General features: G+C 58.5%; 49 protein-coding genes, 2 tRNA genes and 1 pseudogene (1 of these 52 running past the window's edge). 20 read left to right on the top strand and 32 right to left on the bottom strand.

Features of this window, described 5'->3' with window-relative positions; genetic code table 11:
• Nucleotides 1-1,011, top strand: partial view of a dihydroorotase gene (locus JZX87_RS09000; RefSeq protein ID WP_206825162.1) — the 3' portion only. Its footprint begins 291 nt before the window's first position; the window shows 1,011 of its 1,302 coding nt (coding positions 292-1,302); its start codon lies off the left edge, out of view; it ends in the stop codon at nucleotides 1,009-1,011.
• Nucleotides 1,008-1,625 carry a glycerol-3-phosphate 1-O-acyltransferase PlsY gene (gene plsY / locus JZX87_RS08995; protein WP_343226863.1) on the top strand — a complete coding sequence of 206 codons (618 nt, stop codon included), beginning with the start codon at nucleotides 1,008-1,010 and terminating at the stop codon, nucleotides 1,623-1,625. Before JZX87_RS09000 ends, plsY begins: the two co-directional genes overlap by 4 nt.
• Before the next feature lie 100 nt (nucleotides 1,626-1,725).
• Here the strand turns inward: plsY and JZX87_RS08990 are convergent, their stop codons facing one another.
• Nucleotides 1,726-3,024, bottom strand: a complete 1,299-nt coding sequence (locus JZX87_RS08990; protein WP_206825160.1) for an oligogalacturonate lyase family protein — start codon at nucleotides 3,022-3,024, stop codon at nucleotides 1,726-1,728.
• A 25-nt stretch (nucleotides 3,025-3,049) separates the two neighbouring features.
• A complete protein-coding gene (locus JZX87_RS08985) occupies nucleotides 3,050-4,564 on the bottom strand; it encodes an MFS transporter (protein WP_148147994.1) in 1,515 nt (504 codons plus the stop codon).
• Nucleotides 4,565-4,661: 97 nt separating this feature from the next.
• Here JZX87_RS08985 and JZX87_RS08980 point away from each other — a divergent pair, with 97 nt between their 5' ends.
• The 8 genes from JZX87_RS08980 (at nucleotide 4,662) to rpmG (ending at nucleotide 14,549) form a co-directional block, all read left to right on the top strand.
• A complete protein-coding gene (locus JZX87_RS08980; RefSeq protein WP_206825159.1) occupies nucleotides 4,662-4,799 on the top strand; it encodes a hypothetical protein in 138 nt (45 codons plus the stop codon).
• A 578-nt stretch (nucleotides 4,800-5,377) separates the two neighbouring features.
• Nucleotides 5,378-6,523: a DNA-processing protein DprA gene (gene dprA, locus JZX87_RS08975; RefSeq protein WP_206825158.1), complete on the top strand. Its 1,146-nt coding sequence runs from the start codon at nucleotides 5,378-5,380 to the stop codon at nucleotides 6,521-6,523.
• Nucleotides 6,524-6,940: 417 nt separating this feature from the next.
• The gene (topA, locus tag JZX87_RS08970) at nucleotides 6,941-9,592 is read left to right on the top strand and encodes a type I DNA topoisomerase (RefSeq protein ID WP_206825157.1); all 2,652 of its coding nucleotides are present in this window, start codon (nucleotides 6,941-6,943) and stop codon (nucleotides 9,590-9,592) included.
• Nucleotides 9,593-9,660: 68 nt separating this feature from the next.
• Nucleotides 9,661-11,979 (top strand): ribonuclease R, encoded by a 2,319-nt coding sequence (gene rnr / locus JZX87_RS08965; protein WP_206825533.1) that lies wholly within the window; start codon nucleotides 9,661-9,663, stop codon nucleotides 11,977-11,979.
• 2 nt (nucleotides 11,980-11,981) lie between these two features.
• On the top strand, nucleotides 11,982-12,416 hold the full coding sequence (locus tag JZX87_RS08960) for a DUF983 domain-containing protein (protein WP_183826898.1): 435 nt from the start codon (nucleotides 11,982-11,984) through the stop codon (nucleotides 12,414-12,416).
• Nucleotides 12,413-13,096 carry an NUDIX hydrolase gene (locus tag JZX87_RS08955; protein ID WP_206825156.1) on the top strand — a complete coding sequence of 228 codons (684 nt, stop codon included), beginning with the start codon at nucleotides 12,413-12,415 and terminating at the stop codon, nucleotides 13,094-13,096. Before JZX87_RS08960 ends, JZX87_RS08955 begins: the two co-directional genes overlap by 4 nt.
• Nucleotides 13,097-13,106: 10 nt before the next feature.
• Complete coding sequence (locus JZX87_RS08950; RefSeq protein WP_148147988.1) at nucleotides 13,107-14,291, top strand: MFS transporter; 1,185 nt, start codon at nucleotides 13,107-13,109, stop codon at nucleotides 14,289-14,291.
• Between the two features lie 90 nt (nucleotides 14,292-14,381).
• On the top strand, nucleotides 14,382-14,549 hold the full coding sequence (gene rpmG, locus JZX87_RS08945; RefSeq protein ID WP_112457312.1) for a 50S ribosomal protein L33: 168 nt from the start codon (nucleotides 14,382-14,384) through the stop codon (nucleotides 14,547-14,549).
• A gap of 744 nt (nucleotides 14,550-15,293) precedes the next feature.
• Here rpmG and JZX87_RS08940 read toward each other — a convergent pair.
• Together JZX87_RS08940 and JZX87_RS08935 are read right to left on the bottom strand one after the other, a co-directional pair.
• Nucleotides 15,294-16,664: a PleD family two-component system response regulator gene (locus JZX87_RS08940; protein ID WP_148147987.1), complete on the bottom strand. Its 1,371-nt coding sequence runs from the start codon at nucleotides 16,662-16,664 to the stop codon at nucleotides 15,294-15,296.
• A gap of 16 nt (nucleotides 16,665-16,680) precedes the next feature.
• A complete protein-coding gene (locus JZX87_RS08935) occupies nucleotides 16,681-17,052 on the bottom strand; it encodes a response regulator (RefSeq protein WP_093003064.1) in 372 nt (123 codons plus the stop codon).
• A 131-nt stretch (nucleotides 17,053-17,183) separates the two neighbouring features.
• Here JZX87_RS08935 and JZX87_RS08930 point away from each other — a divergent pair, with 131 nt between their 5' ends.
• The 4 genes from JZX87_RS08930 to JZX87_RS08915 all read left to right on the top strand — a co-directional run bounded on the left by JZX87_RS08930 (nucleotide 17,184) and on the right by JZX87_RS08915 (nucleotide 21,009).
• Entirely contained in the window at nucleotides 17,184-17,492 is a 309-nt protein-coding gene (locus JZX87_RS08930; RefSeq protein ID WP_148147986.1) for a DUF3572 domain-containing protein, read from the top strand.
• Between the two features lies 1 nt (nucleotide 17,493).
• Nucleotides 17,494-18,135 (top strand): hypothetical protein, encoded by a 642-nt coding sequence (locus JZX87_RS08925; protein WP_206825155.1) that lies wholly within the window; start codon nucleotides 17,494-17,496, stop codon nucleotides 18,133-18,135.
• Between the two features lie 117 nt (nucleotides 18,136-18,252).
• Complete coding sequence (locus JZX87_RS08920; protein ID WP_206825154.1) at nucleotides 18,253-19,539, top strand: DNA polymerase IV; 1,287 nt, start codon at nucleotides 18,253-18,255, stop codon at nucleotides 19,537-19,539.
• Nucleotides 19,540-19,677: 138 nt separating this feature from the next.
• On the top strand, nucleotides 19,678-21,009 hold the full coding sequence (locus JZX87_RS08915) for a L,D-transpeptidase family protein (RefSeq protein WP_183826908.1): 1,332 nt from the start codon (nucleotides 19,678-19,680) through the stop codon (nucleotides 21,007-21,009).
• A gap of 288 nt (nucleotides 21,010-21,297) precedes the next feature.
• On the opposite strand, the gene JZX87_RS08910 is transcribed toward JZX87_RS08915, so the two are convergent.
• Nucleotides 21,298-21,885 carry a hypothetical protein gene (locus JZX87_RS08910; protein WP_148147982.1) on the bottom strand — a complete coding sequence of 196 codons (588 nt, stop codon included), beginning with the start codon at nucleotides 21,883-21,885 and terminating at the stop codon, nucleotides 21,298-21,300.
• A gap of 263 nt (nucleotides 21,886-22,148) precedes the next feature.
• Here JZX87_RS08910 and JZX87_RS08905 point away from each other — a divergent pair, with 263 nt between their 5' ends.
• A complete protein-coding gene (locus JZX87_RS08905; RefSeq protein ID WP_206825153.1) occupies nucleotides 22,149-23,333 on the top strand; it encodes a GGDEF domain-containing protein in 1,185 nt (394 codons plus the stop codon).
• A 55-nt stretch (nucleotides 23,334-23,388) separates the two neighbouring features.
• Here JZX87_RS08905 and dnaE read toward each other — a convergent pair whose 3' ends face one another.
• The 25 genes from dnaE to JZX87_RS08780 all read right to left on the bottom strand — a co-directional run bounded on the left by dnaE (nucleotide 23,389) and on the right by JZX87_RS08780 (nucleotide 51,925).
• Complete coding sequence (dnaE, locus tag JZX87_RS08900) at nucleotides 23,389-26,883, bottom strand: DNA polymerase III subunit alpha (RefSeq protein ID WP_206825152.1); 3,495 nt, start codon at nucleotides 26,881-26,883, stop codon at nucleotides 23,389-23,391.
• A gap of 962 nt (nucleotides 26,884-27,845) precedes the next feature.
• Nucleotides 27,846-28,532 (bottom strand): ABC transporter ATP-binding protein, encoded by a 687-nt coding sequence (locus tag JZX87_RS08895; RefSeq protein ID WP_148147979.1) that lies wholly within the window; start codon nucleotides 28,530-28,532, stop codon nucleotides 27,846-27,848.
• Between the two features lie 14 nt (nucleotides 28,533-28,546).
• On the bottom strand, nucleotides 28,547-29,854 hold the full coding sequence (locus JZX87_RS08890; RefSeq protein ID WP_148147978.1) for a lipoprotein-releasing ABC transporter permease subunit: 1,308 nt from the start codon (nucleotides 29,852-29,854) through the stop codon (nucleotides 28,547-28,549).
• Between the two features lie 97 nt (nucleotides 29,855-29,951).
• A complete protein-coding gene (proS, locus tag JZX87_RS08885) occupies nucleotides 29,952-31,274 on the bottom strand; it encodes a proline--tRNA ligase (protein WP_206825151.1) in 1,323 nt (440 codons plus the stop codon).
• Nucleotides 31,275-31,742: 468 nt separating this feature from the next.
• A complete protein-coding gene (locus JZX87_RS08880) occupies nucleotides 31,743-32,108 on the bottom strand; it encodes a hypothetical protein (RefSeq protein ID WP_206825150.1) in 366 nt (121 codons plus the stop codon).
• Nucleotides 32,109-32,138: 30 nt separating this feature from the next.
• Nucleotides 32,139-32,408 carry a DUF1467 family protein gene (locus JZX87_RS08875; protein WP_206825149.1) on the bottom strand — a complete coding sequence of 90 codons (270 nt, stop codon included), beginning with the start codon at nucleotides 32,406-32,408 and terminating at the stop codon, nucleotides 32,139-32,141.
• A 112-nt stretch (nucleotides 32,409-32,520) separates the two neighbouring features.
• Complete coding sequence (gene mce, locus JZX87_RS08870; RefSeq protein ID WP_206825148.1) at nucleotides 32,521-32,925, bottom strand: methylmalonyl-CoA epimerase; 405 nt, start codon at nucleotides 32,923-32,925, stop codon at nucleotides 32,521-32,523.
• Between the two features lie 167 nt (nucleotides 32,926-33,092).
• On the bottom strand, nucleotides 33,093-33,386 hold the full coding sequence (locus JZX87_RS08865) for a hypothetical protein (RefSeq protein ID WP_206825147.1): 294 nt from the start codon (nucleotides 33,384-33,386) through the stop codon (nucleotides 33,093-33,095).
• Between the two features lie 145 nt (nucleotides 33,387-33,531).
• Nucleotides 33,532-35,202, bottom strand: coding sequence for a ribonuclease J (locus JZX87_RS08860; protein ID WP_206825146.1), 1,671 nt, complete (start codon nucleotides 35,200-35,202; stop codon nucleotides 33,532-33,534).
• Nucleotides 35,203-35,210: 8 nt separating this feature from the next.
• On the bottom strand, nucleotides 35,211-35,981 hold the full coding sequence (locus tag JZX87_RS08855; protein WP_206825145.1) for a biotin--[acetyl-CoA-carboxylase] ligase: 771 nt from the start codon (nucleotides 35,979-35,981) through the stop codon (nucleotides 35,211-35,213).
• A 2-nt stretch (nucleotides 35,982-35,983) separates the two neighbouring features.
• Nucleotides 35,984-37,426 carry an NADH-quinone oxidoreductase subunit NuoN gene (nuoN, locus tag JZX87_RS08850; RefSeq protein ID WP_206825144.1) on the bottom strand — a complete coding sequence of 481 codons (1,443 nt, stop codon included), beginning with the start codon at nucleotides 37,424-37,426 and terminating at the stop codon, nucleotides 35,984-35,986.
• 19 nt (nucleotides 37,427-37,445) lie between these two features.
• Complete coding sequence (locus tag JZX87_RS08845; RefSeq protein ID WP_206825143.1) at nucleotides 37,446-38,957, bottom strand: NADH-quinone oxidoreductase subunit M; 1,512 nt, start codon at nucleotides 38,955-38,957, stop codon at nucleotides 37,446-37,448.
• A complete protein-coding gene (nuoL, locus tag JZX87_RS08840) occupies nucleotides 38,957-40,948 on the bottom strand; it encodes an NADH-quinone oxidoreductase subunit L (protein ID WP_148147968.1) in 1,992 nt (663 codons plus the stop codon). The genes JZX87_RS08845 and nuoL overlap by 1 nt, the downstream gene beginning before the upstream one ends.
• Before the next feature lie 7 nt (nucleotides 40,949-40,955).
• Nucleotides 40,956-41,264, bottom strand: coding sequence for an NADH-quinone oxidoreductase subunit NuoK (gene nuoK, locus JZX87_RS08835; RefSeq protein ID WP_112511603.1), 309 nt, complete (start codon nucleotides 41,262-41,264; stop codon nucleotides 40,956-40,958).
• A gap of 25 nt (nucleotides 41,265-41,289) precedes the next feature.
• On the bottom strand, nucleotides 41,290-41,904 hold the full coding sequence (locus tag JZX87_RS08830) for an NADH-quinone oxidoreductase subunit J (RefSeq protein WP_148147967.1): 615 nt from the start codon (nucleotides 41,902-41,904) through the stop codon (nucleotides 41,290-41,292).
• Between the two features lie 123 nt (nucleotides 41,905-42,027).
• Complete coding sequence (gene nuoI, locus JZX87_RS08825; protein WP_139672471.1) at nucleotides 42,028-42,516, bottom strand: NADH-quinone oxidoreductase subunit NuoI; 489 nt, start codon at nucleotides 42,514-42,516, stop codon at nucleotides 42,028-42,030.
• A 39-nt stretch (nucleotides 42,517-42,555) separates the two neighbouring features.
• Nucleotides 42,556-43,599, bottom strand: coding sequence for an NADH-quinone oxidoreductase subunit NuoH (gene nuoH / locus JZX87_RS08820; protein ID WP_148148033.1), 1,044 nt, complete (start codon nucleotides 43,597-43,599; stop codon nucleotides 42,556-42,558).
• 7 nt (nucleotides 43,600-43,606) lie between these two features.
• Nucleotides 43,607-45,688 (bottom strand): NADH-quinone oxidoreductase subunit NuoG, encoded by a 2,082-nt coding sequence (gene nuoG, locus JZX87_RS08815; protein WP_206825142.1) that lies wholly within the window; start codon nucleotides 45,686-45,688, stop codon nucleotides 43,607-43,609.
• An 88-nt stretch (nucleotides 45,689-45,776) separates the two neighbouring features.
• Nucleotides 45,777-47,081 (bottom strand): NADH-quinone oxidoreductase subunit NuoF, encoded by a 1,305-nt coding sequence (nuoF, locus tag JZX87_RS08810; protein ID WP_148147965.1) that lies wholly within the window; start codon nucleotides 47,079-47,081, stop codon nucleotides 45,777-45,779.
• Between the two features lie 10 nt (nucleotides 47,082-47,091).
• The gene (locus tag JZX87_RS08805; protein ID WP_206825141.1) at nucleotides 47,092-48,234 is read right to left on the bottom strand and encodes an NADH-quinone oxidoreductase subunit E; all 1,143 of its coding nucleotides are present in this window, start codon (nucleotides 48,232-48,234) and stop codon (nucleotides 47,092-47,094) included.
• 99 nt (nucleotides 48,235-48,333) lie between these two features.
• Nucleotides 48,334-49,524 carry an NADH-quinone oxidoreductase subunit D gene (locus JZX87_RS08800; RefSeq protein ID WP_206825140.1) on the bottom strand — a complete coding sequence of 397 codons (1,191 nt, stop codon included), beginning with the start codon at nucleotides 49,522-49,524 and terminating at the stop codon, nucleotides 48,334-48,336.
• An 88-nt stretch (nucleotides 49,525-49,612) separates the two neighbouring features.
• On the bottom strand, nucleotides 49,613-50,215 hold the full coding sequence (locus JZX87_RS08795; RefSeq protein WP_206825139.1) for an NADH-quinone oxidoreductase subunit C: 603 nt from the start codon (nucleotides 50,213-50,215) through the stop codon (nucleotides 49,613-49,615).
• Between the two features lie 18 nt (nucleotides 50,216-50,233).
• The gene (locus tag JZX87_RS08790; RefSeq protein WP_148147961.1) at nucleotides 50,234-50,815 is read right to left on the bottom strand and encodes a NuoB/complex I 20 kDa subunit family protein; all 582 of its coding nucleotides are present in this window, start codon (nucleotides 50,813-50,815) and stop codon (nucleotides 50,234-50,236) included.
• Entirely contained in the window at nucleotides 50,806-51,171 is a 366-nt protein-coding gene (locus JZX87_RS08785) for an NADH-quinone oxidoreductase subunit A (RefSeq protein ID WP_112457281.1), read from the bottom strand. The genes JZX87_RS08790 and JZX87_RS08785 overlap by 10 nt, the downstream gene beginning before the upstream one ends.
• 677 nt (nucleotides 51,172-51,848) lie before the next feature.
• A tRNA-Asp gene (locus JZX87_RS08780) sits at nucleotides 51,849-51,925 on the bottom strand.
• A 272-nt stretch (nucleotides 51,926-52,197) separates the two neighbouring features.
• On the opposite strand from JZX87_RS08780, the gene JZX87_RS08775 reads away from it, so the two are divergent.
• The 5 genes from JZX87_RS08775 (at nucleotide 52,198) to JZX87_RS08755 (ending at nucleotide 56,137) form a co-directional block, all read left to right on the top strand.
• Nucleotides 52,198-52,273 (top strand) — tRNA-Val (locus JZX87_RS08775).
• A gap of 198 nt (nucleotides 52,274-52,471) precedes the next feature.
• Complete coding sequence (locus tag JZX87_RS08770) at nucleotides 52,472-52,780, top strand: hypothetical protein (protein ID WP_148147960.1); 309 nt, start codon at nucleotides 52,472-52,474, stop codon at nucleotides 52,778-52,780.
• A gap of 398 nt (nucleotides 52,781-53,178) precedes the next feature.
• Complete coding sequence (locus JZX87_RS08765; protein WP_183685040.1) at nucleotides 53,179-53,355, top strand: hypothetical protein; 177 nt, start codon at nucleotides 53,179-53,181, stop codon at nucleotides 53,353-53,355.
• The gene (locus tag JZX87_RS08760) at nucleotides 53,352-54,770 is read left to right on the top strand and encodes a hypothetical protein (protein WP_206825138.1); all 1,419 of its coding nucleotides are present in this window, start codon (nucleotides 53,352-53,354) and stop codon (nucleotides 54,768-54,770) included. Before JZX87_RS08765 ends, JZX87_RS08760 begins: the two co-directional genes overlap by 4 nt.
• A gap of 242 nt (nucleotides 54,771-55,012) precedes the next feature.
• Nucleotides 55,013-56,137 carry a glycosyltransferase family 4 protein gene (locus tag JZX87_RS08755; RefSeq protein ID WP_206825137.1) on the top strand — a complete coding sequence of 375 codons (1,125 nt, stop codon included), beginning with the start codon at nucleotides 55,013-55,015 and terminating at the stop codon, nucleotides 56,135-56,137.
• Here JZX87_RS08755 and JZX87_RS08750 read toward each other — a convergent pair.
• Nucleotides 56,134-57,441 (bottom strand): oligosaccharide flippase family protein, encoded by a 1,308-nt coding sequence (locus JZX87_RS08750; protein ID WP_206825136.1) that lies wholly within the window; start codon nucleotides 57,439-57,441, stop codon nucleotides 56,134-56,136. The two genes, JZX87_RS08755 and JZX87_RS08750, sit on opposite strands and share 4 nt — an antisense overlap.
• Before the next feature lie 65 nt (nucleotides 57,442-57,506).
• Nucleotides 57,507-57,671: pseudogene (locus JZX87_RS31260) on the bottom strand (glucose-1-phosphate thymidylyltransferase RfbA); the annotation flags it as partial.

Below are 57,671 nucleotides of genomic sequence, written 5' to 3'. Positions count from 1 at the left end.
ATGCCCGAGACCGATCCGGTTATCGACGACATCGCGCTCGTCGAATTCGTCCACAAGACGGCCCGCGACAAGGCGCTCGTCAATGTTCATGCCGCAGCCGCCCTGACCCGCGGCCTCGAAGGAAAGGAAATGACGGAATTCGGTCTGCTGCAGGAAGCCGGCGCCGTCGCCTTCACCAATGGCCGGCATGCGCTTTCCGACTCGCTGCTGCTTCGCCGCGCAATGACCTACGCACGGGAGTTTGATGCGGTCATCTCGCTTGAACTGCGTGACAAATATCTCGGCAACGGGGTAATGAACGAAGGGCTGTTCGCCAGCTGGCTCGGCCTGTCCGGTGTTCCCAAAGAAGCGGAAATCATTCCGTTGGAACGTGATCTGAGGATTGCGGCTCTCACCAAAGCCAAATACCACGCAGCCAAGATTTCGGTGCCTGAATCGGTAGAGGCGATGAAGGTTGCTCGCGGCCGCGGTGCAAACGTGACCTGCGGCATCTCGATCAACCATTTGTCACTCAACGAAAATGACATCGGCGAATACCGCACCTTCTTTAAGCTGTCTCCGCCTCTCAGAACCGAGGACGATCGCGTCTCCATGGCCGATGCCCTGGCTGCAGGCGATATCGACATCATCGTCTCGTCGCACGATCCGCAGGACGTCGATACCAAGCGCTTGCCGTTTGCCGACGCCGCCGATGGCGCGATCGGGCTTGAGACGATGCTGTCCGCAGCGCTCCGCCTGCATCATGACGGGCGCGTGCCACTGATGCGGCTGATCGACGCCATGTCGACCCGCCCTGCACATATCTTCGGCCTCGACGCCGGCACGCTGAAAGTGGGTGCCAAGGCCGACATCACGCTGATCGATCTCGATGATCCCTGGATCGTGTCCAAGGATGCAATCCTCTCGCGCTCGAAGAACACGCCGTTCGACGAAGCGCGCTTCTCCGGCCGCGCGGTCGCCACCTATGTGGCGGGCAAATGCGTGCATGCAATCGATGGGGGCCGAGCGTGAGCGAACTCTTCAACTGGCAGATCACACTGCCGATCGCAGCCGGCGCCCTGATCCTGGGCTATCTGCTCGGCTCGATCCCGTTCGGCCTGCTGCTCACCCGTGCTGCAGGGCTCGGCGACATCCGCTCGATTGGGTCGGGGAACATCGGCGCGACCAATGTGCTCCGAACCGGCAACAAAAAACTCGCCGCAGCGACGCTTCTGCTCGATGCGCTGAAAGCGACTGTCGCGGCCATCATCGGCTGGCATTTCTTCGGCTCCGAAGCCGGGCTGCTTGCAGGCTTCGCTGCCTTCATCGGACACCTTTACCCGGTTTGGCTCGGTTTCAAGGGCGGCAAGGGTGTGGCGACCTATATCGGCACCCTGCTCGGCGTCGCACCATGGATGGTGCTCGTCTTTGCCGCCGTGTGGCTGACGATCGCCAAGCTCAGCAAATATTCGTCGCTCTCCGCTCTGGTGGCGACGCTTATTGTTCCTGTTGTGCTGTGGTTCATACAGGAACCCAAGATTGCAGCCGTGATGGCGGTCATGACAGTAATCTCGTGGGTCAAGCACAAGACCAATATCGAGCGACTGATCGCCGGCACCGAAAGCAAGATCGGCTCGAAGGGATAGCCCTTTCAACCTGACCTCCGTTCATCCGCGGACAATAGAGATTATGACAAACGGGACTGAGCAACATTGTTCAGCCCCGTTTTTTTTCGGCTCAACGTTACTAGCCGATATCCACGGCATAGGTGTGCACATCTCCATGCATGTTGGAGCGAAATACCAACTGTTTCCCGTCGGGCGTGAAGGAGAGATTTGGCTCCAGCCGGTAGTTATGGTTTTGCATATCGACGAGACGCACCGCACGCAGCACTCCGGGATCGATGAGTTCTCCGGCATTGGCCGCGGATATACCCGCCACATCCGGAACCGACTCAGGGACGAATAGCGAAATCCATTTGCCGTCTTTGGCGTGAGCGACCATTTCTTCATCCCCCCCGTCACCGGCGAAACAAGTGCCGTCGGGTGACACGTTGAAATGAACCGACCAGAAGTCCCGCTCCAGGGCGTACCAATGCCGCCTTCCGCTCTCAAGCTCGTAGCCCGCCAGCCAAAAGACTTCACCGCGCGGCGTCTGGAGATCGTACCAGATGGTTTGACCGTCATGGCCAAAGAATTCGTGCCCGGCGATCTCCATGTTCATGCTGCGTGTATGCACACGAAGCGGGGCGCAGGGATCATTGCCCAGGCGCATTGTCCAGATGCGGTCCACCTTGTGCCACGGTCCCTCGTGGCAGAACATGATCTGCTGCGGGTCGGTGGGGGAAAACTGCAGGTGGTTCAACCAGTCGGTGGCATGATAGACATCGCGGCGCAGACCGGTCTTTAGATCGACGACGAAGATGGTCATCGGAAGACGTCTCTCCAGTCGCCTATTGATATGCACCTCCTTCTGTTCCGCGAATGTCAGCCGCCGGCCCGTGACGGGGTGGTACATGTCGCTATCGACCATCCACTCTCCTTGTGGATTGGCATTGCCTGCGGCCGCATCAGACAAACCGGAGGTAAACTCGTCGTTGAACGCCTTGCCCTCATGGGTCTCGCTTCCAAGCAGCAGGGTTTCATCGGCATTGACCGCGAAGATCGCCTCGGATGGCGACAGCCGATAGTGGCCTTGCCGTTGTTGGCCCTCAAGATCGACAGTGCGCACTTCACGGTCAGGACCACTGCCATCAATGTACCAAAGCCGCGAAGTTCGCCTGCCGACCATCAGAACTTCGGCGCCTGGGTCGGCCAGGATGAGGCTGTTGCGCCGACTACCCAGTTCGATCACGCCAATTCCGTCAGGTCGGCTGACGACCATGCGTTGCCCATCATGGCTATAGGCATGCTGATGGAAATACAGGGAGGACGTGCCCGCTTGCGCAGATAGCCGGATAATCTTCTTTCCCGTCACCTCGTCACACCATGCGACAGGAATGCCGTCCTTCGCTGTCGGAAAGTCGTCTGGTTCAACCATCATCATTTGTCCATTCCTTTCAGTGCGGGGATCAGCGTGCTGCGGCAGCCGCCACATGGTGTTCCGTCGCCGCAGCCGGTTCCTGCCAGCATTGCTCATAGGGAAGACCAGTCAGCAATTCGACGGTCGCGCGGGTCTGCGGATCAACCGCACTGCGGTCACCTCCATTTTTGAGGCGTGCGATTTCCTGCAACACGATCAGGTGGTTCTCGCGGTTGAGCTTGAAGCGCTTGGAAACGATGATACCCCATAGCCCGAAGCAGAATGGCACGCAGGTATAGATGGCAATGATGCTGGTAACGGTGGATTCCGGCTGGACGTCCACGCCCTGCTGAAAGCCGGTGGCCGACAAAACCAGACCGAGGGTGAACATGATCGATGCCTGAATGACAGTATCAACAAAGTTGAACACGCCGGAGAACAGAGCTTCACGCCGTTCGCGGGTGACCATTTCGTCGACATCGGGAATGAATGACATCAGGTAGAAAGACGCGTTGGCAATGCCGGTCTTGCCGAAATTCAGGACGATCGTCAGACCGATCAGCCAGATCTCCGCGTGGGGTGGGCGTACCAGTGCCAGCCAGGCGAAAGCGGCAAAGACAAGCAGCGTTACCCATGCGCCGAGGCGGAACGAGGTCGCACCGTCAGTCTTGATCGTGTACCAGAGGAAAAAGGACAGAAACAGCAGGCCTAAAAGGTAAGCGACGCTGTTGGCACCGGCAACGACGGTCGGGCTCATCAACATGACGAAAATGATGAAATAGGTGTTGACGTATCCGGAGATGGTACGCTCCGAGATCTGCGCAACGAACATGGCCAGCAACTGACGAAATGCACGGACCCGTAGCGTGGAACCCAGATCGCGGAACATCAACTTCATGTCCTGCCAGGCGCTTCGGCCCGGGGTGAAATGCAGTTCCTCCGCCGGCCGTTCGAAGCTCCACTTGTATTGCAGGAACAATGCCACGCAGGCCAGAACGTCACAAATAATCATGGTCCAGGTAAAGGCAGCCAGATCCTTGCCGAAATAGAGGAACATGATGCCGGGCAGCGCCGAAAGCGCCGTGGTGGCGATCGCACCAACGGCCTGCTTCATACCCTCGATCTTGGCGCGCACGGTCGAATCCGTGGTCATCTCGGTTGTCAAAGTGGGGATGATGATCTGCGGAACACGCAGCACGCAATTATAGAGAATGTAGATGAAATAGTAGTAAGCCACCCCCATGCCGGGGAGCCACACCAACGGAAAGAGGATGGTGTGGACCGGAATGATGGCGAGAAGCCAGAAGCGGCGACGACCGAATTTCTTGCCAAGGCGGGTCTGGCCGAATTTGTCCGACAGTTCACCGAAAAACAGAGAGAAAAAGGCCCCGGCCAGTTTGCTGATCGCAAACAGGGTCCCCACCGCCATTATCGACAAGCCGGCATATGTTGTATAGTAATACATCAACCACGCAGATAAAACATTCTGCGTGGTGGCAATAAAAATATTAACGGAAGACACACCAAAGTAATTCTTCCAGGTTATTTTCCTTGCTGCATTCATTTTCGTGGGTCTTTTCTGTTTTCAGAGAAAAAAGGAAGCCCATCGCATTGTGTCTCTCACCACAATACGGTCGGGAATTCGTTATTCGATGAAGGCAATGGCGCAGCAGATCACGCCGCCGCCATTCGGCAGCGGAGAGCGAAAGCTGGTCGTCTGGATCAGAACAAACCGTATGCGCGAGCAGCCGGTTTTGTCCGGGCGTGAAGACGGAATGGCGCGCTACCGTCAAAAATGACGGGCAGCCGATAGCGCTTTCATCGTCCGAATTGCCGCGCGTAGTCTTGCGCGAAATCGCTTGCGACAGCGGCACGAAATACGGCGCGTCTCAAACGCCTTTCGCGGCCTGCCGTAACTGTGATGTAAAGACTGTCCTCCCTATCCTCCTGATAGTTTCCGCTCCCTGTCGTTCTGTTTTAATTTTTGGACCCGGCCAGTACCTTAAATTTTCCGCCATCAAATCTGGCTGCTTGGCTTTCCTGTAAAGAAAACGACAAAAGCGGATCAAAGCCGACCGTCCGACGACATGAAAGCCGATTGCGCCTGCGGAAAAGCCCGCGTCACTTCAGGCGGCGCTCGCCGCTACTGCGTCACTCGCCGCCACCGGGCCCGGCACGTGCTCACAGCGCATGGTACCGTTTTCCGCCCTTGCCTTTCCGGTTGCGTCGTGGTTCATACGTGTCGTCAAGATTGCAGCCATTCGACAATCATGACCGTAATTTTCTGGGTGAAGCACAACACCAATATCGAGCGGTTGATCGCCGGCACCGAAAGCAAGATCGGCTCAAACGGGCAATCTGCCCGAAGAGGCGATTAATGCCTGATGGCAGCGCACGGAGATCGGGAATTGCGCTGACCGAGAAGCAGAGGATCGCCTGGCTGAGGCTGATCCGCTCAGACAATGTCGGCCCGGCCACTTTCCGGCAATTGATCAACCATTGCGGCTCTGCGGAAAATGCACTCGCCATGCTGCCGGAACTTTCTCGGCGAGGCGGCGCCACGCGCTCGTTACGTATTTCCAGCATCGAGGATGCCGAGCGGGAGCTTGAAGTCGCCAGCAGACATGGGGCTTGCTTTGTCGGCATCGGAGAGCCGGATTATCCGCCCGCGCTCAGGCATATAGATGGCGCTCCACCGCTCGTCGCCATCAAGGGCGACCTGACAAGCGCCACACGTCCGTCTGTCGGCATCGTCGGCTCGCGCAACGCTTCGGTCGTCGGTGCCAAGTTTGCGGCGATGATCGCCAGGCGCTGCGGCCAGAACGGTTATGTCATCACTTCGGGGCTGGCGCGCGGGATCGATACCGCCGCACACCGGGCCAGCGTCGAGACCGGCACGATCGCAGTGCTTGCGGGCGGGCTTGACCGCCCCTATCCGCCAGAAAATCTCGGGCTTCTCGATGAGATCACCAAAGGTGGAGGTCTCGCGATCAGCGAAATGCCGTTCGGCTGGGAGCCGAGAGCACGGGATTTTCCTCGCCGTAACCGGCTGATCGCCGGCATTTCGCTTGGCGTCGTCGTGGTCGAGGCGGCGGAAAAATCCGGCTCGCTGATTACCGCCCGGATGGCCGGTGATTTCGGCCGGATCGTATTTGCCGTGCCAGGCTCCCCGCTCGATCCGCGCTGCCACGGAACCAACGCCCTGCTGAAGCAGGGTGCGGTTGTGACCACCGGACCGGAAGATGTGCTGGAAGCTCTCGCCCCGTTATCGCAACTCGATCTTTTCGAGCCGCCTATGATCGAGGAGCCGGATGCGCAGACAGGCGCCATCATGCCGCCAGATGACGATGACCGGTATGCGATCATATCAGCCCTCGGCCCCACACCCGCTGAAATAGATGACATCATCCGCCACACGGGCCTTCCCGCGTCGTCCGTCTATCTCGTACTGCTAGAACTCGATCTGGCCGGACGTCTATACCGCCATCCCGGAGGATCCGTTTCCATCGCGCTTCCCGGCTGAGCGCGGCCGGCGGCCGGACTTTATATCACCGGCTTCGACATAGGCCATCTCGATGAGATAGCAGAGCATGTCTGCCCCTTCGGAGAAAGCGACCTGCCGCAGCTCGCCAAGCATCTGGCATATATATGCAACGTTATCGACAGAATGCCCCTCGCGGAGCCCACCCATGTGAATCGACATGCCCCACCCCACCAGAAGTTTCAGTGAATTTTTATTCACTATAAGAAACTTTGTGGACTTTATTTGAAATATTCATGATTGCAAGTCCGATTAAAGCATCCACCGATTGCATCCTTCGAAATGTGCTAATTTCACTTAAGCCCTTGACCGCGGGACAAACGCCCTCCATGTCGGGAAGCAAATCTCCGCCTGGACCGAATGCGGTGCCGGGCCCTGCTCTATTACAGAGAACCGAAAATGAATGTTGTCGTTGTAGAATCTCCCGCCAAAGCCAAGACGATCAATAAGTATCTGGGCTCGGGTTATAAGGTTCTCGCATCCTTTGGCCACGTCCGCGATCTTCCCGCGAAAGACGGCTCCGTGCTTCCCGATCAGGATTTCGAAATGTCCTGGGAGGTCGACAGCGCGTCGCAGAAACGCATGAAGGACATCGCCGATGCCGTAAAAGGCTCCGACGGCCTGTTTCTTGCGACCGACCCGGATCGCGAAGGTGAAGCCATTTCCTGGCACGTTCTCGATCTCCTGAAGAAGAAGAAGGTGCTCGGCGACAAGCCGGTAAAGCGTGTCGTCTTCAACGCCATCACCAAAAAGGCCGTGCTCGACGCGATGGCCGCTCCGCGCGATATCGACGTGCCGCTGGTCGACGCCTATCTGGCCCGCCGTGCACTCGACTATCTCGTCGGCTTCAACCTGTCGCCGGTCCTGTGGCGCAAGCTGCCGGGCGCACGGTCCGCCGGCCGTGTGCAATCCGTGGCGCTGCGCCTTGTCTGCGATCGCGAAAACGAGATCGAGCGTTTCGTTTCGGAAGAATACTGGAACCTCTCAGCTCTCCTGAAGACACCGCGCGGCGATGAGTTCGAGGCCAAGCTTGTGTCTGCCGATGGCAAGCGCCTGGCACCGCGCGCAGTCAAGACGGGCGATGATGCCAACCGGCTGAAGGCCCTGCTCGAAGGCGCAAGCTTTGTGGTCGACAGCGTCGAGGCGAAGCCCGTCAAGCGCAATCCCGGCCCGCCTTTCACCACTTCGAGCCTGCAGCAGGCAGCTTCGTCGAATATCGGCTTCAACGCATCGCGTACCATGCAGGTGGCGCAGAAGCTTTATGAAGGCATCGATATCGGCGGCGAGACGGTCGGTCTCATTACCTATATGCGTACCGACGGCGTGCAGATGGCGCCCGAAGCGATCGATGCAGCCCGCGCGGCCATCGTCGATCAGTTCGGCAACCGCTATCTGCCAGAAAAGCCGCGTTTCTATTCCACCAAGGCAAAGAACGCCCAGGAAGCGCACGAAGCGATCCGCCCGACCGACTTCAATCGCACACCGGATCAGGTGAGGAAGTTCCTCGATGCCGACCAGGCGCGGCTTTACGAACTGATCTGGAAGCGCGGTATCGCCAGCCAGATGGCGTCCGCCGAGATGGAACGCACGACGGTCGAAATCCTCGCCTCCAATGGCGCGGACAAAGCCGGCCTTCGCGCCGTCGGCTCGGTCGTCCGTTTCGACGGCTTCTTGAGCGCCTACATGGATCGTCGCGACGAAGACGAAAAGTCGGAGGATGACGACGAGGATGGTCGCCTGCCGGAGATCAATGCGCGCGAAAATCTCGCCAAGCAGAAGATCAATTCCAGCCAGCACTTCACCGAGCCGCCGCCGCGTTATTCGGAAGCTTCGCTGATCAAGAAGATGGAAGAGCTCGGCATCGGCCGCCCGTCCACCTATGCCGCGACGCTTAAGACGCTGTCTGACCGCGAATATGTGGTGACCGAAAAGCGCAAGCTGATCCCGCATTCCAAGGGTCGTCTCGTCACAGCCTTCCTCGAGAACTTCTTCACCAAGTATGTGGAATACGATTTCACTGCCGATCTGGAAGAGAAGCTCGACAGGATCTCCGCCGGCGAGCTCGACTGGAAACAGGTCCTGCGCGATTTCTGGCAGGATTTCTTCGCCCAGATCGAAGACACCAAGGAACTGCGTGTCACCAACGTGCTCGATGCGCTGAACGAGGCACTGGCTCCGCTCGTCTTCCCGAAGCGCGAGGACGGCTCCGACCCGCGTATCTGCCAAGTCTGCGGCACCGGCAACCTGTCGCTCAAGCTCGGAAAATACGGCGCTTTCGTCGGCTGCTCGAACTATCCCGAATGCAATTTCACCCGTCAGCTTTCGTCTGACGGCAATGAAGCTGAAGCATCCGGCCTCAACGAACCCAAGGCGCTCGGGGCAGATCCGCATACCGGCGAAGAACTGACACTGCGCTCGGGCCGTTTCGGGCCTTACATCCAGCGCGGCGAAGGCAAAGAAGCCAAGCGCTCCTCGCTGCCGAAGGGCTGGAGGCCGGAAGACATCGACCATGAAAAGGCGCTGGCGCTGATCAACCTGCCGCGCGACGTGGGTCAGAACCCGGAAACCGGGAAGATGATCTCGGCGGGCCTCGGCCGCTACGGGCCGTTCCTGCTGCATGATGGCACCTATGCCAACCTGGAAAGCATCGAGGACGTATTTTCGATCGGCCTGAACCGCGCTGTCACCGTGCTGGCCGAAAAGGCAGCCAAGGGTCCGGGCGGGCGCGGCCGCGGCACGCCGGCAGCGCTCAAGGAACTCGGAGACCATCCGGATGGCGGCGCAGTCACTGTTCGTGACGGGAAATACGGCCCTTACGTCAACTGGGGCAAGGTCAACGCGACACTGCCCAAGGGCATGGACCCGCAGTCGGTGACGATGGAACAGGCCATGGCGCTGATCATCGAAAAGGGTGGCAAGGCCTCTTCCGGAAAGGCCAAGGCAAAGCCGAAGAAGGCTGCTGCCAAGGCTGACGGCGAGACCAAGAAGGCGGCACCGAAGAAGGCGGCGGCCAAGAAGACTGCTGCGAAAACAAAGAAGACGGATACGTGAGCGAAGAGCAGGACGACGACATCAGATCGCACCGGCAGCGGAAGCGGGCGGAGAGAGCCGAACGCGGCATGACCTCTGGTTCGGGGGCGACCGGTTCCAAGGGAAAACCTGCGATCATTCAGGGCGCCATCCCGCCGCGCGAAGTCCTGCTCGAATTCATCTCCGACAATCCGGACAAGGCCTCCAAGCGCGAGATTGCCAAGGCTTTCGGGCTGAAGGGAGAAACGCGCGTCGAGTTGAAGGACCTGCTTCGCCAGCTGGAAGACGAGGGTCTGGTCAACAAGAGCCGCAAATCCCTGTCGCGTCCCGGCGCCCTGCCCCCGGTCACGGTTCTCGACATCACCACCCGCGACAAGGATGGAGAATTGATCGGCCGTCCGGCGGAATGGCCGGAAGACCAGGGTGCGGCACCGGCCGTGCTGATCCGTCAGTCGTCGGAACAACGCGGCAAGGGTAAGGCCCCTGCCGCCGGCCTCAACGACCGAATTCTCGCAAAGATCTTCCCGAACAAGGATCGCACCGGTCCCGCCTATACGGCACGCGTCATCAAGGTGATCGACAAACGTCGCGGCGCCACCCTCGGCGTCGTGCACAAACTTGCCGATGGCGAGATCCGCCTCCTGCCGACAGACCGGCGCGGCGAGGAAATGGTGATCGAGCCCGATGGTCTGGGCGATGCCAAGCATGGCGATCTGGTCGAGAGCGAAACCGTACGTTCCGGTCGTTTCGGCCTGCCGCGCGCCCGTGTGCTCTCGGTCGTCGGATCCGTCGCGTCGGAAAAGGCGATCTCGATGATCGCCATCTATTCGCATGGTATCCCCCACATATTCCCGAAGCAGGTCATGGATGAGGCGGAAGAGGCCAAACCGGCCTCGATGTCGAAGCGTGAAGACTGGCGCGACGTGCCGCTCGTCACGATCGACCCGGCCGATGCCAAGGACCATGACGACGCCGTCTATGCAGAGGCGGACACATCTGACGACAATCCGGGTGGCGTGATCGTCACCGTCGCGATCGCCGATGTCTCCTGGTATGTGCGCACTGGCTCGCCGCTCGACCGCGAAGCACTGAAGCGCGGCAACTCGGTCTACTTCCCCGATCGCGTCGTGCCGATGCTACCGGAGCGGATTTCCAACGATCTCTGCTCGCTGCGTGAGGGCGAGGACCGGCCAGCCATGGCCGTTCGTATGGTGTTCTCCAAGGAAGGCCGCAAGGCGGGCCACACCTTCCATCGCGTCATGATGAGGAGCGCGGCAAAGCTCTCCTACCAGCAGGCACAGGCGGCCATCGACGGCAAGCCGGACGACAAGACCGGGCGGCTGCTCGAGCCAATCCTGAAGCCGCTCTGGGCCGCCTACAAGATCATGAAGATCGGTCGCGACCGCCGCCAGCCGCTCGAACTCGACATGCCGGAGCGCAAGATCCTGCTGAAGTCCGACGGTACAGTCGACCGGGTTTTCGTGCCTGATCGCCTGGATGCGCACAAGCTCATCGAAGAGATGATGATCCAGGCGAATGTCTGTGCCGCCGAAACGCTGGAAAAGAAGCGCCAGGCGCTGATCTACCGTGCCCATGATGGCCCGTCGCTCGCCAAGCAGGAGACGCTGCGCGAGTTTCTGAATACGCTTGGCATCTCCATGGCCAAGGGCGGCAATATGCGCTCCAACTCGTTCAATGGCATCCTTTCGCAAGCGCAAGGCACGCCTCATCAGGTGATGGTCAACGAGATGGTGCTGCGCTCCCAGAGCCAAGCTGTCTATAGCCCGGACAATATCGGGCATTTCGGCCTCAACCTGATGAAATACGCGCATTTCACTTCACCGATCCGCCGTTACGCGGACCTTATCGTGCACCGCGCCCTGGTCGGTTCGCTGGGGCTTGGCGAAGGCGGGATTACGCCAGCGGAAGAAGAGCAGCTCGACGATATCGCCGCCGAAATCTCGACATTCGAGCGCCGGGCGATGGCCGCCGAGCGCGACACGATCAACCGCCTCGTCGCCCATCACCTTGCGACCCGTATCGGCGAGGAATTCGAAGGCCGCATTTCCGGCGTCACCAAGGCGGGCCTGTTCGTCTCGCTGCCCACCTATGGCGCAGACGGTTTCGTGCCTGTCTCGACAATCGGCAACGACTATTACATCTATGACGAGGCGCATCAGGCGCTAACGGGCGAGCGCTCGGGGCTCGGCTACCAGCTGGGCGATACGGTGGACGTGCGTCTGAAGGATGCCATTCCGCTTGCCGGCGCGCTGCAGTTCGAGATGCTGAGCGAAGGCAAGAAGCTTCCGACGGCAATGAGATCCTTCCACAAGGCGGGTCGACGCAACAGGCCGGGCGGCGGACCCAAAAAACCGGGCACACGCGCTCCCCGCGGACGCAGGAGATAACAATGGACGAGCGCGCCGGATCGACCATCCAATATGGCGGCAAAGGCGCGCCCGAACGTCCGCTAGGCCGCTCGATCAAACGCGGCCTTCTCTGCCGCTGCCCGAATTGCGGCGACGGCCGACTGTTCCGCGCCTTCCTCAAGCCGGTCGATCACTGCGCCGTCTGCGGTGAGGATTATACGCCTCAACGCGCCGACGACTTGCCGGCCTATCTCGTCATCGTCGTTGTCGGCCACGTGCTAATGACGGGCTACCTGCTGACCGACATGATCTGGCGCGTCTCCCCCTTCGTTCACATGGCGATCTGGATACCGCTTGCCGTGCTGACCGCAATCGCGACGGTTCAGCCTATCAAGGGCGGGGTCATTGGCCTGCAATGGGCCTACCGGATGCATGGGTTCAGCAAGGAGCCGGAGCACGGCGATCCTTCCGCATGAAGCCGACAGGCGCAGATATCGCGGAGCCGGATGATCGTTTCGAGGGACCTAATCGCGTCCGCACGCAGGATGCGGCGTGCCTGATCCTTGTTGATCGCTCCGGCGCTCAACCAAAGATCCTGATGGGCCGTCGGGCGTCCAAGCACGTGTTCATGCCGGACGTCTATGTGTTTCCCGGCGGGCGGCGCGACCGCGGCGACCATGCGCTGCCCTTCAACAATGATCTCCACCCGCTGGTGATGGAGAGGCTGCTGGCCCACACATCCAGCCGCATGGGACCGGCACGCGCCAGGGCGCTCGCGCTTGCAGCGCTTCGCGAGTTGCAGGAGGAAACCGGCATACGGCCGGTCAATGCCGATGGCCCCGATCTCGACATGTTACGTTATGTCGCGCGGGCGATAACCCCGCCGGGAGCCGTTCGCCGCTATGACACCCGCTTCTTTCTTGGGTTTTGCGAAGAGACTGTCTTCGACATGTCGCATTTCGGCGATACGGACGAGCTTGAAGACTTGCAATGGCTTGACATTGCAGCGGTTTCCAGTCTGAAACTCGCGCGGATCACTCAGACGGTACTGGAGGACGTCAAGGACCTGTTGAAACTCGATCCTTCCGTCCCTTTTGGAAATCCCGTCCCCTTCTATTCGATGCGTCGCGGGCGCTTCGTCCAGACACTACTGTAAGGAAGAATGAATGCCGCAGCCTGCGACCGACGAAAACGGGCATGTCGAGAAAATCCACTGGCCGTCCCTCGTTGCTGCCATTGCGGCCATCAGCGCGGTCGGCATTGCGATCGGGCTCGGACTCCCACTTCTTTCGATAATTCTTGAAAAACGCGGCATCCCCTCGACGCTGATCGGCCTTAACGCGGCCATGGCCGGCGTCGCCTCGATGCTTGCGGCTCCGGTCACGACAAAGCTCGCGCATGACTATGGTGTGGCGCGTACGATGATGTTTGCCGTTGTCGTCGCTTCGATAAGCGGGCTCGGCTTCTATTACGCGCAATCCTTCTGGATGTGGTTCCCGCTGCGTTTCGCCTTCCACGGCGCGACGACCACGCTATTCATCCTGTCGGAATTCTGGATCAATGAGGCGGCCCCGCCGCGTCGCCGCGGTCTCGTGCTCGGCATCTATGCCACCGTGCTCGCCGTCGGCTTTGCAGTCGGCCCCCTGCTCTTCTCCGCGCTCGGCAGCGACGGCATCCTTCCCTTCCTGGTGGGCGCCATCATCATCCTGCTGGCGCTGATCCCGATCTTTATTGCACGGCACGAGAGCCCGGTCCTCGACACCAAGCCGGATCGCCATTTCTTCCACTACATCTTCCTCGTACCGACGGCGACTGCCGCCGTGTTCGCCTTCGGCGCGGTTTCGGCCGGCGGGCTTTCGCTGTTCCCTATCTATGCACTACGCGAACAATTGCAGGAATCTCAGGCAGCCGTGCTTCTGACCGTGATGGGCATCGGAAACATGGCATTCCAGATCCCGCTCGGTCTCTATTCCGACAAACTGAAAGACCGCCGCCCGCTGCTCGCCGCAATGGCTGTCCTCGGTGTACTGGGATCGCTCGCCCTGCCCATGCTCATCCACAACTGGCTACTCATGGCTGTCGTGCTGTTTTTCTGGGGCGGTTGCGTCTCCGGTCTCTATACGGTGGGCTTGGCGCATCTGGGTGCGCGACTCAGCGGAGCGGATCTCGCAGCGGCCAATGCAGCCTTCATTTTCTGTTATGCGGTCGGCACCGTGGTCGGTCCGCAGGGCATCGGGGCCGCCATGGATGTTGTCGGAAACGACGGTTATGCCTGGGCACTGGCCGCATTCTTCGGCTTTTACGTGCTGATTGCCCTGTGTCGTACGCTTTTCCATTCAAAACAGAGTTGACTTTTGGCGCGCGATTTGTAATTTCGCGCCAGATTTAGCCGGGGCGCACGCTGCGCTCGCGACTTCCTATTTTCTAGAGGCAGAACAACCATGGCGAAAGCTACGACCATCAAGATCAAGCTGCTGTCGACGGCTGACACCGGTTTCTTCTACGTCACGACGAAGAACAGCCGTACGTTCACGGACAAGATGACCAAGACCAAGTACGACCCGGTTGCCAAGAAGCACGTTGAATTCAAGGAAACCAAGATCAAGTAAGACTTGATCTTTAGAGTTTGAACAAGGCGCCGACCACAAGGTCAGGCGCCTTTTCTTTTACCTGCTGATCTGCCGAATAGCGCGACTTAAGCCGAAACGAAAAAACGCCGCATCCCATCAGGAAGCGGCGTTTTGAATTTGGGGGTCGACCAGCCTGCAATAACGGCACGAGGAACCGCATTGGCATGCCTGCCGGTCGACCGACCCCACGACCCAGGAGATGCGGCGGACCTGAGCATCATGGGGTATGGCAGTGCCGCATATGGCACATATTTGTCGTTAGGTTCAAAATTACGCAAAGGAAAAAGAAAATCAATAGATTCTTAACTGGGAGGAAAAAATGGATTCGCTGTTGGTTAAAATTTGCGCCTCACGGCGCCCAACCACTTAACGCTCGTTAATAGCAGTGAAGTAAAACCAACCTGAAGGCGGGTAGTTTTCTTGGCGGGTACAACCGCCGCGGAATTAATTCCGCAGGAAAATGACATTCTGGCCCAACCGCCCACCGAATTACAAACAACTAAACTCGGATATGCTTTTCACCAAATTTCATCCGGGGATTTCAACCAATTGGAAACAGTGAAACTGCGTGCGGCATTTTGCACCGGCTCACTACGCTCAAGAACTTCCAGATCGCCACAAAGCTGTGATTTATTCCGTCTGTAAATCGCCACCACGGCACCGAACCATTGAACGAGATCAACCGCTTACGAAACGGCTGTCATTTCTGTCGCCGATTCGCGATCAAGCCGCATTTGCAACGACGCGGTTTCGTCCGTCAGCTTTGGCCTTATAAAGTGCCTGATCGGCCTGCTTCAGCAGTTGCTCCGGCGTGTCGGCATCTCCGGTGCTGCAGGAGAGGCCGAAAGATGCCGTCAGCTCGATTGCGGTTCCGGCATTTTTAAGTACGAACGGTGTCTTCTCGATGATGGCTCGCAGACGCTCTGCGACAGCAGCCGATGCTGTCGCATCCGTGTCCGGCATAACAACGACAAATTCTTCACCGCCGTACCGGCAGGCAAGATCTGCTCCTCGAACTGTCGAGCGAATCCGGGAGGCGAACTCGCGCAGCACGTCGTCACCAGCGTCGTGGCCGTATGTATCGTTCACTGATTTGAACCGATCGATATCCATGAGGCAGATCGACAGAGGGCGCGAACGAGCCGCGGCTCGGTTGAAGAGTATCTTCAGATGATTGTCGAGATATCGACGATTATTCAAACCCGTCAGGGCATCCGTGACGGCGAGCTCGATCGTGTGCTTGACGCTCATCCGCAGGCGATCGTTGTAACGCTTCCGCTTGATTTGGGTGAGCGTACGCGCCAGCAATTCATTCGGGTCGATCGGACGAACGATGTAGTCGTTGACGCCGAGATCGAGCGCGCGAACGATCATGTCCTCGGCACCGGCTTCGGCCGCCAGCAGAATCGGCAGGAAGCGCGTCCGTTCCAGTGAACGTAGCTGAGAGCATAGGCGCAGGGGATCGTAGTCGTCGAAATTGGCATTGACGATGACAAGATCGAAACTGTTTTCCGCGGCTTCGAAGATCGCGGCCTGCGGATCAGACATCGCGACGACGTTGCAAACCGGCTTCAGCGCCTTCGTGATGCGCTCCTGCGAGCTTGCGCGACCGTCGACAAGCAAAATCTGGCCGATATCTTCGCGGCCGTCTGCGCCCCTGAGTATATCCTCGATAACGAGGCTATGGGCCGTGTCGGCCCGAATTCGTAACTCGTCGCTCAGAGCCTTCAGGCGCACGAGGCTGCGAACGCGGGAGATCAGCTGGACGTCATTGACCGGCTTGGTGAGGAAATCGTCGGCACCGGCCTTCAGCCCGCGTACACGGTCGGAAGGCTGGTCGAGGGCCGTCACCATGACGACGGGAATATGAGCCGTCTTGGGATTGGCCTTCAGACGCTCGCATACTTCGAAACCATCGATGCCGGGCATCATGATGTCGAGCAGTATCAAATCCAGTGGGGTGCTTTCGCAGATCGCCAGTGCCTTGTAGCCGTCATCGGCCGTCAACACGTCGAAATATTCAGCCAACAGACGCGCTTCGAGAAGCTTCACATTGGCCGAAATGTCATCGACCACCAATATCCGCGCTGTCATGCCCGTGCTCCCCGCATCATGCGTCGCCGAGGTAAGTCTTGATTGTTTCTATGAATTTCGGCACCGAGATCGGCTTGGAAACATAGGCTTCGCATCCACCCTGGCGAATGCGTTCCTCGTCCCCCTTCATGGCGAAGGCAGTTACGGCGATGACCGGGATGACATGAAGTTCGTCGTCTTCCTTTAGCCACTTGGTGACTTCCAGACCGGAAACTTCGGGGAGCTGGATATCCATCAGGATAAGATCGGGACGATGCTTGCGGGCGAGATCGAGCGCTTCCATGCCGTTTCGGGTCTGGATCGTTTCATAGCCCGACGCCTCGATCAGATCGCGGAAGAGCTTCATGTTCAGCTCGTTGTCTTCGACAATCATGACCCGTTTGGGCATTGCGATCCATTCCTCAAATCGCGCCTTCAAAAGCGTATGTTCGGTATATAAGCTCCAAAATGGTTGATTCCACTGAGCTCCGTTTCGCCAAGACTAGGGCCATTTGGTTGAGAAGAGGTAACTCCCGAACAATGCCGCCGAAAACGACCGAACAGGACGCCAGACGCGTCAACGCCGAAGAGACGGCTGCCGCGGTGCTTGGCTGGATGGCCGGCGAACCGGATATGATGCAGCGTTTTCTTGCGCTGTCCGGCGTGTCACCTGATCAGATACGGTCAGCCATATCAGATCCCGGCTTCCTGGCCGGCATGATCGACTTCGTGATGGGCCATGAACCGACATTGTTGGCATTCTGCGAAGCCACAGGGACCAAGCCAGAGACTGTCATTGCCGCGCATCATCATTATTCCGGTCCCTATATCGGTCCCGGAGACTTCTGAGATGAGCGAAATCCTCGACTTGTCCCATATCAGCCTGAAAGACAGGCCGCTGATCGTCTGCGACGTGGATGACGTGGTGCTGCAATTCTTTGCCCCGTTTGAACACTACCTGAAAAAGGATGGGCTGGAACTGCTGCCGCGTTCATTCAGGCTCACCGGCAATATCGTTACTGTCGGCACGGATGTCGCGGTCGAGGACATGGCGGTCAAACAGTTGATCGGTTCGTTCTTCGAGCAACAGGAAGAGTGGCAGACACCTTTCGATCTCGCGCTCGATACGCTGAATGCGCTTGGCGCCGATGCCGACGTGATGTTCCTCACCGCGATGCCGCCCCGCTACAGCGAGTCACGACGACGCCTGCTCGACCGGCTCGGCTTCGACTTTCCGCTTGTCGCAACGGAAGAACCGAAGGGACCGGTAATGCGACGCATCCATGGCGAACGCGCCCTGCCCTCAGTCTTCATCGACGACATGGCGCACAATCTTCATTCGGTGCGCGACCATGTCGACAACTGCCTTGTCCTGCACATGATGCCGGATTCCCCGCTGCATCTTCTGGCACCGAAGCCGGATGACGGCATTACAAGGGCGCTTGATTGGGCGCAGGCCGGAGATCTCATTCGCGCGCATATAGGCCGTTAATTCGCAACCGAGCCAAGCGGGCGTCCACCGGCAACAAACCATTGCACACTTGCCTCATCCTCTTGAGTGCCAATCGATTGCGGCTTATCGTGCCGATGTTCAATCTTTGTTCCTGACATGACCTCTTCGGCCGACATAATTTTGGGTTTCTGTCGCGACTGCCTTGCCGAGCAGAAGGCGGAGACGCGCCGTTGCCGCAAATGCGGATCGCCCCGGCTTGTCTATCATCGTGAGCTTTACGATCTGACGCTGGCGCATATCGACTGCGACGCTTTTTATGCGACGATCGAAAAACGCGACAATCCGGAGCTTGCAGACAAGCCGGTGATTATCGGCGGCGGCAAGCGCGGTGTCGTATCGACCGCCTGCTACATCGCCCGCATCAGCGGCGTCAGATCGGCAATGCCGATGTTCAAGGCGCTGGAACTCTGCCCCAACGCTGTCGTCATACGCCCCGATATGGAAAAATATGTAGGCGTTGGCCGTCAGGTGCGGCAGCTGATGATGGAGCTTACGCCCCTCGTTCAACCGCTTTCGATCGATGAGGCGTTTCTCGAACTTGCGGGAACCGAACGGCTGCATCGCGATCCGCCGGCACGCATCCTTGCCAAATTCGCAAAGCGCATTGAGAGCGAACTCGGAATTTCGATTTCCATCGGGCTTTCCTATTGCAAGTTCCTCGCCAAGGTCGCTTCCGACCTGCAGAAACCGCGTGGTTTTTCCGTCATCGGCGAGGCAGAAGCGAAGGATTTCCTAGCTCCTCGTCCTGTCACCACCATCTGGGGGGTCGGCAAGGCGTTCAGCGCCACGCTGGAGGCCGATGGCATCCGCACGATCAGCCAGCTGCAGCAGATGGAGGAAGGCGACCTGATGCGCCGCTACGGCTCGATGGGCCAGCGTCTCTACAGGCTTTCCCGCGGGATGGACGAGCGCGAAGTGCATTTGAATGATGCGGCAAAGAGCGTTTCGGCCGAAACGACATTCTTCGAAGACATTTCCCGGCATGATGACCTCGTGCCTGTCCTGCGACGCCTTTCGGAAAAAGTGTCCGCACGCTTGAAGAAGCACGAGATCGCCGGTCATACGGTTGTGCTCAAGATGAAAACGGCCGATTTCAAGAGCCGGACACGCAACAGGCGGCTGGAAGACCCGACACAGCTTGCCGACCGCATCTTCCGCACCGGCCTTTCGCTGATGGAGAAGGAAACGGACGGCACGAAATTCCGCCTGCTCGGGATCGGGGTAACCGATCTTTGCGATCCGGCACTGGCGGACCCGCCAGATCTCGTCGATCAACAGGCAGGGCGGCGGGCGGCGGCTGAAGCGGCAATGGACAAGCTGCGTGACAAGTTCGGCAAGGCGGCTGTCGAGACTGGTTACACGTTTGGCGACAAGCGTCGTTGAGCCATAAGAAGCGTGTCGGGAATTCATTTCGAAATCGCAGGAACGTGATGAATTGACACGATCCTGCCACTTTTCAGAAAATTTTCATTAAGTTTAACACGCTAAATTGCCGACCATTGTAATGCGTAAGAGGTCTTCATGTTGCGTGGCGTTTTGTTCAGCCTCGGACTCCTGTCCGGGACCATCCTTTCTCAGTCTGCTTTTGCCGACACCGCAACGCTCCAGATCATCGTATCGAAAGACCAGCAGTCGATGACGGTCTATGACGGCGAAAAGGTCGTAACGACCACGAAGGTCTCTACCGGAAAAGCCGGACACACGACGCCGAGCGGAATCTTCTCGATTCTGGAGAAGCGCAAATACCATGAATCGAATATCTATTCGAACGCTCCCATGCCCTTCATGCAGCGCCTCACATGGTCCGGTATCGCACTTCACGAAGGCAACGTGCCGAACTATCCGGCATCGCATGGCTGCGTTCGCATTCCGACCGGGACCGCCAAGGCGATCTACGACATGACGGAACGCGGCGTGCATGTGGTGATCGCCGATGCACCGGTGAAGCCGGTGAAAATCGAAAACGCCAACCTCTTCATGCCGTTGAAGCGTCTGCCATCGGAACCGCTGTTTCCGAATGCCGATCTGCGACCGACCGCGATGAAAAAGGCCGCCGACGGATCCTACGATGTGGCAATGGCCGACACCGATCCTATGTCGACCGGTTCCTTGCAGGCAGTCGTTCCGGAAGATCCAGCGCCGCTGCGCATACTCATTCATCGTCGTGGCGCACGCGAAACCATGCTTGATATACAAACCCATCTGACGGATCTCGGCTTCGACGCTGGTGTTGCCGACGGGATTGCAGGGCCGATGACCCGTGATGCGATCGCCGCCTATAAGCGGTGGAAGGGTCTTCCGGCCAGCGGCACGATGATCAGCAAGGATTTTCTTGCTGCGCTCTATCATTCGGCCGGAGAAAAAGAGCCGCCGGCAGGTCAGATCCTCGTGCGCCGCAATTTCGAACCGCTGTTCGAGGCGCCTGTTGGCATCAAGCACCCGGAACAGGCTCTCGGCACGTATTTCTTCACAGCCGATCATCTTGAGCGGAATGCAGAGACCGCCGAGTGGCATGCGATCACGTTGAAGAACGAGATGACCGCTGACGAAATGAAAGAGTTCGGCATCGACAAGCCGGCAGATTCAAGCATTCCCAACGCTGCGGCGATGGCACTCGACCGGGTAGACATTCCCAAGGACGTGCGCGAGCGTATCGGCGAACTGATGGCAAACGGCACATCGCTGACCATTACGGACCAGGGTCTTGGTCCGGAAACCGGCAAAGGCACCGACTTCGTAACACTGACGCGCTCCCAGGCCAATATCGCTCAGGCAGGTCTCAACCAGAGCGAACCGAAACCCGCGCGCCGTTCGAAAAAAGAATCATATATCGGCGGTATCGGGCTGTATTGATTGCCAAAATCCGGACCAGCTTGTTTGCCTCGGTCTGAAACATGGTATCGCTTTGAAGCATGGAAGGCGACACCAAAGCTTTCAGCCGAGGCAGGCTAGACGAAAGTCGCAAGTCAAACCGTGCACTACGCCACATTGCGACCACGTTCACTTTCTACCTGAGCGGCATGGAAGTACCCCCGAAACCCGTGTCCCCCATGGGTGACGCTTCCATCAGTGTTGGACGGTTATGTGTTGTTTTTCTTCCATGACCGTCCTCCGGGTGGATGAACGGCATCAAACTATCCATCACAGAATATCGTAAAGCCTGACAATCCAACTTACCTGATAGGCGATTGCGGCAACGACCAGAACCAGCTGGCCTCGTCTGGACCTGATGAACATCGCAATGATCGATATCGCGACAAACGCCGCCTGGCGAATGGGATATTCCATGCCAAGCGAGTGGAAATAGTCTTCACCCTTGGCCATGGTATCGCCGATATCAAGCAGGGCCGCAAAGGCAAGAAGCCCGAAAAACCAGCGTTTTCTTTGTTCGAAATAATCCTCGAAGCCCCTGTAGTCGGTCATCTGGTCGGGAAACAGCAAGGCTGTCAAAGCGGCGAAAATCATCGTGTAGAAGATCAGGAACCCGTAGAGCGGAAATGTCCAGACGGGGACGAACATCAGGTGAAACTCGTACCACCAGAAATGCACGATGGTGATGAGCAGAAAGACGACCCAGCCGAGATGAACCGGATAGACCTTGATCGTTCCCGGGTGCTGGACGAAACGCGTCAGACCATTGACGAGACGCGCAAGGCTCAGCGCCAGAACCATGCCGATGATGGTGCGCACATGTCCGAAATATTCAGCATGGGTCGGCGGGAGCTCCATGCGATCGCCCTCTGTTTCAGCCGTCAGGCATGATCGTAGTATTCCTTGCGCCGGGCAAGCGGCGAGACGCGATCAGACATCCGTCGACATGAGAGCCGCAGGCACTCACCGGACGGATTGCCACAGAGCAATCTTGGAAAGGGCATATCTGCTAATTGATTGCTGATCGCCGATCGATATAACCGGTAAAAAACACTTGCCTATTGTTCAGGAAACAGCGCTCCAAAGTACAAGAACGCGATCCTGACTGCCGTGATGGATTGATGAACGGTGTAGCTTTTTTCCTGGGCGTGAATTTCGTCGTTGCGGTTTGCTTCAGCGCGGTCTTCGCCGTTGTTGCCACCCGAAGCCGCTCGCGCCGGGCTGCGCTCTGGCTGGCGGCAGGGTTCGGCGTCGCATCACTGTCTGCGGTCTGCGAGCTTCTGGTCGCTTATACGGACACCCCAAAGATATGGGCAATTGGTGCATTCGCGACGGTTCTGATCGGCATGATGCTGCTGCGGATCGGAATTGGACATCTCTATGGGCGCAGGCTCGACAAGCGTATCGCTGCGTTTTTCGTCAGCGCAAGCATCATCTTGTGTTATGTGATCTATGACATGCCCCGCGGAACGCTGATACAGGCCGTCTCCTATCAGAGCCCGTTCGCAATCGTGCTTCTCGACAGCGCCTTTGTCATCCTCGCCTCCCGCGGGCGGCAGATGATCGATCGCTTTCTCGGAATGCTCACGCTGTTCACCGGCCTGCATTTCTTTGCCAAGGCCGGTCTGGCAGTTCTGGTCGGCGCAGGCTCTGCCGCCAAAGACTACATTCACACCAACTACGCGCTGATCTCACAGAGCGCCACGGCCATCTTGGTGGTGGCCGTGGGACTGACGCTGCTGGCAGCTCTTGTGCTTGAGATCATGGCGGACCAGCGAAGTGAATCGGAAAGGGACACCCTGTCGGCTATCGCCAACAGGCGCGGGTTCAACCGGCAGGTTCAATCCATCCTAAGTGCAGCATCGCATGGCAAACATGCCGTCATTCTCTGCGACCTCGACCATTTCAAGCGCATCAACGACACCTATGGGCATCATGTGGGGGACATGGTGATCCAGAGCTTTGGGCAATTGATGAACGACAGCGCGCCCAAGAGGGCAGCACTCGGCCGCATCGGCGGCGAGGAGTTCGCGATATTCTTGCCCGACACCGATATCAGCGCCGCGGCGCTGTTTGCTCAGGCGCTGCGGGCCGCAACAATGACATTGCCCGATCTGCCCGATGGCCTGATCGTCACCGCGAGTTTCGGCGTATCTCCCGTGACCTCGGCTGCCAGACTGGCCGAGGCCTACCGGCAGGCGGACCAGGCGCTTTATGCGGCGAAGAATGCCGGGCGTAATCAGGTCAAGCTCACGGGCCTCGACGAGGCCGAGGCAAGTGAACTGCATGGAGAAAGCCGTCTCTAGGATCGGTTTCCACGAACGCTCAGCTCTTTCCGGTCAGCCAAAGTAACCGAGCCTGCTACTGGACGAGTTCGACATCCAGCACACCGGGCGCGGCCTTGAGTGCAGCTGCCATTTCCGGCGAGAGCCGATATCTCTGCGTAAGCTCCACCTCGATCTCGCGGCGGCCGTCTTCCTTGATGACAATGAAATAAACCAGGCCTTCGCCACGCATGTTCAGATGGTTGGCGACGGTCTTCAGCGGTCCTGCATCTCGAACAAAGACACGCAGTGCCTTCTGCATACGGATCGACTGTTCTTCCAGCGACTGAGCCGTCTGGATGCGCAGGCCGATGCCTTCCGGCCGCTCGTCAGCCTGGACGGTGATGACCAGCGACCTGCCGGGTTCGAGCAGGTCTCGGTATTGCGCCAATGCCTCGGAAAACAGCACCGCTTCGAACTGGCCGGATGAGTCCGAAAAAGTGATGATGCCCATCTTGTTGCCGGTCTTGGTCTTGCGCTCCTGCCGACCTGTCACCGTACCGGCCAGACGCCCGGCGGTCGCTCCCTGGCGGACAGAGGCAGCAAAATCGGCAAAGGTCTGCACCCTGAGTTTCGACAGGACATCCTTGTAGGTATCGAGCGGGTGGGCCGACAGATAAAAGCCGAGAACCTGATATTCGCGCATCAGCATTTCCGACGGCATCCACGGATTGAATGTCGGCAGGATCAGTTTTTCGGGGCCGCTGCTGGAGCCGGAGCCGAAGAAATCGGACTGGCCTGAGACCTTCTCTTCCTGCGCGCGCTGCGCATAACCGATGATCCGGTCGAGACCGGCGATCAACTGGGCTCGGTCATGGCCGAAGCAATCGAAAGCACCAGCGGAAATCAGGCTTTCCAGAACGCGGCGGTTGATCTGCTTGGGGTCGATCCGCATGCAGAAATCCTCGATGCCGGCGAAAGGCTTGTCGCCGCGGACTTCCGTGATGTGCTCGACAGCCGATTCACCGACGCCCTTGATGGCGGCGAGTGCATAATAAATCTTCGCCTCGCCCGTCTCGAAATGGCGGAACGAGGTCTGAACCGACGGCGGGAAAACCTTGATACCGAGACGGCCGGCATCCTCGCGAAAATCGTTGAGCTTTTCGGAGTTGGCCATATCGTAGGTCATGGTCGCGGCGAGGAACTCGACCGGATAATGCGCCTTCATATAGGCCGTTTGGTAGGAGACGATAGCGTAGGCTGCGGCGTGAGACTTGTTGAAGCCGTAGTTGGCGAACTTGGCGAGCAGTTCGAAAATGTTCTTCGCCTGCGGCTTCGATACGCCGTTCTTGACGGCGCCATCGACAAAGCGCTCGCTCTGCTTGTCCATCTCCTCCTTGATCTTCTTACCCATGGCGCGGCGCAGAAGATCGGCCTCGCCGAGCGAATAACCCGACAGGACCTGGGCGATCTGCATGACCTGCTCCTGGTAGACAATAACGCCCTGAGTTTCCTTTAGCAGATAGTCGATCGACGGATGGACCGACTCGATCTCTTCCTCGCCATGCTTGCGGGCGTTATAGGTCGGGATGTTCTCCATCGGACCCGGACGATAAAGCGCCACCAGCGCGATGATGTCCTCGATACAGTCGGGCTTCATGCCGATCAGCGCCTTGCGCATACCGGCACTTTCCACCTGGAACACGCCGACCGTTTCGCCGCGCGACAGCATTTCATAGGTCAGCTTGTCGTCGAGCGGGATTTTTGCCAGATCGACATGGATGTCGCGCTTGCGGCAGAAATCGACCGCCGTCTTCAACACTGTCAGCGTCTTCAGGCCGAGGAAGTCGAATTTGACCAGACCGGCCTGCTCGACCCATTTCATGTTGAACTGGGTGACCGGCATGTCCGAGCGCGGGTCTCGATACATCGGCACCAACTTCGACAGCGGGCGATCGCCGATGACGATACCGGCGGCGTGGGTCGAGGCGTGACGGTACAGGCCTTCGATCTTCTGGGCGATATCGAGAAGACGGCCGACGACCGGCTCCTTGTCCACCTCTTCCTGGAATTTCGGCTCTTCCTCGATTGCCTTGGAGAGCGGTGTCGGGTTGGCCGGATTGTTCGGCACCAGCTTGCAGATGCGGTCGACCTGGCCATAGGGCATTTCCAGCACGCGGCCGACGTCGCGCAATGCCGCGCGCGCCTGCAGCGAACCGAAGGTAATGATCTGCGCCACCTGCTCTCGGCCATATTTCTGCTGCACGTAGCGGATCACCTCTTCGCGGCGATCCTGGCAGAAGTCGATGTCGAAGTCGGGCATCGAGACGCGTTCCGGATTGAGGAAGCGTTCGAACAGAAGCGAGAAGCGCAGCGGATCAACGTCGGTGATGGTGAGCGCGTAAGCGACGAGCGATCCTGCACCGGAACCACGGCCCGGACCGACCGGGATATTGTGCTGCTTCGCCCATTTGATGAAGTCGGCAACGATAAGGAAGTATCCCGGAAACTTCATCCGTTCGATGATCGACAGTTCGAAATCGAGACGTTCGCGATAATCCTTCTCGGTGAAACCGGCACTCAGCCCAAGTTCTTCAAGCCGATGATCCAGCCCCTCGACCGCCTGGCGGCGAAGCTCGGCGGCTTCCTTGCGTTCGTCCTCCTCCGGATGATCACTGACGCCGGTGAAACGCGGCAGGATGGGATTGCGTGTCTTCAGGATGAAGGAGCAGCGGCGGGCGATCTCGACGGTGTTTTCCAGCGCTTCGGGCAGGTCGGCGAAAAGCTTCGCCATTTCGGCGCGGCTTTTCAGGTAATGATCCGGTGTGAGGCGAAAGCGGCTGTCGTCGGAAACGATCGCGCCATGGGCAACCGCCATCAGCGCATCATGGGCATCGTAATCAGCCTTGGAGGGAAAAAAGGCCTCGTTGGTCGCGACCAACGGGATATCGTGCTCATAGGCGAGATCGACCATGCGATGCTCATGGCGGCGATCATAATTGCCGTGTCGCTGCAGTTCGAGATAGAGCCTGTCGCCAAACAGGGTTTTGAGGCGCAACAGTCTTTCGACCGCCAGGCCCGCATGCCCTTCTTTGACCGCCCGATCCACCGGGCCGGAAGCGGCACCGGTCAATGCGATCAGACCTGCAGTGCCAAGCTCATCCAGCCAGGAGGCGCAAATATGGGTTTCGCTTACCCCTTCGCCGCCGAGATAGGCCCGGCTGACGAGATCGACCAGCCGTTCATAGCCTTCGGCATTGGCGGCGAGGAGAACGATGGCGGGCAGCTTGGCGAGCTGGTTGCCGCGACGATCCTCTTCCTGGTCCTGCATGTCGATCGACAGCTGGCATCCAATGATCGGCTGCAGACCGTCGCCCGTCGCCTTCTGGGCGAATTCAAGCGCAACAAAAAGATTGTTGGTATCGGTGATGGCGATCGCGGGTTGATTGTCCGCGACGGCCTTGCCGAGGACCTTCTTGAGCGGAAGCGCACCTTCGAGCAGCGAGTAGGCCGAATGCAGGCGCAGATGGACGAATTGCGGGGTCTCCCCGAGGATTTCGTCTGCCGATCCTGTCTTTGCCTGTTCCGCCATGTCTATCGCCATACCTTTGATTCAATCGCTCTATTTTCAGGCGCGCGACGACTCAAGTCCAGTTTTGAATTCACCGCTCAACGGTTTTCGGCAGCGCATTCCAGAGGCGGCGGCGCCCGGCGCGGGCGCCGAAGCAAGGTTACATGGCAATCATCAACATCGACAGCGTGGCGACGAAGGTTGCGATGGACGCGAAAGCGGCAATATCACGAAGAAGGTCAGTCATCGTTGTCTCCCGTGTTCGTTATGTTTTTAATTTGTTCTCTTTTTGTACGTGAGTCAATAACAGAACAAAAAGGAAACGAATTTTGCGCCATATCCCCGCCCCGATAGTAAACACTTTCCTAAAGCGGACAGACTTGAAGACGGATTTCGCCCTCGGTGCCTAGGCTTTTTGTTTCGGCCGGGACAGGTCGGCTGCCTCGAATTGAATTTTTTTCTATGTGACGCTCGGCGTGTCCCGTTCGGTGTGTTTTTCGGCGCAACTCCGGTCCGTCAGCGGCGGTTGGGCGTCCGGCAGCGATGCGTGCGACACACGCACGCCTTATTCAGGGGCAGGCCATTTCTGCGCAGCCCGGGTGATCTGCATGCATAAGGGGCGGGTCACCCGGTCACTGGTTCCGCCTCGCCTGTTATGCGGACCGGAGTAGCCGAAGCGGCACGGGGCATTGTACGCACGGGCTTTGAGTGCAGGGATGGAAGATTGGTAAGTGGTTGGGATCGTTGGAGCGGGAGGGAGAAACGTCCCCGGGCGTGAATAGCCCCTCTCTCGCAATTTCTGAAACCTAGTCTTTGGCTAAGATTTCGACATTGCCTTCTCTCCCGCAAGGAGAGGTAAACAATCGCGGCGCCAAACAAATCAGCGTCTTAGCCGAAAGGCTAAGCGCTAGACTTCTTAAGGAGAAGGGCAAGGTCTCCGAGCCGTTACTACCTCACAGTTGATAGCAGGAGCCAAGCAATCCTCAGAACTCCACCACCTTACCGGCTTCCAGCGTAACACGGCGGTCCATGCGGGCGGCGAGTTCGTGGTTGTGGGTGGCGATTAGGGCGGCAAGGCCAGACTGGCGGACCAGGGCCTCCAGCGCGTCGAAGACGTAGGATGCGGTCTTCGGATCGAGATTGCCGGTCGGTTCGTCGGCCAGAAGCACGCGTGGCGCATTGGCAACCGCGCGGGCGATCGCGACACGCTGCTGCTCGCCGCCGGAGAGTTCCGCCGGACGGTGTTCGGCGCGGTGGCCGATGCGCATGTAATCGAGAAGCTGGGCTGCCCTCTCCTTCGCCTCGGCCTTGGACAGGCCGCCGATCAGCTGCGGCATCATGATATTCTCGATCGCCGAGAATTCCGGCAGGAGATGGTGGAACTGGTAGACGAAGCCGATTTCCGAGCGACGGATGGCGGTGCGCTGGTCGTCCGGCAAATCGTTGCACGAGCGGCCGCCGACAAAGACTTCGCCACTATCTGGATGTTCGAGCAAGCCTGCCAAGTGCAGGAGAGTCGACTTGCCTGTACCCGAAGGCGCTACGAGTGCGACGATCTCGCCCGTTCTCAGCTCGAAATCGGCGCCTTTCAGAATAGAAAGCGTCGTTTCTCCCTGGCCATAATGACGTTCGACATTTGCAAGCTTCAATACGGATTTACGCGGTGCCATGAGGTGATGGGATCCTATTCGTAGCGAAGCGCCTGGACAGGATCGAGCCTGGAGGCTCGCCATGCCGGGAAAATGGTGGCGATGAAGGATAGGACCAGCGCCATGGTGACGACGGAAACGGTCTCGCTGACACTCATTTCAGCGGGCAGTTCGCTCAAGAAATAGAGTTCCGGGTTGAAGAGAACGGTGCCGGAAAGCCAGGAAAAGAACTGCCGGATACTTTCGATATTGAGACAGACGACAACCCCGAGGACGACGCCCGCAAGCGTGCCGACAAGACCGATCGCTGCCCCCGTCATGAAGAAGATGCGCATGATCGCGCCGGAACTTGCCCCCATGGTGCGCAGGATGGCGATGTCGGAGCCTTTGTCCTTTACCAGCATGATCAGGCCGGAAATGATGTTCAAGGCAGCGACAAGCACGATCAGCGTCAGGATCATGAACATGACGTTGCGTTCGACCTGCAGCGCCGAGAAGAAGGTCTGGTTGCGCTGGCGCCAGTCGGTGATGAAGATCTGACGGCCGGCGGCCTCCTCTATCTTCGGGCGCAGCTCATCCACGGCTTCCGGGTCGTTGATGAACAGCTCGATCGACTGAACGATGCCTTCGGCATTGAAATAGAGCTGCGATTCTTCGAGCGGCATGTAGATGATCGTCGCATCATATTCCGACATGCCGATCTCGAAGATGCCCGAGATCGTGTAGGACTTGACGCGTGGATTGACGCCCATCGGGGTTACATCGCCTTCAGGCGAGATCAGCGTGATCTGGTCGCCGGCATTCAGCCCGAGTTGTGCCGCAAGCCGGGACCCGACCAGAACGCCCTGCCCCGAGGCAAACCCGACGATATCGCCCTGCTTGATATTGCCGGCGACCTCGGTGAGCTTTTCCAGATCCTCGGCGCGGACACCACGGACCAGCGCGCCGGAACCTGCGCCACCGCGACCGGAGGCAAGCGTCTGGCCTTCAACCAGCGGCAGGGCCATCTTTACGCCCGGCACGGCTGAAAATTTCTTTGTCAGTTCGGCGTAATCATTCAGCGGCGTGTCGACCGGCTGGACGATCATGTGGCCGTTGATGCCGAGGATGCGGGAAATCAGCTCGGTGCGGAAACCGTTCATCACCGCCATGACGATGATGAGGGTGGCAACCCCCAGCATGATGCCGATGAAGGAAAACCCGGCGATGACCGAGATATAGGCTTCCTTGCGGCGCGAGCGCAGGTAACGCCAGGCAACCATGCGCTCGAAGCCTGAAAAGGCGCCGGCACTCGGAGCCTTTTCGACTTTCTGCTTTTCTTGACCCGCCGCGACGCTTGCCATTCACGTTTCCTCGTCTTGATCGGCGCCGGATCACGCCATTCCGGCCTGTCCCGCACCCAATTCTGTCATCCGGCCGGAAATCCGAACGGCAGTATTATCAGCCGGTTGCCCGGTTCAGTGCAGCCTCGAGCGTCATCACTTCGCGGGCACCGGTCTTACGGTCCTTGACCTCGACCTCGCCTGCGGCTGCAGAGCGCGGGCCGACGATGATCTGGACCGGCACGCCGATCAGATCGGCGGTGGCGAACTTGGTGCCGGCGCGATCGTCGCTGTCGTCGTAAAGCACGTCCTTGCCGGCATTGCCGAGCGAGGCGTAGAGCTTTTCCGAAATATCGTCGCAGGCGGCATCGCCCGGTTTCATGTTGATCACCACGACATCGAAGGGTGCGACCGATTCGGGCCAGATGATGCCGTTCTCGTCATGCGATGCTTCGATGATGGCGGGAACAAGGCGTGTCGGACCGATACCGTAGGATCCCATGTGGACAGGATGTTCCTTTCCATCCGGTCCCTGCACCTTTGCGCCCATCGGCTCGGAGTATTTTGTGCCGAAATAGAAGATGTGGCCGACCTCGATGCCGCGGGCAGACAGGCGGTCACCTTCGGGAATGGCGTTGAACGCTGCCTCGTCGTGCATTTCCGACGTTGCAGCATAAACCGAGGTCCACTTGTCGAAGATCGACTGCAGGCCTGCGACATCATCGAAATCGGTATTTTCCGACGGGATCTCGAAATCGGTGAAAGCCTTGTGGCTGAAGACTTCCGATTCGCCGGTATCGGCGAGGATGATGAATTCGTGGCTGTGGTTGCCGCCGATCGGGCCGGTATCGGCGCGCATCGGGATGGCGCGCATGCCAAGCCGCGCGAAGGTGCGCAGGTAGGCGACGAACATCTTGTTATAGGAATGGATCGCGTCTTCGCGGGTCAGATCGAAGGAATAAGCATCCTTCATCAGGAATTCGCGCGAGCGCATGGTGCCGAAGCGCGGGCGGATCTCGTCGCGGAACTTCAGCTGGATATGGTAGAGGTTGAGAGGCAGGTTCTTGTAGGACTTGACGTAGGACCGGAAGATGTCCGTCACCATTTCCTCGTTGGTCGGACCGTAGAGCATCGGACGCTCCTGGCGATCCTTGATGCGCAGCATTTCCTTGCCGTAAGCCTCGTAACGACCGCTTTCCTGCCAGAGTTCAGCAGACTGCAGCGTCGGCATCAGCAGTTCGACGGCGCCTGCACGGTTCTGCTCCTCGCGGATGATGGCATTGACCTTGTCCAACACCTTCTTGCCGAGCGGTAGCCAGGAATAGATGCCCTGGCTCTGCTGACGGACCATGCCCGCGCGCAGCATCAGGCGGTGGGAGACGATTTCCGCTTCCTTGGGATTTTCCTTCAGGATGGGCATAAAATAGCGGGACAGGCGCATGGTGATTTCCGACTTTTGACTGGCCTCCCGCATCTCGCAGGAATCGGCCGATTTGAAGACCATTTGCGTGGCTTATTACCGGTTCCCAGACGCCAAGGAAACCCGGCTCCTATCGAAAAGCCGGTGGATGACCGAAGCGGAAATCCGCCAGGACTTGCGAGAAATGTGATTTTCGTGAAAGCAAGGGTGCGACAAATGCGCCAAGGGCAATTTTTTCCACACCTGTCACAAAAATACAAAAAAAGAGGATGACAAAGCCCAACCTATGAGCTAGTTTCAGCCCATAAAACAGGCATGAAGTTCAAATTCATGCCAATCGCGGTAAAGTCTTGGGAGGATCAGATCTTAGGCGCGCTAGACGCTGCCCCGGAAACGGTTAGGATCACGCGAAACTGAAAAACAAGGCTTCAACGCCTTGTTTTTTTTTGCCTTTCGACAGGCAACAATGCCTTCAGAGAGCCTTTCAGATTACAGTTTTCCGATGATATCGACGCGATCGCAGGTGCCGGTTGCAGGTATCACATCCAGCTTTTGGCCAATTTCATGGCGTTGACGCCCGCGATCGATCTCCTTTTCCGTCCTGCATGTGACGATCTGGCCTTTTGCCTCACGGGTAAATTCAAGAAGACCGATGATCGCGATGTATGGCCCGGATCGCCCGCCATCTTGTTCTTCCTCCCTTATTTCGAGGATGGTTGCGACCGAATGGGGAAGCGTGTGGCGGCGATAGGCCTGAATGCCAAAAAGCATCGCAAAGGTAAGTGCCGCGACAGTGTAGACCATACCCAGAACGATCCGCCGCTCCCTGGTATCCCGAAACTCTCCCACCCGCATCGGCATCGATCCTTACTTGGTACCGCAGGATTATTTGAAGCTCGGCATGATGTTCGGGATGCTGCCGATACCGAAGCCGAAATAAACCGATGCAAAATGATAGGCGAGATAGATCGCTGCCGAGATGACGGTGGTGAGCAGAATGACGCGCCCGCCACGGAATTTCGCAGGCGCACTCTCGACAGTTCCGAGCGTCACCTCGCCCTCGTCACGTTGGCTACGGTAGCCGAGCGGCAGAACCATGAAGAGGACAGTCCACCATAGGATGAAATAAATCGCGACGACTGTCAGGATTGGCATGCGGACACTCCATCCTCGCGTTTGATCATCGGAACAGGCGGTTGAAGCCGCTGATAAAATGATTCCGATCTTTCGGCAGAGTCATTGATTTTATTCGCCATTGCACGCCGCATCAGACTTCCTCCAGCTCGATCAGCGTGCCGTTGAAATCCTTGGGATGGAGGAAGAGAACCGGCTTTCCGTGGGCGCCGATCTTCGGCTTTCCATCACCGAGAATACGCGCGCCGGCGGCACTCAACTTTTCGGCGGCAGATAGGATATCAGGCGTTTCGTAGCAGATGTGGTGGATGCCGCCCGAGGGATTGCGTTCGAGGAAAGCGACAATCGGGGATGCATCGTCGAGCGGTTCGAGCAGCTCGATCTTGGTATTTGGAAGCTCGACAAAAATGACGGTGACGCCGTGTTCGGGCAGCGATTGCGGTTCGGAGACTTTCGCACCGAGCGTGTCTCGATAGATCTCGGCAGCCTCTGAGAGAATCGGGACAGCGATGGCAATGTGGTTTACTCGGCCGAGCATATGTTCCTCCTCTTTCAGGCGCCTGCCTTCGGCAGGCAACCGCTCCGTATTCGCCTGTCGGCGGCTTCTCCCCGTAGACGATTTGGAGCACGACGCCGGCTTGACGTCAGGCCGCTGCGAGGCTGGATGGCAGGACCTACGCATTGGTCACCATGCCTGCAAACGTCTCAATCGCCCGATGGCAGGTTGAATATCTGGCGGCTGACAATTTTCAGGCTTCGATCCGGCTGTATCCGGTATCGTTCAACAACGCGGTTACCGAAACTATTGTAAAATTCATGATCGAAGCTGCTGCCGACGGGCGCCTTGGTAAGACGGCTTCTGGGTTGACCGCCGTATGTGATGCTACCCGAGATTGGCGCGATGTCGGATCCGTAGTCGCGCGCCACCAATTCTGGGTCGGCAGTAGCACTGCACGCGGTGAGCGTTGCAAGGGCCAGGGAAATTAACGTTTTTCTCATCGTGGTCATCTCCTCCTTGGAGGCTGACAGGGCAAAGAACGTCCGTCGAAGCTCCATTATGACCGAGTGAAGAGCTAAAGCATACTGCAATCCTGCAGAGAAAGGTGGAGTGCAGCTCACTACACTCCGCATAAGCAAGCCCCCCCTACTGAACCCTTGTTACGAACACCGTGACCACAGGCTTCTTGCCCCAGGCGATATTGGCGGCCGAGCGGACGGCGCGGCGAACGGATTCGCGTACGGTGTCGAGATCCTTGCGGCGGGCGCGCGGGATGCTTTCGACGGCGCCGAGTACGGCGTCATAAAGACCGTCGTCCATGTCCTCGCCCTCGTCGTCGAATTCCGGCAGGCCGAAGGAGACGAGATCGGGGTCGGCGAGGAATTCATAGCGCTGGTCGAGCAGGATATTGACCGAGACATGGCCGACAAAGGAGAGCTTGCGACGATCGCTGATGCCCATTTCGTCCAGATCGCCGATCAGCTTGCCATCCTTGTAGATGCGGCCGAAGGGAGCGTCGTCGATGACTTCCGCCGGACCGGGCGCAAGGCGCAGAATGTTGCCGTTGCGGACGCGCGGGATCTGGCCGATGCCGGCGGATGCACCAAGTTCGGCCTGGGCCGTCAGGTGGGCCGCCTCGCCATGAACGGGAACGAGGATCTGAGGCCTTGTCCACTCGTACATTTTCAAAAGTTCGTTGCGGCGCGGGTGGCCGGAAACGTGCACGAGCGCATCGGAATCGGTGACGATCTTGATGCCTTGTTCGATCAGCGCGTTCTTGATCTCGATAATCGGCTTTTCATTGCCCGGGATGGTGCGTGAGGAAAAGACGACCGTATCGCCCTTGGTGAGCGCCACATGGCGCATCTCATCACGGGAAATCTTCGCCAGCGCCGCGCGGGACTCGCCCTGGCTGCCGGTCAGGATGACGACGACCTTGTCGCGCGGGATGTAGCCGTATTCGTCTTCGGCGAGGAAGGGTTTAAGGCCTTCCATGATGCCGATGTCCTGCGCAACATTGACGACGCGTTTCAGCGACGAACCGAGCAGCAGAACTTCACGGCCGGCTGCGTTTGCTGCTTCGGCGATCGAGCGGATACGGCCGACATTAGACGAGAAGGTGGTGACGGCCACCCTGCCCTCGGCTTCCTCGATGACCTTCTGCAGGCCGGCAGAGACTTCTTCTTCAGATGGGGAAACGCCTTCGCGCAGGGCATTGGTACTGTCGCACATCAACGCCAGCACGCCCTCGTCGCCGATGGCGCGGAAACGCGCCTCGTCTGTGAGCGGACCGAGTGTCGGCTTGGCATCGATCTTCCAGTCGCCGGTGTGGACGACATTGCCGAGCGGGGTGCGGATGACCAGCGACATCGGCTCGGGGATGGAGTGGTTGACGCCGACGGCCTCGATCTCAAATGGTCCGACATTGATGCGGTCGCCGGCCTTGAAGATGGTGATCGGGATCTCGGCGCGATCGCCTTCATATTTGCGCTTGGCTTCCAGCATGCCGGCGGTAAAGGGCGAGGCATAGACCGGTACGTTGAGGCCCGGCCAAAGATCGTTCAGCGCGCCGTAATGGTCCTCATGCGCATGGGTAATGATCATGCCCTTGAGATTGTTGCGCTGCGAGGCAAGGAAACGGATGTCGGGAAGAACGAGATCTACGCCCGGAAGATCGGGACCCGGGAAGGTCACGCCCGCATCGACCATGATCCACTGACGCTTCTGTGGCGGTCCATAGCCATAGAGAGCGAGGTTCATGCCGATCTCGCCCACGCCGCCCAGCGGCAGAAACACCAGTTCGTCTTGATTAGCCATTCTTCTTCTTATTCCGTTTTCATAAAGAATACATCACCTGCCGCGATCGGCAGGACTTGTCCACCCCCCATGTCGAGTAACAGCAGGCCGCCGTCGTCGATTCCGGCAAATCTGCCCTCCAGCGACCTGTCGGGAAGATTGACGGTAATACGCTCGCCGACGCCGCAGGCGACCTCCCGCCAGCAGCGCACGATTTCGGCGGTGCCCCTTCCCTCATCCCACAAATCGAGCGCTAAAGCCATGGACTGATAAAGATGGGCGAAAAGTTCATCCGGCGAAATCGCCGCACCGTGATCGGAAAGACGGGTGACGCCATAAGGCGCGCTGTCGGGCATATGGCGGATATTGACACCAATGCCGATGACCAGAGCCCGCTTTCCGCCGGCAAGCGGCTCGCCCTCAAGCAGGATACCGCAGGTCTTTTTGCGATTGATCAGGATGTCATTCGGCCATTTGACCTGCAGGGCGGCGTCGCCGGGCGGCAGGATCGCCTTCACCGCGTCATGGACGGCGACCGCCACCGCAAGCGGCAACGAGGCCACGCGCTCCATGGGGGCAGGATCGATCAGCAGCAGCGAGGCGTAGAGATTGCCCGGCTCGGAGGTCCAGGCGCGGCCGCGTCGGCCACGCCCTTCGATCTGACGGGCAGACGTCACCCACAACAAACCGGGATCGCCCGCGCGAGCGCGGGCGAGACATTCGCTATTGGTGGATCCTATGTCGTCGAAGGCGACATGACGGAAAGCTTCGAGCGAGAAGCGGCTCTTCTCTCCCGCCATTCTCAGAAGAACGACCGTGCAGCCGCATCCGCCGCGGAGCCGATCGGGCCGCCATAGAGGATGTAGGTGGTGATCAGCAGGCCGGAAATGCCGAAGATGAAGCGTAGTTCTCCGGGTGTGCGCTCGAATTCGCCCTTCGGATCATCGAACCACATCAGCTTGACGATGCGCAGGTAGTAGTAGGCTGCGACGACCGACATCAGGAAGCCGATGACGGCAAGCGTGAAGAGACCTGCTTCGACGGCCGCCAGGAACACGTAATATTTGGCGAAGAAGCCTGCGAGCGGCGGGATGCCCGCCATGGAGAACATCTGTGCTGTCAGCACCACCGCCATGAACGGCTTTCTGGCAAAGAGGCCTGCAAGCTCGTCGATCTCCTCGACATATGTGCCATCCGGGCGGCGCATCGACATGATGCAGGCAAAGGTGCCGAAGGACATCATCATGTAGATTAGCATGTAGAGGGCGACACCGGAAACGCCGCTTTCGCTGCCTGCCGACAGGCCGACAAGCGCGAAGCCCATGTGGCCAATGGAGGAATAGGCCATCAGGCGCTTGATGTTCTTCTGGCCGACGGCGGCAAAGGAGCCGAGCGCCATGGAGGCAATCGCCACGAAGACGATGATCTGGCGCCAGTCTGCGATGAGAGGCAGGAAGGTCTCAGATGTCAGACGGATCAGGATCGCCATGGCAGCGATCTTGGGACCGGCAGCAAAGAAGGCCGTGACCGGCGTCGGCGCGCCTTCATAAACGTCCGGCGTCCACATATGGAAGGGAACGGCAGAGATCTTGAAGCAGGCGCCGGCGAGGATGAAGACCATGCCGAAAATCAGGCCGAGGCCACGGGTTTCCGAAGAAAGGACGGACGCGATTTCCTGGAATCCGGTATTGCCGGTGAAGCCGTAGACCAGCGACATGCCGTAGAGCAGCATGCCGGAAGACAGCGCACCGAGGACGAAATATTTCAGGCCAGCTTCGGTCGAGCGCAGGCTGTCGCGGTTGAAAGCGGCAACGACATAAAGCGCGAGCGACATCAGCTCGAGGCCGAGATAGAAGGCGATCAGGTCATTGGCCGAGATCAAGAGCAGCATGCCGAGCGTCGAGAGAACCAGCAGGACCGGATATTCGATTTTGTCGAGCTGCATGGCCTTGCCCTGAACGGCTGACATGGCGAGCGCGAAAATCGAGCCGGCGATTGCCGCGACCTTCATGAAGCGGGCGAACGGATCGACGATGAAGGCACCGCCGAAGGCTTCGCCATTGCCGGAAGACACCGTGATCAGCAATCCGACGACGGCGAGAAGCGCGATTGCCAACCCGGAAATCAGCTGGTTCGCCTTTTCGCCGATGAAAACACCCATCATGAGCAGCACGAGCGCGCCGACCGCCAGAATGATTTCGGGCAGAGCAAACTGCAGACTTTGAGAGAAGAGTTCAGGAGTCATAGTCTTATCTGTCCCGTCATCAATTCGCAGCCTGAGCGGCGGTCGCCACGGCCTGGATGGCCGCATGGTAATTGGTTACGATTCTGTCGACAGTCGCTGCGGAGGCATCGAAGACCGGCGCAGGATAGATGCCGAAGAAGATGGTCACAACGATCAGCGGCCAGACGATGCAATGCTCGCGGAAGGAAATGTCCACAAGGCCCTGCATCAGCGGCGATTTTGCCTGACCGAAGATCATGCGGCGGTAGAGCCACAGCATGTAGGCGGCGGAAAGAACGACACCCGTGGTGGCGAAGAACGCCGTCCAGACGCTGACACGGAAGACGCCGACCGTCGCCAGGAATTCGCCGACGAAGGCGGAAGTGCCCGGCAGGCCGACATTGGCCATGGTGAAGATCAGGAAGGCCAGCGCGTATTTCGGCATGCGGTGCACGAGGCCACCGTAATCGCCGATGTTACGCGTATGGGTACGTTCGTAGACAATGCCGACGCAGAGGAAGAGCGCGCCGGAGATGACGCCGTGCGACAGCATTTGGAAGATAGCGCCGTGCAGACCCTGCTGGTTGACCGCGAAGATGGCCATCGTCACGTAACCCATGTGGGCGACGGAGGAATAGGCGATCATCTTCTTGATGTCGGACTGCATCAGAGCCACGAGCGAGGCGTAGATGATGGCGATGACCGACAGGGTGAGGATCATCGGCGTGAAATAGTCGGACGCCAAGGGGAACATCGGCAGCGAGAAGCGCAGGAAGCCGTAGCCACCGAACTTCAGGAGCAGAGCCGCAAGGTCGACCGAGCCGGCCGTCGGGGCTTCTACGTGCGCATCCGGCAACCAGGTGTGGAACGGCCACATCGGCACCTTGACGGCGAACGACAGGAAAAAGGCGAGGAACAGCCAGAACTGCATTTCCGGCGAGAACTTGTAGGCAAGCAGGACCGGAATGGAGGTGGTGCCGACTTCCGCATACATGACAAGGATGCCGACCAGCATGAAGACCGAGCCGGCCAGCGTATAGAGGAAGAACTTCATCGACGCGTAGATGCGACGCGGTCCGCCCCATACGCCGATGATCAGGAACATCGGGATCAAGCTCGCTTCGAAGAAGACGTAGAAGAGCACGAGGTCCATCGACACGAAGACGCCGACGATCAGCACTTCCAGAACCAGGAAGGCGATCATGTATTCACGCGCATGCAGCGTGATCGCCTTCCAGCTGGTCAACACGCCGAACGGCATGAGGAAGGTCGCCAGCACGACGAACATGACGGACAAGCCATCGACGCCGATATGGTAACTGATGCCCTTGCCGAGCCAGTAATACTGCTCGACCATCTGGTAATCGGCGCTGGAGCCGTCAAAGCCGTACCAGACGACCAGCGACAGGAGGAAGGTGATGATCGTCGTGATCAACGAGATGATCATGACGTTCTGGCGACCGTCGTCGGTGTCGTCGCGGGTGAACACCAGCAACAGCACGCCCACCATCGGGAGGAAGGTGACCGTGGAAAGAATAGGCCAATCGGTCATCAGACAGAACTCCCGAGCATCATCCAGGTAATCAGGGCAGCGACGCCAAGCAGCATCGTGAAGGCATAGTGATAGAGGTAACCGGTCTGCAGGCGCACGACGCGGTTGGCGGTGTCAACCACCCGAGCAGCAACGCCGTTGGGTCCGAAGTGGTCGATCGTACCGACATCGACCTTCTGCCAGAAGAAGCGGCCGAGAGCCTTGGCGGAACGGACGAACAGGAAGTCGTAGAGTTCGTCGAAATACCACTTGTTGAGCAGGAACTGGTAAAGGCCCGGCTGTGCGGCCGCGAGCTTCTTCGGCGTTTCCGGCGACTTGATGTAGAAATACCAGGCGGTGACGAAGCCGATCAGCATGGCGATGAAGGGCGACAGGACGACGAGGAACGGCACGTGATGGAATTCGTGCAGCAGTTCGTTGTGCTCGGAGGTGAAGAGCGCGCCCTTCCAGAAACCCTCGTAGGCGTCACCGTAGAACATTCCCTGGAAGATCACGCCGGCGAGCACTGCGCCGATGGCCAGTACATAGAGCGGGATCAGCATGACGTTCGGGCTTTCATGCACGTGATGCATGACCTCGTGGCTGGCGCGCTCCTTGCCGAAGAAGGTTAGGAACGCCAGACGCCAGGAGTAGAAGCTGGTGAACAGCGCTGCGATGACGAGCAACGTGAAGGCAAAGCCCGAGACCGCCGAATGCGAGGCATAGGATGCCTCGATGATGACGTCCTTGGAGAAGAAGCCGGCAAAACCGATCGGCGTGAAGGGGATACCGACGCCGGTCAGCGCCAGGGTGCCGATCGTCATCATCCAGAAGGTGACCGGGATGTGCTTTCTCAGGCCACCCATCTTGCGCATGTCCTGCTCGCCATCGACGGCATGGATGACCGAGCCGGCACAAAGGAACAACAGAGCCTTGAAGAAGGCGTGGGTGAAGAGGTGGAAGATCGCCGCGCCATAAGCGCCGATGCCGAGTGCGACGAACATATAGCCGAGCTGCGAGCAGGTCGAATAGGCGATGACGCGCTTGATATCGTTCTGCACGAGACCGACGGTCGCTGCGAAGAAAGCCGTGATCGCGCCGATGATCGTGACAACGGTCAGTGCATCCGGCGACTGTTCGAACAAAGGCGACATGCGGGCAACGAGGAAGACGCCGGCGGTGACCATGGTTGCGGCATGGATGAGGGCCGAGACCGGGGTCGGGCCTTCCATGGCGTCCGGCAGCCAGGTGTGCAGCAGGAACTGCGCCGACTTGCCCATCGCGCCCATGAAGAGCAGCAGGCAGGCGGCAGTCAGCGCGCCTTCGCGGGTAAGCGTCAGGCCGAAGACGTCGAAGATGACGCGAGCTGCTTCTGGAGACCCTTCGGCCGGCAGGTAGGTGCCGGCATTGGCGAAGATCGTCTCGAAGTTGATCGAGCCGAACATGACAAAGACGGCGGCGATGCCGAGCATGAAGCCGAAGTCACCGACACGGTTGACGATGAAGGCCTTCATGGCAGCCGCATTGGCCGACGGGCGATCGTACCAGAAGCCGATCAGCAGATAGGATGCCAGACCAACACCTTCCCAGCCGAAGAACATCTGCAGCAGGTTATCAGACGTGATGAGCATCAGCATCGTGAAGGTGAAGAGCGACAGATAGGCGAAGAAGCGCGGACGATGCGGATCGGTGTGCATGTAACCGACGGAATAGACATGCACGAGGAAGGACACCGTGTTGACGACGACGAACATGACCGAAGTCAGCGTGTCGATGCGAAGCGCCCAGAAGACGTCGATATTGCCGGACTGGATCCAGCGCAGCACCTCGACGCTCATGGTTTCCTGGGAACCGAGCGCCACCTGGAAGAAGACGACCCAGGAGAGAACCGCAACCACGGCCATCAGGCCGCAGGTGACGAATTCCGAGGCCTTGGCGCCGATCTGGCGACCGAAAAGGCCAGCGATCAGGAAGCCGACCAGAGGAAGGAAGACGATAAGCTTGTAGATCATGACCCGATCAGCCCTTCATCACATTGACGTCGTCGACGGCGATCGAGCCGCGGTTGCGGTAGAAGACGACAAGAATTGCAAGACCGATGGCGGCTTCCGCAGCCGCGACAGTCAGAATGAACAAAGCAAAGACCTGGCCGACGATGTCGTTCAGGAACGACGAGAAAGCGACCATGTTGAGATTGACCGCGAGCAGGATGAGCTCGATCGACATCAAGATGATGATGACGTTCTTGCGGTTCAGGAAGATGCCGAAAACGCCTAGCGTGAAGAGGATGGCGCTGACCGTGAGATAGTGGGAAAGACCGATTTCCATTTTAATGTTCCTTTTTCCCGCTTCCTCAGAGCCCTTGGCCCGGCTTGACCTTGACCACCTCGACGGCGGTTTCCGGCGTACGGGCAACCTGGCGCGAAACATCCTGACGCTTGATGTTCTGGCGGTGGCGCAGGGTCAGCACGATCGCGCCGATCATCGCCACCAGCAGAACCATGCCGGCAATCTGGAAGAAATAGACATAGTGGGTGTAGAGCACGTCCCCGAGAGCGGCAGTATTCGTGCGCTCTGCCGGGTTCGGGATCGGCATGGTGATCGACTGCGCGGCTTCCGGCGACAGCACGCTCGAGCCGATGACGAGGATCAGCTCGGCCGCGACCACCAGACCGACCAGCATGCCGATCGGGGCATATTGCAGGACGCCGGATTTCAGCTCGGCGAAATCGATGTCGAGCATCATCACGACGAAGAGGAAGAGAACCGCCACCGCGCCGATATAGACAACCAGCAGGATCATCGCGAGGAATTCAGCGCCGGTCAAAAGGAAGAGACCGGCCGCATTGAAGAAGACCACGATGAGAAAGAGAACCGAGTGGACCGGGTTCCTGGACGAAATGACCATGAACGCCGACGCGACGGCGATGAACGCGAACAGATAGAAGAATAGTGCCTGCAGACCCATCGTGGTGCCTTCTCGTCCCTCGTCGAGATCGGGCTTTCCGCCCTACCCGCCCGACCGGTGCCATTTAAGCGCCGGTATGAATTTGAATGAGCCGGAAGCATCAAGCCATCCGGCGAATGCGCCTTACCGGTAAGGCGCATCCATTGCGATATTGCGGGCGATCTCCCGTTCCCAGCGATCGCCGTTTTCCAGAAGCCGTGCCTTGTCGAAATAAAGCTCTTCGCGGGTTTCCGTCGAGAACTCGAAATTCGGGCCTTCGACGATCGCGTCGACCGGGCATGCCTCCTGGCAGAAGCCGCAATAGATGCACTTCACCATGTCGATATCGTAACGCACCGTGCGACGGGTGCCGTCATTGCGGCGCGGACCGGCTTCGATGGTGATCGCCTGAGCGGGACAGATCGCCTCGCACAGCTTGCAGGCGATGCAACGCTCCTCCCCGTTCGGATAACGGCGCAGCGCATGCTCGCCACGGAAGCGCGGTGAAACCGGCCCCTTTTCGAACGGGTAGTTGATCGTGGCCTTCTGCTTGAAGAAATACTTCATCGACAGGAAGAAGGCGCCGACGAACTCCTTCAGGAACAGCGAGTTGATAGCCTGTGCAATAGCCATCTTATTCTCCAATGATGCCGAGGAACGGATTGGTCATGATCATGCCCATCCCGTCAGTTTCAGCACGAATGCAACGATGATCAACATGATGAGCGACAGCGGAAGGAAGACCTTCCAGCCGAGGCGCATGAGCTGGTCATAGCGGTAGCGCGGTACGAATGCCTTCACCATGGCGATCATGAAGAAGACCATTGTGCCCTTGAGCACGAACCAGATGACGCCCGGCACCCAGTTGAGGATGGCGATATCGACCGGGGGCAGCCAGCCGCCAAGGAAGAGAATGGTCGTCAGCGAGCAGACCATCAGGATGGCGGCATATTCCGACAGCATCAGCATCATGTACGGAGCCGAGCCGTATTCGACCATGTAGCCGGCGACCAGTTCGGATTCCGCTTCCGGAAGATCGAAGGGCGGACGGTTGGTTTCGGCAAGACCCGAGATGAAGAAGATCACGAACATCGGGAAGAGCGACAGCCAGTGCCAGTCGAGGAAGGAGTTCGGCAGGCCGAGCTTGGTGCCAAGGCCGTCCTGCTGCGACATGACGATATCCGTCAAGTTCAGCGAGCCAACGCAGAGAAGGACGGCAACGATGACGAAACCGATCGAGACTTCGTAGGACACCATCTGGGCAGCGGAACGGAGCGCACCGAGGAACGGGTATTTGGAGTTGGATGCCCAACCCGCCATGATGATCCCGTAGACCTCCAGCGAGGAGATCGCGAAGATGTAGAGAATGCCGACATTGATATCGGCGATGGCCCAGCCTTCATTGAGCGGAATGACTGCCCAAGTGGCGAGCGCCAGCGTCACGGAAACGAGCGGCGCCAGAAGGAAGACCGCCTTGTTGGCGCCGGCCGGAATGATCGGCTCCTTGAAGACGAACTTCAAAAGGTCGGCGAAGGACTGGAAGAGACCGAAGGGACCGACGATGTTGGGACCGCGGCGCAGCTGTACGGCGGCCCAGATCTTGCGGTCGGCCAAAAGGATATAGGCAATGAAGACCAGAAGGCAGACCAGGAGCAGAAGTGACTGCCCCAGCATGATGAGCGCCGGCCAAACGTAGGTCCAGAAGAACGAGTCCATATTCATATCACTCCGCCGCAGCCTGGAAGTTGTTGCGGGCCAATGCCGAGCACTCGGCCATGACGGCAGAGGAACGGGCAATCGGGTTGGTCAGGTAGAAATCCTTGATCGGCGAAGCGAAGCCGCCCTTGGTCATTTCGCCGCCCTTAGTGCCAAGGGTTGCTATATCGTTCACCGAGCCTGCAGCGATCTCGTCGATCCCGGCGAAATGCGGATGGTCCTGATAAAGCTTGGCGCGCAGAGCATGAAGGCTGTCGAAGGGCAGCTTCTTGCCGAGCACATCCGAGAGTGCACGCAGGATCGCCCATTCCTCGCGGGCCTCACCCGGCGCGAAGCCGGCGCGGTTGCCCATCTGAACACGGCCTTCGGTATTGACCCAGGTGCCGGACTTTTCGGTATAGGCCGCACCCGGCAGGATGATATCGGCGTTCATTGCGCCGTTATCGCCGTGGCTGCCAATGTAGATCGTCGTCTTGGCATACTTGGCCGAGAAGTTCATCTCGTCTGCGCCGAGCAGGAAGAGAACATCCATCGAGCGCAGCATGGTTGCCGCATCGGCACCCTTTGCACCCGGAACGAAGCCGAGATCGAGACCACCGACTCGCGAGGCTGCCGTGTGCAGGACGGCGAAACCGTTCCACTCTTCGGTCAGCGCGCCGACCGAGCCTGCGAGCTGAGCTGCTGCCTGAAGAACGGCGAGACCATCCGGACGGGAGAGAGCCCCCTGCCCTACGATGATCATCGGGTTCTTTGCGCCACGCAGCTTTTCGGCAAAGCTGTTTACGCCCGATGCGAGATCGGCAAGCGTTTCCGGACCACCACCGAGATAGTCGTAAGCATAGCGCAGCTCGTTGACCTCGCCGATCACGCCGATCGGAAAGTTGCCGCGGCGGAAGCGCTTGCGGATGCGGGCGTTGAGGACGGCAGCTTCGAGGCGCGGGTTGGCACCGATGATGAGCAGAGCGCCGGCCTGTTCGATGCCTTCGATGGTCGGATTGAAGAGGTAGCTTGCGCGGCCAAGCGACGGATCAAGCGCCGTCCCGTCCTGGCGACAGTCGAGGTTTTCCGATCCGAGCGAAGACAGAATCTGCTTCAACGCATACATTTCCTCGACGGAAGCGAGGTCACCGGCAATTGCGCCGATCTTGTCGCCCGAGGTTGCGGAAACGGCGGCCTTGACGGCCGCGAAGGCTTCACCCCAGCTTGCGGGCTGCAGGCGGCCATCTTTGCGGACATAAGGGCGATCAAGACGCTGGGTCTTCAGGCCATCCCAGATGAAGCGGGTCTTGTCAGAAATCCACTCCTCGTTCACCTGTTCGTTGACGCGCGGCATGATGCGCATGACTTCGCGGCCACGGGTATCGACGCGGATGGCGGAGCCGACGGCATCCATGACGTCGATCGATTCCGTCTTGCCGAGTTCCCAGGGACGGGCGGTAAAGGCAAACGGCTTGGAGGTCAGTGCACCGACCGGGCAGAGGTCAACGACGTTGCCCTGCAGCTCGGAAGTCATGGCCTGTTCGAGATAGGTGGTGATTTCGGCATCCTCGCCACGACCGATCAGGCCGAGTTCGGAAATGCCGCCGACTTCGGTGGTGAAGCGGACGCAGCGCGTGCAGTGGATGCAGCGGTTCATCACCGTCTTGACCAGCGGGCCGATATACTTGTCTTCGACAGCGCGCTTGTTTTCACCATAACGAGACGAGTCGATGCCGAAGGCCATCGCCTGGTCCTGCAGGTCGCATTCGCCGCCCTGGTCGCAGATCGGGCAATCCAGCGGATGGTTGATCAGCAGGAATTCCATCACGCCTTCGCGGGCTTTCTTGACCATAGGCGTATTGGTGAAGATTTCCGGCAGTTCGCCGTTCGGGCCGCCGCGGATATCGCGCACGCCCATGGCGCAGGAGGCCGTCGGCTTTGGCGGGCCGCCCTTCACCTCAATCAGACACATGCGGCAGTTGCCTGCCACAGACAGACGCTCATGGAAACAAAAGCGCGGAATCTCGGCTCCCGCTTCCTCGCATGCCTGGAGCAGCGTGAAATGGTCAGGAACTTCGATTTCGTTGCCGTCAACCTTCAGCTTTGCCATCGTATCACTTACGTCCTGTGTTCAGCCCGAGCCGTTCAGAACCCGGAAATAGTTCATTTCAACAACCGAAATTCCGCCTCTCGCGGGCTTATTCGGCCGCCTCCATGACGGCGCCTTCAGACGTCGCATTGTATGTATACTGATCGATCCGAGCTTCGATCTCGGCGCGGAAATTGCGGATCAGGCCCTGGATCGGCCAAGCGGCTGCGTCGCCGAGCGCGCAGATCGTATGGCCTTCGACCTGTTTGGAAACCTGGAACAGCATGTCGATCTCACGCTTCTGGGCGTTACCGCGCACCATGCGTTCCATCAGGCGCATCATCCAGCCGGTGCCTTCGCGGCACGGCGTGCACTGGCCGCAGCTTTCATGCTTGAAGAAGGCCGCGATGCGCCAGATCGCCTTGATGACATCCGTCGACTTGTCCATGACGATCATGCCGCCGGTGCCGAAGGAAGACTTGACCTCGCGCATGCCGTCAAAGTCCATGATCGCGTCGGCCATGTCTTCGCCACGCACGATGGGGCAGGATGCGCCGCCAGGAATGACAGCTAGCAGATTGTCCCAGCCGCCGCGGATGCCGCCGCAGTGATGTTCGATGATCTCGCGGAAGGAGAGCCCCATTGCCTCTTCGAAGGTGCAGGGCTTGTTGACGTGGCCCGAAACCATGAACAGCTTGGTGCCGACATTGTTGGCACGGCCGATCGAGGAGAACCAGGAAGCGCCGCGACGCAGGATCGTCGGGGCGACCGAGATCGATTCGACATTGTTAACCGTGGTCGGGCAGCCATAGAGACCCATGTTCGCCGGGAATGGCGGCTTCATGCGCGGCTGGCCCTTCTTGCCTTCGAGGCTTTCGAGCAATGCCGTTTCTTCGCCGCAGATATAGGCACCGGCGCCGTGATGGACGACGATGTCGTAATCCCAGCCATGGACCGTGTTCTTGCCGAGCAGGCCTGCCTCGTAACATTCGTCGATCGCTGCCTGCAGGGCTTCACGCTCGCGCATGTATTCGCCGCGAACATAGATGAAGGCCGTATGGGCGCCCATGGCGAAACCGGCAATCACGCAGCCTTCGATCAGGGTGTGCGGATCGTTGCGGAGAATTTCGCGGTCCTTGCACGTGCCGGGCTCAGATTCGTCGGCGTTGACGACAAGATAATGCGGACGGCCGTCAGATTCCTTCGGCATGAAGGACCATTTGAGGCCGGTCGGGAAGCCAGCACCACCACGACCACGAAGGCCGGATGCCTTCATCTCATTGATGATCCAGTCCCTGCCCTTTTCGATGATGATCTTGGTGCCATCCCAGTGGCCGCGGCTCATCGCGCCCTTCAAGGACTTGTCCTTGAGGCCGTAGATATTGGTGAAGATGCGATCCTGATCGTTAAGCATATCTCACCCCTTACCGTGGCTTCTTGCCGAAGACTTTAATGTATTCGGCTTCGCCACCCTTGGCGAGCGCCTTGGCCTGGTTGAGCCAGTCGTCACGTTCAATACGGCCCTTGAAATTCAGGTAGCCGTCCACCCATTCGCGCTCGGCCTTCTTCCACGATGCGACTTGCGCGAAGGTGAATATGCCGAGTTCGTGAAGGGTTGCTTCGATCTTCGGACCGACGCCGGAAATCAGCTTCAGGTCATCAACCTCAGCCGGCTTTTCGATGCCCTTAGGGCGGTTCTTGTCTTCCAGCGACGGCTTTTCGGACTTTGCGCCGGGAGCAGCCTTAACGGCTTCAGCCTTTGGGACCTCTGCAGCCGACTTATCTACCGTTGCCTTGGCATTTGCTTCAGCGGCCTTCGGCGCCGTGACCGGCGTTTTCAGCTTGGGATCAGTTTCGGGTGCCGTATCCTTCGGCTTTGCAGCCTCTGCCGGAGGAACCGGGGCTGCGTCGACAGCCGGCTCCGGCTGCGGCTCGAGATTGGTGCGGACCGGCTTGATCTCGTCGTTCAGCGTGACCGCCCCGCCTTCAGGCGCGGAGAGATGGCGGTCGATCTGCGGGCCGGGCTTGATTTCGTCACCCTTGCCTGCTTCGAACGCATCGATGATTTCTTCGAGACGCGCGGGCGTGAGGTCTTCGTAGGCATCCTTGAAGATGATGACCATCGGTGCGTTGACGCAGGCGCCCTGACACTCGACTTCTTCCCAGGACAGCGTGCCGTCGGCATTCGGCTGCAGCGGATCGTGATGGATCTTGTGCTGACAGACCTTGATCAGCTCTTCGGCGCCGCGCAGCATGCAGGGCGTTGTGCCGCAGACCTGGATATGGGCGCGGGTGCCGATCGGCTTCAGCTGGAACTGGGTGTAGAAAGTCGCCACTTCCATGACGCGGATATAGGGCATGTCGAGACGGGCCGCGACATGCTCGATCGTGGCGCGGGTGACCCAGCCTTCCTGCTCCTGCGCTCGCATCAGAAGTGGGATGACGGCCGACTGCTGCCGGCCTTCCGGGTATTTCCTGATCGTTGCCTCGGCCCAGGCCGCGTTCTCTTCGTTGAAGGCGAAGTTAGCGGGCTGGAACTGTTCTTCGGCTAGTCGACGAACGGACATTCTTTCTCACGCCTTATCAGTTTATTGACACACGCCGCGAGACCACCGCAAAAGCGGCTTCGCAGGCATTGGCAGGGATGATCGCAACGACGTCAGTCATCAGCGGTCTACCTCGCCGAACACGATATCGAACGAGCCCAGCACCGCCGAGACGTCCGCAAGCTGGTGCCCGCGACAGGCGAAATCCATCGCCTGCAGATGGGCATAACCCGGGGCACGGATCTTGCAGCGGTAGGGCTTGTTGGTGCCATCGGCCACGAGAAACACGCCGAATTCACCCTTGGGCGCTTCGACGGCGGCATACACTTCGCCGGCGGGCACGTGGTAGCCTTCGGTATAAAGCTTGAAATGGTGGATGAGCGCTTCCATCGAGCGCTTCATCTCACCGCGCTTGGGCGGAACGACCTTGCCATCGGTGGCCGAGAACGGGCCTGTCTTGGCATCGCCGAGCAGGCGGTTGACGCACTGCTTCATGATCTTGCAGCTCTCGCGCATCTCGATCATGCGGATGAGGTAGCGATCGTAACAGTCGCCGTTCTTACCGATCGGGATGTCGAATTCGAGGTCGGAATAACATTCGTAGGGCTGCGCACGGCGCAGGTCCCAGGCAGCGCCCGAGCCACGGACCATGACGCCGGAGAAACCACGCGCCCAAGCGTCGTTGATATCGATGACGCCGATATCGACGTTACGCTGCTTGAAGATGCGGTTGCCGGTCAGAAGGTCGTCGATATCGTCCAGCTTGGACGGGAACTGGTCGCACCACGCGCCGATATCCTCGACCAGCTCATGCGGCAGATCCTGATGGACGCCGCCGGGACGGAAATAGGCTGCGTGCATGCGCGCGCCACATGCACGCTCGTAAAACACCATCAGCTTTTCGCGCTCTTCGAAACCCCAGAGCGGCGGAGTGAGCGCGCCGACGTCCATGGCCTGGGTCGTGACGTTGAGGAGATGCGACAGGATACGGCCGATTTCCGAATAAAGGACGCGGATGAGCTGGCCGCGGATCGGAATTTCCAGACCGAGCATTTTTTCGACGGCCAGAGCAAAGGCATGCTCCTGATTCATCGGCGCGACGTAATCGAGGCGGTCGAAATAGGGAACGGCCTGGAGATAGGTCTTCGTCTCGATGAGCTTTTCGGTGCCGCGGTGCAGAAGACCGATATGCGGGTCCACGCGCTCCACAATTTCGCCGTCGAGTTCCAGCACAAGACGCAGAACGCCGTGCGCTGCAGGATGCTGCGGCCCGAAATTGATGTTGAAGTTACGAACGTTGTGCTCGGTCATCTGCGGCTCCATGCCAGTACTCAAGCGTACCGGGCGGGAAAAACTTGGCGTCAAACCGGCGCTTATGCGCCAGTTTCAGATTTCGGCGTCAGGTATTAGCCTTCTCGTCCCCGGGAAGGACGTATTCCGGTCCCTCCCACGGACTCAGGAAATCGAAGCTGCGAAACTCCTGGCGGAGTTCAACCGGTTCGTAGACGACGCGTTTGAGGCTGTCGTCATAGCGAACCTCGACGAAACCGGTGGTCGGGAAATCCTTGCGCAGCGGATGACCTTCAAAGCCGTAATCGGTGAGGATGCGGCGAAGATCCGGATGGCCTGTAAACAGGATACCGTACATGTCCCAGGCTTCGCGCTCGGCCCAGTCGGCACCCGGATAAACGGAAGTGACAGACGGAACGGGCTCTTCCTCAGCCGTTGCAAGCTTCACGCGGATGCGCTGGTTCTGCTTCGGCGACATCAGGTGATAGACGACATCGAAGCGCTTGACGCGCGCCGGATAGTCCACACCACAGGCATCAATGAAGTTGACGAAGGCACAGCGGGGATCGTCGCGCAGGAAGGTCAGAAGATCGACGACATTTGCACCGGTTGTGAGGAGCGTCAGTTCGCCATAGGCAATAAATGCGTCCTCGACCAGCGTGGGGCGCGCTTCGCGGATATAGGTGGAAAGTTCGCTCAAGGCTTCAGTCATGATATCCTCCTTGAAGCCTCAGCGTTCGATCGTGCCGGTGCGGCGGATCTTTTTCTGCAGCAAAAGCACGCCGTAAAGCAGTGCCTCTGCCGTGGGGGGACAGCCTGGCACATAGATATCGACCGGTACAACACGGTCACATCCGCGCACCACCGAATAGGAATAGTGATAATAACCGCCACCATTGGCGCAGGAGCCCATCGAGATGACGTAACGCGGTTCCGGCATTTGGTCATAGACCTTGCGGAGTGCCGGCGCCATCTTGTTGGTCAGCGTGCCGGCGACGATCATCACATCGGACTGGCGCGGAGAGGCACGCGGCGCAAAACCGAAGCGCTCTACGTCATAACGCGGCATGGAAAGCTGCATCATCTCGACGGCGCAACAGGCAAGACCGAAGGTCATCCACATCAGCGAACCGGTACGGGCCCAATTGATCAGCTCGTCCGTCGATGTGACGAGAAAGCCCTTGTCGGCGAGCTCATTGTTGATCTCGCCGAAAAATGCGTCATCGCTGCCGATCGGCTTACCGGTATTGGGATCAATGATGCCTTTCGGCTGAGGTGCAACGAGGGTGCTGCCGCTATCGACTACTCCCATTCCAGAGCTCCTTTTTTCCATTCGTAGATAAAGCCGACTGTCAAAACAGCAAGGAAGACCATCATCGACCAGAAGCCGAACCAGCCAATTTCCCCGAAAGACACAGCCCAGGGGAAGAGGAACGCCACTTCAAGGTCGAAGATGATGAAGAGAATCGACACGAGATAGAATCGAATATCAAACTTCATGCGCGCGTCATCGAATGCGTTGAAGCCACACTCGTATGCCGACAGCTTCTCAGAATCGGGAGCCTTATAGGCGACGGCAAACGGCGCGATCAAAAGCGCCAGGCCGATAACCATGGAGATTCCGATAAAGATCGCGATCGGGATGTAAGAAGCGAGAAGTTCACTCATGATATCCAACCCCTGCCTGCAAGAAGCGCCGAACGACGCATTTTTAGGCAATGCGCGGGCAAGCGAACGTGCATTGCAACAAGCCGTGACTATCGCAGCAGCGTTTCCCACGCAAGTGCTTTAACAAGCCACCCCACACGCATAGAGGTGCGAAAGACGACAAAATGTCGCGGAGGGTGGCGGAAAGCCTGAAACGATTGAAAAACGACAAGCGATAGAGCCGGGAGCATCGCAAAAAGTTATTAACAGGAGCAAAAATATCAACGTTTGCAGTGGACTTGCGTTTTGCCAAGTCTACGCACGAAAAATCACCCCTGCGACAATTGTCCGCACGGCACGAGCGCCACAAAAACAGTCGCAGCGGTTGCAGGCAACTCCGAAAACACAGGCAAAACCCTCCCCACCGGAAAGCCATCTCGCGCATTACGGGAAATCCGCACCACCCCGGACAGCATAACCGAAACCGACACAAAACTGCCCACACGAAAAAGGTCGATCACGCAATTGCGAACGAGCGACCACCCTCCCCCGAAGATAAAGAGAGGAAACAGCAGCCGAGCGATCAGCAAGGCCGCGAAATGCAGGATGGAAGGAACAGGGCGACAAAAGTCTACAAGCGACCATCATGCGGTGTTTGAAACCGCATAGGTGAATAGAAATATGGAGGATAAAGAGAATGGCGCGAGTGACGGGGCTCGAACCCGCGACCTCCGGCGTGACAGGCCGGCACTCTAACCGACTGAGCTACACCCGCACTTTCTTCAAGAAACTCACCTCCGAGGAGGGAAACCTCTTGGCCGGGCGACCTCAATCGCTCGGTTGGCGGCTGTCTAAGAGGTTCGGGAACGGGTGTCAAGCAGGTTTCAAGACAAAAGGATGGCGCCTTCAATGTTTTATCCACAGCCGCTCTTTTTTGCGCATATCCGACGAAAAATTCAAAAAAACATCACGAAGGCTCTTGCGGTTTTTTTCCGATCCGCATAGATCACGGCCACCGACGCGGCGGACACGATCCGGTCTCGCGAAGGGCGATTAGCTCAGTTGGTAGAGCGCCTCGTTTACACCGAGGATGTCGGGAGTTCGAGTCTCTCATCGCCCACCATTCTTTTCTTCTCCTTTACTATGGACTGATAAGCGGTTTGATTTCGCGGGCATTTGAACCGCGCTCGCACAGATCTGCCTACTCGTTGCAAAATCCGCGCTGCCGCTCCCCCAAGCCTGTGATATGCAAGGCGTGAGCAATAGGCTGCGAACCGTGTTGTTTCTGCAGCCACATCAAATTTGTGAGAGAGCCAACCCGATGCGCTTCGCCTGCCTCCCCCTTCTCTTCGCCGCAACATTCTGCGTTTCGCCAGCCGCGGCAAAGGACGCAGCAAAGCTTCGTCCCGCAACGGCAACGGAAATTCGGCAGACGCTGACAAAGACGTCCAATCTAAAAGATGCCCCAAATGGCTACCAGTATCGGGAAGGCGGAAAGATCGGCTACAGGATCGACAACGGGAAGATCTGCGTGCTCCAGCAGCGCAAAAGCGAATGCGTCACGGTCTATACCGACGGTAAGCGGCTTGAGACGATCGATCGCCGTGGAAATCGCAACTTCCTGAATTGATTCGAACGGAGTGCGGCAGAGGCGCGAATTCAGCCACGCCCTTAAAGATCTCGACATTGCACATCGATCGACCGTTTTGCGACGGCTTCGGCACAATAATCTCTCCACAGGCGCCGATCTGAAAAGATTCGCGGAGCAAACTGCTCCGCCTCGTGCAAAACGGGGAAGCGACGAAGCGCTTCACGCACATGTTCGCCTTCAAAACCTTTCAGAATCAATATCCCGGCTTTTTCACATCGCCGAAGACTTCGCTTTTGCCGGACGCTTTATCCCCGCCATCCCAACACCTTCTAGAATCAAAGCCCGCGCCAACAGCGCAGTGACCAGAAGGAACGGCAGGATGAAGAGAAGAATTGCCCCACGACACAAGCCTTGCAGACCAGTGCGAGGTGGCAGTCATGCTTGACCTTTGCCTCTCCACCACAAGTCTGGCGACAATCCTGGGGAACAAGGTAGCCATCGTACCGCCCTACCCGGCGCCTTCGGGCTATCGCTGGAAAACAGTCACCGAGAGCGGTGCCGTCGTGCGCGAAAAGAATCAATCCGTTATCGAACTTGTAAGGACCGCGGCATGAGCGAACTTCTTTCCATTCGTCCAGCCGCGATGCGCCAAGCCGCCACCCGCTGCTTTCCGTCACTCAACTGGAATGCGACACTTCCCTGGCTGAGAGCCATTACTGTCCATACTGCACGTAGAAGGCTGATCAATCCGCGCGTCGTCTATCCGAACTGGAGGATGAGCGGTTCGTCCGAAGCATCGAGCGGTGCCGGGACGCTGAAAGTATCGCTTGAATATCCAGCCGGTGTCTTCACGCTCGCAAATGAGTGTATTGCGGTAGGCGGTTCCGCTGTAACATTTCCCGCTGGCAATCTAGCGCTTACATTCAACGTCACGGTTCCACGCGGGGCAAAATTCTGGCTGAGGCCGCTCGTCAACATTCCCTCAGGCGTCAACTGGACACAGATGGCAGGCGGCAACGAGTCCAATTACGGCATTGCATCCGGCGACTTCATGGACATCAGCACGAGCGCCGTTGCCGACCACACCGATGGCGGCGCAGTCGGCGCCGCAAACGGCAGTCTCTATCTTCCCATGGTCATCGCCACGGAGCATAGGGAGGCTGCGCCGATCATCTTCGGCACCAGTCGTGCTGCCGGCGGCACCTATATCAATGACAGCAACGGCGATGCCGGTATCGAGTGCGTCATCCTGGGCAGAAACCACGGCTACACCAACCACGCCATCGCAGCCACGCTTCTGGCAAGCTGGAATGCCGGCACGCATAACTATCTCGGGCAGTTGATCACAGCGGGCTACTGGACACATGTGATCAACGAATATGGCATCAACGATACCGGTGACACCGCCGCTGCCCTTGCCGGGCGCCGAACAACCTTTGCCAGCTGGGTGAAGGGACTTCGTTCGGATATCGTCGTTATCGGCGAAACGCTCTATCCACGGACCAGCAGCACGGATGGCTATGCCAGCAAGGCAAACCAGACGATTTCGAGCCAGCCGATCGCGGAATTCAACAACCTGGTACGCACCGGGATTTCCGGCGAGGACTACTGCTGGGATGCCGCTGACGGGCTCGACCCGACTCGCGAGGGGAAATACCCGGTTACACGCAATCCCAACGACGCATCTTATACGCCGACACTTTTCACCGCGGGGCTTTCCGGCACGACGCTGACAGTTTCGTCCGTGACATCCGGTCCGGCGCTCGGTGTGGGCGTGCCGATCAATGCCGCCGGCGCTGCGCCCAGCCTTTGGATCGTAAGGCAGTTGAGCGGCACAGCGGGAACTGTCGGCACTTATGAAGTCAATCGCGCCCATAACGGGTTCCCGAACAAACCTGCCCTCGCCGCCGGGACAAGTTTCACGACCGCGGGTTACACGACAAGAGATGGCCTGCATGCAGAATGGCTCGGGGCAGAAATGATCGTCAACAACAAGGGACCAGCGCTGCTGGACCTGCTGGCGGCTTGAATACAGCCCTGCGTCACACGATCATCCCGCTCCATTGGAGCGGGATTCTTTTTAACGCGATTGCCATTTCAAGATTCCAGGCAATGCGACGATGACTTGATACAACTTTCATGCAGTGCCAAGAGTGAGAAATCAATGGAAAAGGGCAGCGGTACTCTCCGGCATTCATCAGTTATATAGAAGACTATGCTGGAAAGACTTATTGCATATTCAAAGCACAAAGACGAAAGATCGATCCGACGATGTCTCTTCCAAAGGAAAACCTTGTTATAGTCCAATATGCGGGCGATTTTCGTGAGGCGGCATTACGGCTTTCCGAGGGTGGGGCAGAAACCTACCGGGCACAGCGCTACACGGTCGACTATGTGCAGTCTCTTGCGAGCCGCTATCATGTGACCACGATTACCGGCTTTACCGCCGAGCCTTATGACATCATTCTTCCAAGCGGCGCACGTGCCATCAGTGCCGGTTTCACCGACCGCTTCCACGCCCCGACAATTCTCGATCTCGTTCGAAAGACCAATCCCGATCGCCTGATCCTGCGTCTGCCCAACCCGATTCTGCTGAGATGGGCAGCCCGCAAAGGGGTACCGACACTGGCACTTCTTGCCGACTCGTTTCCTGCCAAAACCCTCAAAGAGCGCTTCAAGCGCCGTGTTATCGCGCACTATCTCAAGTCTCCCAACGTTACGCTTGTGGCGAATCACGGAAGAAGGGCTGCGCGCCAGCTGGTCGATATCGGCGTGCCTGCAAATAAGGTCGTCGCATGGGATTTTCCGGCACAGGATACGCCTCACGACAGAGAGGCGAAGCTTTCGGCGCAAGGCCGCAAAATCCTGTATGCCGGTCTCCTGAGTGCAGCGAAGGGTGTCGATGATCTTTTGCATGCGACGGCCAGCCTGAAGCGGAACGGCAAAGCGATCACGGTCGATCTTTATGGCAAAGGGGAAACCGACAGGCTCACGCAACTGGCGAAGACGCTCGGGATAGAGGCTGAAGTAACCTTCAAGGGACTTGTTGCCAACAGCGAGATGGTTCCGGCCATGTCCGCCGCAGATATCATCGTCGTGCCAAGCCGCCACGATTATTCGGAAGGGTTGCCGCTGACGATTTATGAAGCGCTTTGTTCCCGAACTCCGCTGGTGGCCTCCGACCATCCGATGTTTCTGGAGAATATCGAGGACGGTTTCAGCTGCGTCATGTTTCCTGGCGGCAACGCGAGTGCGCTCGCGACAAAGATCGACGGGGCGCTGACCGATGCCGCTCTCTACTCCAGGCTCTCGGCCAATGCCCCGGAGGCATGGGAAAAGATCCAGATTTCGCTAAAATGGGCGGACGTTATCGGAGGCTGGCTGGCCAGCCGTTAGACGAATTGGTGCATAGCAAACGCCAGGACCGAAAGAGCAATCAGCAGAATCGTGAACATGCCCTGGCGGCGAACGGGATAACCGCACATTTTCCAGAGGATGATGTAATCCACATAACTGCGCAGACCATAGGCGACGGCTGCACCGAGCGTGCCGTAATGGTATGTCAGCAGCACCAGCGCCACCAGGTAGAAGGGCATTTCGAGAAGATGCACTTTCAGGATCGTGGTGGAGCGCCCCCAGGCTTGCAATGCGGTGTAGGGAAGTATGCCGAGGCAATTGGCCCACAGCCCCACGGCATAGACCTTTGCGACCGCGCTGACCTCGGCATAGATCGGATCCCTGAGCCACAAGTAATAGACGAGATCGCTCGCCACGATGGCTGCGCCGCAGATGCCGAACCAGATCCAGATGATCTTGCTCTTGGAGAAAAACAGCGCCTCCCTGTGGTCATCGGCCGTTCCGGTGGAGAGTTTCGGAAAGATCGATCTGGACATCGCCATAGGCAATATCCCCAACCGGCCAATCGAATTTACCGCGATACTGTAGGCGGCAACATCCGAGGCACCGGCGAAACGGGCGATGATGACCTGATCGATGCGGGTGAAGATCGGATCGAGGATATTCACGGCGGCGATCGAAGAGCCGAATTTCAGCAGCGAAATCATGGTGGACTTCGACACGGAAAACAGCGCCACGAGATCGAACAGGCGGCCGACCACAATGGCGTACAATACCAGCAGCACGAAGCGGCACAGGATGACGGCGATGATCAGATCGGGCAGATGATCGGAGACATAATAGGCCGTGAACAGCGGCACGAGCTGATAGAGTATCGACCCGACCAGCTGCAGGCTGTTGGCCATCTTGAAGCGCTCCTCGCCATCGAGAGCACCGTTCAAGGTGGACGTGATCATCAATACCGGAATGCCAAACATCATCCAGGGGAGCGCGGTCGCAACGTCCTTGACCATCTCGCTTTCACTGTGGCCGGCATAGAGGAAAAAGGCTCCTCCGCCGAGAATCGCGATCAAGGCCCCCCAGGCCGTATTCAGCGCAGCGGCCGACCAGATGATATCGGCCTTCGCCTGCCTGCCCTCGGCTCGGCTGATCGCTGTCGTTACCGATCTCGAAATGCCGAAATCGAGAATGCCGAAATATCCGAAGACGATCCAGACAAGCGACAGCGCACCGTATTTCTCAGCCCCAATGGCGTGAAGATAATGCGGTACGGTAATGAGGATGATGAGTATCGGGAGAGCCGACCCTAGAAGATTGACGGCAATATGCCTCAGATTGAACACACGCGCCCCGCGATGCAGTTAGTGAACCGACGCGGCATTAGCACCGCGCCGGATAAGACCGACGATCAGCCCTCGAGCACCTTTGCCCGCAGGTATTTTCCATAGGCGCTCTTGCCATAAGCTTCGGCCAACTTTGTAAGGCCGGCTGCGTCGATGAATCCCATTCTGTATGCGATTTCCTCGGGGCAGCAGATCTTGAAGCCCTGGCGGCGTTCGAGTGTCGCGACGAA

The organism is Agrobacterium sp. Ap1 (assembly GCF_017313375.1).
Taxonomy (GTDB): domain Bacteria; phylum Pseudomonadota; class Alphaproteobacteria; order Rhizobiales; family Rhizobiaceae; genus Neorhizobium; species Neorhizobium cellulosilyticum.
This window is presented reverse-complemented; position numbering and strand designations above follow the sequence as displayed.

Bases quoted from the DNA above. Each gene is read 5' to 3' on its own strand.
- topA (WP_206825157.1), top strand. From the start codon at position 6,941: ATGAATGTTGTCGTTGTAGAATCTCCCGCCAAAGCCAAGACGATCAAT.
- JZX87_RS08960 (WP_183826898.1), top strand. From the start codon at position 11,982: ATGGACGAGCGCGCCGGATCGACCATCCAATATGGCGGCAAAGGCGCG.
- nuoL (WP_148147968.1), bottom strand. From the start codon at position 40,948: ATGATCTACAAGCTTATCGTCTTCCTTCCTCTGGTCGGCTTCCTGATC.
- JZX87_RS08930 (WP_148147986.1), top strand. From the start codon at position 17,184: ATGCCGCCGAAAACGACCGAACAGGACGCCAGACGCGTCAACGCCGAA.
- mce (WP_206825148.1), bottom strand. From the start codon at position 32,925: ATGCTCGGCCGAGTAAACCACATTGCCATCGCTGTCCCGATTCTCTCA.
- JZX87_RS08800 (WP_206825140.1), bottom strand. From the start codon at position 49,524: ATGACCGAGCACAACGTTCGTAACTTCAACATCAATTTCGGGCCGCAG.
- JZX87_RS08760 (WP_206825138.1), top strand. From the start codon at position 53,352: ATGAGCGAACTTCTTTCCATTCGTCCAGCCGCGATGCGCCAAGCCGCC.
- JZX87_RS08980 (WP_206825159.1), top strand. From the start codon at position 4,662: ATGGCGCAGCAGATCACGCCGCCGCCATTCGGCAGCGGAGAGCGAAAG.
- JZX87_RS08990 (WP_206825160.1), bottom strand. From the start codon at position 3,024: ATGATGATGGTTGAACCAGACGACTTTCCGACAGCGAAGGACGGCATT.
- JZX87_RS08910 (WP_148147982.1), bottom strand. From the start codon at position 21,885: ATGGAGCTCCCGCCGACCCATGCTGAATATTTCGGACATGTGCGCACC.
- JZX87_RS08940 (WP_148147987.1), bottom strand. From the start codon at position 16,664: ATGACAGCGCGGATATTGGTGGTCGATGACATTTCGGCCAATGTGAAG.
- nuoI (WP_139672471.1), bottom strand. From the start codon at position 42,516: ATGGCTATTGCACAGGCTATCAACTCGCTGTTCCTGAAGGAGTTCGTC.
- JZX87_RS08860 (WP_206825146.1), bottom strand. From the start codon at position 35,202: ATGGCTAATCAAGACGAACTGGTGTTTCTGCCGCTGGGCGGCGTGGGC.
- proS (WP_206825151.1), bottom strand. From the start codon at position 31,274: ATGCGCCTGTCCCGCTATTTTATGCCCATCCTGAAGGAAAATCCCAAG.
- rpmG (WP_112457312.1), top strand. From the start codon at position 14,382: ATGGCGAAAGCTACGACCATCAAGATCAAGCTGCTGTCGACGGCTGAC.
- JZX87_RS08765 (WP_183685040.1), top strand. From the start codon at position 53,179: ATGCTTGACCTTTGCCTCTCCACCACAAGTCTGGCGACAATCCTGGGG.
- JZX87_RS08795 (WP_206825139.1), bottom strand. From the start codon at position 50,215: ATGACTGAAGCCTTGAGCGAACTTTCCACCTATATCCGCGAAGCGCGC.
- JZX87_RS08785 (WP_112457281.1), bottom strand. From the start codon at position 51,171: ATGAGTGAACTTCTCGCTTCTTACATCCCGATCGCGATCTTTATCGGA.
- nuoH (WP_148148033.1), bottom strand. From the start codon at position 43,599: ATGGACTCGTTCTTCTGGACCTACGTTTGGCCGGCGCTCATCATGCTG.
- JZX87_RS08920 (WP_206825154.1), top strand. From the start codon at position 18,253: ATGACCTCTTCGGCCGACATAATTTTGGGTTTCTGTCGCGACTGCCTT.
- JZX87_RS08855 (WP_206825145.1), bottom strand. From the start codon at position 35,981: ATGGCGGGAGAGAAGAGCCGCTTCTCGCTCGAAGCTTTCCGTCATGTC.
- JZX87_RS08805 (WP_206825141.1), bottom strand. From the start codon at position 48,234: ATGTCCGTTCGTCGACTAGCCGAAGAACAGTTCCAGCCCGCTAACTTC.
- dprA (WP_206825158.1), top strand. From the start codon at position 5,378: ATGCCTGATGGCAGCGCACGGAGATCGGGAATTGCGCTGACCGAGAAG.
- JZX87_RS08905 (WP_206825153.1), top strand. From the start codon at position 22,149: ATGAACGGTGTAGCTTTTTTCCTGGGCGTGAATTTCGTCGTTGCGGTT.
- JZX87_RS08955 (WP_206825156.1), top strand. From the start codon at position 12,413: ATGAAGCCGACAGGCGCAGATATCGCGGAGCCGGATGATCGTTTCGAG.
- JZX87_RS08845 (WP_206825143.1), bottom strand. From the start codon at position 38,957: ATGACCGATTGGCCTATTCTTTCCACGGTCACCTTCCTCCCGATGGTG.
- JZX87_RS08880 (WP_206825150.1), bottom strand. From the start codon at position 32,108: ATGCGGGTGGGAGAGTTTCGGGATACCAGGGAGCGGCGGATCGTTCTG.
- nuoF (WP_148147965.1), bottom strand. From the start codon at position 47,081: ATGCTTAACGATCAGGATCGCATCTTCACCAATATCTACGGCCTCAAG.
- JZX87_RS08950 (WP_148147988.1), top strand. From the start codon at position 13,107: ATGCCGCAGCCTGCGACCGACGAAAACGGGCATGTCGAGAAAATCCAC.
- rnr (WP_206825533.1), top strand. From the start codon at position 9,661: ATGACCTCTGGTTCGGGGGCGACCGGTTCCAAGGGAAAACCTGCGATC.
- JZX87_RS08890 (WP_148147978.1), bottom strand. From the start codon at position 29,854: ATGGCAAGCGTCGCGGCGGGTCAAGAAAAGCAGAAAGTCGAAAAGGCT.
- nuoN (WP_206825144.1), bottom strand. From the start codon at position 37,426: ATGACTCCTGAACTCTTCTCTCAAAGTCTGCAGTTTGCTCTGCCCGAA.
- nuoK (WP_112511603.1), bottom strand. From the start codon at position 41,264: ATGGAAATCGGTCTTTCCCACTATCTCACGGTCAGCGCCATCCTCTTC.
- JZX87_RS08985 (WP_148147994.1), bottom strand. From the start codon at position 4,564: ATGAATGCAGCAAGGAAAATAACCTGGAAGAATTACTTTGGTGTGTCT.
- nuoG (WP_206825142.1), bottom strand. From the start codon at position 45,688: ATGGCAAAGCTGAAGGTTGACGGCAACGAAATCGAAGTTCCTGACCAT.
- JZX87_RS08790 (WP_148147961.1), bottom strand. From the start codon at position 50,815: ATGGGAGTAGTCGATAGCGGCAGCACCCTCGTTGCACCTCAGCCGAAA.
- JZX87_RS08875 (WP_206825149.1), bottom strand. From the start codon at position 32,408: ATGCCAATCCTGACAGTCGTCGCGATTTATTTCATCCTATGGTGGACT.
- JZX87_RS08895 (WP_148147979.1), bottom strand. From the start codon at position 28,532: ATGGCACCGCGTAAATCCGTATTGAAGCTTGCAAATGTCGAACGTCAT.
- JZX87_RS08865 (WP_206825147.1), bottom strand. From the start codon at position 33,386: ATGAGAAAAACGTTAATTTCCCTGGCCCTTGCAACGCTCACCGCGTGC.
- JZX87_RS08915 (WP_183826908.1), top strand. From the start codon at position 19,678: ATGTTGCGTGGCGTTTTGTTCAGCCTCGGACTCCTGTCCGGGACCATC.
- JZX87_RS08925 (WP_206825155.1), top strand. From the start codon at position 17,494: ATGAGCGAAATCCTCGACTTGTCCCATATCAGCCTGAAAGACAGGCCG.
- JZX87_RS08935 (WP_093003064.1), bottom strand. From the start codon at position 17,052: ATGCCCAAACGGGTCATGATTGTCGAAGACAACGAGCTGAACATGAAG.
- JZX87_RS08830 (WP_148147967.1), bottom strand. From the start codon at position 41,904: ATGGGTCTGCAGGCACTATTCTTCTATCTGTTCGCGTTCATCGCCGTC.
- JZX87_RS08755 (WP_206825137.1), top strand. From the start codon at position 55,013: ATGTCTCTTCCAAAGGAAAACCTTGTTATAGTCCAATATGCGGGCGAT.
- dnaE (WP_206825152.1), bottom strand. From the start codon at position 26,883: ATGGCGGAACAGGCAAAGACAGGATCGGCAGACGAAATCCTCGGGGAG.
- JZX87_RS08770 (WP_148147960.1), top strand. From the start codon at position 52,472: ATGCGCTTCGCCTGCCTCCCCCTTCTCTTCGCCGCAACATTCTGCGTT.